The organism is Stenotrophomonas sp. FW305-C-20-S1 (assembly GCF_058783335.1).
Window position 1 is genome coordinate 1 of record NZ_JBYTEK010000022.1, and the last position, 55304, is coordinate 55304.

Consider the following 55304-nt stretch of genomic DNA (forward strand, 5'->3'; position numbering starts at 1 on the left):
CCACGTCGAGGTCGCCCGATGACTGCGGTTGCCGGCCAGCGGCCGGCACTACCGCCACGTCAGCGCTGCGGGGTGATCGTCTGCGTCGGCAGGCGTGCCGGCGGCGCCGGATCCGGTACCCAGATCGCCACGCCGGCGGCGCGCTTCTGCGTCGTCGGTATGCCGATGCCCACGCCGCCGCCCACGTGCGAACCGTAACTGCCGGCACCCACCGACATGCCGACCGGCGAGCCACTGCTGCCCACGCCCATCAGGATCACGCCGTTGGCACCCAGTGCGGCCGCTTCGCGCTTGAGGCGAGCCACGGCGGCATCGGTCTGGCCCTGCGTGCCGAAGCCCACCGCCGAAGACGATTCCAGCTGGGCGATTTCCTGCGAACCGGCGGGCGGCGTCGAATAGATCTGCACCTGGGACGGATCGATCGGCGCGCGGGCGCGGCCCAGCATGACCTTGGAGGTACTGGCGCAACCGGCAACGGTCAGCAGCATGGCCGCCAAGGCGACCCAACGGATGTTCATGGCGTATACCCCTGTAGGACTGGTTCGGATCATCAGCCGGGCACTCTGAATCGGCGCCAACATCGGGGCTCGACCCATGGCCGCACGCTAGCATGGGGCCGGTGAGGCTGACGGCAACGGCGGTAGGCGGCGCTGCCGGGAACGGCTATGGTTGGCGCATGAACAACCACGGGAGGGCGCTATGGGTGTGATCAGTCTGTTGTGGGGCGTGCTGGCGCTGCTGTGGATGATCCTGGCGTTGATACCGCTGCTGGGCTGGGGCAACTGGTTCCTGATCCCGTTCGCCGCGGTCGGCGCGATCATCGCCGCGCTCGGCATCCTGTTCACCCACCCCAGCAAGCGCGGCCGGGCGTGGACCGGGCTGATCCTGAACGGCATCGTGGTGGTGGTCGGCATCCTGCGCCTGGGGCTGGGCGGCGGCGTGATCTGAGCCGGCCGGGCCGGTGCGACCGGGCGTCGCAGGGACACGGCCGCCGGCCGGGCAGGGAGTAGAATGGGCGGCTGCGCGAGCCCCCCGCGTGCCTGTCGAACCGCGCCCTGCGCGGCTGCTCCCATGATCATTCGTTCCCGTCCCCACGGCTGGCAACTGCTGTACATCCTGCGTGGCTCGATCGTTCCGGCCATCGCGCCGAAGGTGCTGGCCATCCTCGTCCTGTCCATCGCGGTCGCCGCGGTGGTGGAAATGGCGCCGCCGATCGGCATCGAGCGCGTCTCGGTCACCCCGTTCACCCTGCTCGGCCTGGTCCTGTCGATCTTCCTCAGCTTCCGCAACAGCGCCTGCTACGACCGCTGGTGGGAGGGCCGCAAGCTGTGGGGCCAACTGGTGTTTGAATCGCGCTCGCTTGCGCGGCAGGTACAGGTGCTGCTGGCCGATGACGCACCGCGCCGCCAGCGCCTCGGCTACCTGACCACCGCCTTCGCCCATGCACTGGCCGCGCGCCTGCGCGCCCGCGACGTCGCGCTGGCGGCGGTGCCATGGCTGGACGAGGAACAGCGCGGGCAGCTCGCCCAGCGCGAGAACGTGCCCGATGCGTTGCTGGCGATGATCGCCGCCGAACTGGCCCAGGCCCGTCGCGCCGGCACGCTCGATTCCATTCTCTACGTCCAGCTGGAAGAGCGCCTGCACGCGATGTCCTCGATCCAGGCTGGCTGCGAACGCATCCTGACCACCCCGCTGCCGTTCGCCTACACCCTGCTGCTGCACCGCTGCGCATGGATGTTCTGCGTGCTGCTGCCGTTCGGCCTGGCCAGCTCGCTGGGCTGGGCCACGCCGGTGCTGTCGGCGGTGCTGGCCTACGCCTTCTTCGGCCTGGACCAGCTGGGTGAAGAAATGGAAGACCCGTTCGGCCTGGAGCCGAACGACCTGCCGCTGGACGCGCTGGTGCGCACCATCGAGATCGACCAGCTCGACGCCCTCGGCGAACGCCCGTTGCCCGCACCCCTGCTGCCGCAGGGCTACCTGTTGCAATAGCCACTCCTCGGAGCCTGCCATGCCTCATCCCCATTACCGCCCGCGGCGCATGCGCCATGACGAATTCTCGCGCCGCCTGATGCGCGAGAACACGCTGACCACCAACGACCTGATCTATCCGGTGTTCGTGCACGAACCGGCCGGTCGCGTGGCGGTGCCGTCGATGCCGGGCGTGGAGCGGCTGTCGATCGAAGAGCTGCTGAAGGTGGCCGAGGAAGCGCTGGAACTGGGCATCCCGGTGATCGACCTGTTCCCGGTGCTGGATGCCTCGCAGAAGTCGCTGGACGCCTCGGCGGCGTGGGCCGAGGACGGCCTGGCGCAGCGTGCGATCCGCGCGCTGAAGTCGCGCTTCCCGGAGCTGGGGGTGATGACCGACGTGGCCCTGGATCCGTACACCACGCACGGCCAGGACGGCATCATCGATGACAAGGGCTACGTGCTCAACGACATCACCGTCGAAGCGCTGGTCAAGCAGTCGCTGTCGCATGCCGAGGCAGGCGCGGACATCATTTCGCCGTCGGACATGATGGATGGCCGCATCGGTGCGATCCGTCGTGCGCTGGACGCCGACCACCACCTCAACGTGCGCATCATGGCCTACTCGGCCAAGTACGCGTCGGCGTTCTACGGTCCGTTCCGCGATGCGGTGGGCAGCGCGGCCAGCCTCGGCAAGGCCGACAAGAAGACCTACCAGATGGACCCGGCCAACGGTGACGAGGCGATGCGCGAGATCGCGCTGGACCTGGAGGAGGGCGCGGACATGGTGATGGTCAAGCCGGGCATGCCGTACCTGGACCTGGTGCGGCGGGTGAAGGAAACCTTCGGGGTTCCGACCTTCGCTTACCAGGTCAGTGGCGAGTACGCGATGATGAAGGCGGCGTTCGCCAACGGCTGGCTGGACGAGCGCGCCTGCGTGCTGGAATCGCTGCTGGGCTTCAAGCGTGCCGGCGCCGATGGCGTGCTGACCTATTTCGCGCCGCAGGTGGCGCGTTGGCTGCGCGAGCGCTGACAATAGCGCCCACGACGGACGGAGGAACACGCGATGGGACCTGAAATGGGTTGGATGCAATGGCTGATCTGGGGCACCGGTACGCTGGTGTTCGGGGCCATCATCGTCGGCGTGTTCGTTGCTGCCTGGCGCGCCGCGCGGCGCCCGCCGGAGCAGCTCTCCGCTGCGGCCCGGGTTGCCCGCGAGCAGGCCGTGCCGGAAAGCGTGCAGGCCGAACTGGCCGCACTGAACCGGCGCAAGGACAACGGCCAGCTCAGCGAAGCGGAGTACGAACAGCAGCGCGCGAAGGTGCTGTCGCGCTGAGCGCCGTGGCCCGGGACCCGGGCCATCCACGCATGGCGTGGATCTACTGGTAGCCGCCAACCTTGGTTGGCGGTTTTGCTTCTGTGCCGACCAAGGTCGGCACCTACCGGAGCGGGGGGCGGTCGGTATCCACCGAACCGTCATCCACGCATGGCGTGGATCTACTGCATGCACCCGGGCACTGCCGCCACCTTCGGCACGGCCAGCCGGTATACATCCACGCCACCGGCGCGGGGCGACTTCGCCGCACTGCTGGCCACCATCATTTCGCCCGGCTTGGCGTTGTCGACCATCGGCGCGCCGGTCCAGCCGCTGGCCTGGTTGAACGACAGTCCGATCGGCTGCAGCGCAGCGCCCGTCCATGCACAACCGCTGGTCCAGACCTGCGCGGTGTCACCGCTGCCCCGGCTGAAGGCCACCGCGCCAGCGCTGCCCAGCCAGTCGCCATCGGTTTCATCGGCGGGGCTGTTCAATGCCTGCAATGCCGTCGCCGGGCCTCGCACGCCCTGCGCGTCCAACGAGGCCACGAACAGGTCCCAGCCGGCACCACGGCCCTGCTGGCGGGCAAACAGCAGCTGTCGCCCGTCCGCGCTCAATGCCGGCCCGCGCTCTTCATGGCGGCCACCATCGCCTGCCAGCGCTTGCGGCGCCCCGACGCTGCCATCGGCGGCGATCGCCGCCCGGTACAGCCCCGACCGGCCCTCGCGGCCTGCGGCGAACAGCAGCCAACGGCCATCGCGGCTGAAATACGGATCGCGCACCTCGCCGGACACCGCCAGCGGCAACGCCTGCGCCTGCTGCCAGCGGCCGTCGACCACGCGCGCCTGCCACAGCCCCCAGCCGGCCTCGCCACGGCGGGCGAAGACGATGCGCTGGCCATCGGCGCTGATCGTGGCCCGGCCTTCATCGGCACGGGTGGAGACCACGCCCATGCCTTCGATGCCGTACTCGTTCAACGCCATCGCCACCGGGGCAGAGAGTAGACTGGCGGCGAGCACCAGCAGGGTCGGGGCGATACGCATCATCCAGGTCCATGCACGAAAGAGCACCAGTCTAGCCAGCTTGAGGATTCCATGACCGATCGTTACGCCGTCTTCGGACACCCCGTCGCCCACTCGAAGTCGCCGCAGATCCATGCGGCGTTCGGTCGCCAGGAAGGCATCTCCCTCGACTACCGCAGCATCGATCTCGCCCCGGACGCATTCCTGGCCGGGCTGGAGGCGTTCGCCTCCGAAGGCGGTGTCGGTGCCAACGTCACTTCACCGCACAAGGAAGCGGCGTTCTCGGTGTGCACTACGCTGACCGCACGCGCGCGTCGCGCCGGCTCGGTCAATACCCTGCTGCGCAAGGGCGACCGCTGGCACGGTGACACCACCGATGGCATCGGCCTGGTGCGTGACCTCACCGACCGCCACAGCCTGGACCTGCGCGGCCGCCGCGTGCTGCTGCTGGGCGCCGGTGGTTCGGCGCGCAGCGTCGCTCCGGCGCTGCTGGATGCCGGCATCACCGAACTGGTGGTGGTCAACCGCACGCCGGAACGTGCCGATGAACTTATCGATGCCATGGGCGAGCCGGGCCGCGCGCTCAGCCGCTACTGGGACGATCTGCGCGACCTCGGTGATTTCGAACTGATCCTCAACGCCACCTCGGCCGGCCGCGATCGCGACGCCGAGTTCAAGCTGCCGCTGTCGCTGGTCAATTCGATGACCACGGCCGTCGACCTGAACTACGGCGAGGCCGCCATCGCCTTCCTGGCCTGGGCGCGCGCCGCGCAGTGCCGCAACACGGTCGATGGCCTGGGCATGCTGGTCGAGCAGGCGGCGGAGAGCTTCCTGCAGTGGCATGCCGTACGCCCGCAGACCGACGAGGTCTACCAGCAGCTGCGCGCCGGTGCCGGCGCCTTCGCCGGGCAGGACTGATCGATGGATACCCAGGCTCTGATGGTCTCCCTGCTGACCATGGTCGGCGTGCGCCTGCCGGTGCTGATTGCCCTGTGCGTCGGCCTGGTCTGGGTGATGGGCGCGCCGCGCGATCCGGCACGTACCGGCGCGCTGACCGGCCTGCTGCTGTTGCTGGCGTCCAGCATGGGCAGCCTGCTGGCCAACCTGGTGCCGATGTGGATGGTCAGCAACGGTGACTTCGGCGCGATCTCGCAGCTGAGCACCGTGCTGGGCGTGGTGCACTTCGGCCTGGCGATGCTGGATGCCGTCGGCACGGTCCTGCTGGTCTGGGCACTGGTACGGTTGCTGCGGCAGCGCACCGCTACACCCTGACTCCGATGGCGGCCTTGGCCGCGTCGGTAGTGTTGCGGGGCGCGCATCCAGCCATCGCGCGACGCGGCTGACCCTGTTCAGCGCCCGCGCCTCGGAGCCCGTGGCCGGCCATGCGACAATGGCCGGCCTGACCCCGCTACGGTAGTTCTGGCGTGACCGAAACCGTCGCCGCTCCACGCAAGCTCGATGACACCTTGAAGGACGCGATCCGCAAGGCGTACACGACGCTGCAGGCCAACACCCCCGGCTTCTCCACCCGCCGCTCGCAGAGCCAGATGATCGGCGTGGTGTCGCGTGCGCTGTCCACCAGCGGTGGCGTGGGCGTGGTCGAGGCGCCGACCGGCGTTGGCAAGAGCCTGGGCTACCTGACCGCCGGGGTGCCGATTGCCCTGGCCAGCAAGAAGAAGCTGGTGATCAGCACCGGTACCGTGGCGCTGCAGTCGCAGCTGGTCGAGCGCGATATTCCGAACTTCCTCAAGGCCACCGGCCTGGAGGCGACCGTTGCCCTGGCCAAGGGCCGCACCCGCTATCTGTGCACGCGCAACGCCGCCGAGGCGCACGGCGAGGGCGCGCAGAACGGCATGTTCGAGGACGAGCAGCCGCTGTTCGACCGCCCGCTGGCGCCGATCGAGATGGACATCGCCAAGCGCCTCACCGTGGCCTTCACCAGCGGCAGCTGGGACGGCGACATCGACAACGCACCGGAAACCATCAGCCCCGGCCTGCGCAGCCGCATCACCACGCCGGCCTCAGGCTGCGCGGGGCGACGCTGCGCGTACTCGGCGCAGTGCGCGGTGCTGCGCTCGCGCAACACCGTGCGCGATGCGCAGATCGTGGTCACCAACCACGCGCTGTTGCTGTCGGCGCTGTCCATTGGTGACAGCGACAACGGCCAGCCGATGATCGCCGCGCCGTCGGACATGCTGCTGGTACTCGACGAAGGCCACCACGTGGGCAACGTGGCCATCGACCAGGGTGCGGCCAGCCTGGCATTGGATGAAATGGCCAAGCGCACCGGCCGCCTGCAGATCCTGATCGCCGGTGCCTACCGCGCGGTCGACAAGGATCGCCTCGGCAACCTGCTGCCGAACGAAGCCATCGACGCGGCCAGCAACGTGGCCAAGGGCCTGCGTGCGTTCCGCGACCACGTCGAGGCGGTATGGATGCCGGCGCCGGCCGACGAGGAGCCGATGTGGCGCGCGGCCAACGGACGCCTGCCCGAGGCCTGGCGCGAGCCGATCGAGGCGCTGGCCGACGATACCCGCAGCCTCTACAACTGGGCGCACGCCGCCACCGCGCAGGTCGCCAAGGGCAAGCCGGACGATCCGGCGCGCGAGCGCCTGCAGCGCAACCTCGGCATGGCGCTGGAGATGATCGAGCAGCAGTACAACCTGTGGCAGGTCTGGCGCCGCGAAGACAAGGAAGGCGCGCCCCCGATGGCGCGCTGGGTGACCGCCACCCGCGATGGCGACCTGGTGCTGCATGGCTCGCCGGTGTCGGCCGCGCACGTGCTGCGCAAGCTGTTGTGGGATGAAGTGGATTCGGTGGTGATGACCTCGGCGACGCTGACCGGTGGCGGCGACTTCCAGGCGCTGGCGATCGACAACGGCATCCCCGAAACCGCCGAGATGGTCTCGCTGTCCTCGCCGTTCGACCTGCCCAACCAGGCCGAGCTGATCGTGCCGCCGTTCCCGGTCACGCCCGATGACCGCGAAGGCCATCCGCGCGAAGTGGCGCGCTACATCGGCAAGGAACTGGACTGGACGAAGGGCTCGATGGTGCTGTTCACCTCGCGCTGGAAGATGGAGAAGGTGGCGGGCCTGATGCCGGCCGCCAAGCGCAAGCAGGTGCTGGTGCAGGGCGAGATGTCGAAGACACGCATGATCGATGAACACCTGCGCCGTGTCGCCGCCGGAGAGGGATCGGTGCTGTTCGGGCTGAACTCGTTCGGCGAAGGCCTGGATCTTCCCGGTGAGGCCTGCACCACGGTGGTGATCACCCAGGTGCCGTTCGCGGTGCCGACCGATCCGCAGACCGCCACCCTGAGCGAATGGGTGGAAGCGCGTGGGCTCAATGCGTTCAACCTGATCGCGATCCCGCATGCGCTGCGCACGCTGACCCAGTTCGCCGGCCGCCTGATCCGCACCTCCACCGACACCGGGCGGGTGATCATCCTCGACTCTCGCCTGCTGACCCGCCGTTACGGCAAGCGCATCATCGACGCGCTGCCGCCGTTCAAGCGCACCATCGGCTGAGCCCGCACTGGTAGCGCCGGGCCATGCCCGGCGGAGAGCCTCAACCGCCTTCCGGCTTCCGGCAGGCCGGGTTGCCCATCGCGTTGTGGTAATCGCGGTCGAAGCAGCGCAGGAAGGCATCGAGCACATCGAGATTCGGCGGCCAAGGGGCATCCACCTGCTGCCCGCCCTTGGTAGTGAAGTGGAAACGACCGTTCTTGATGTTCTCCGCCATCGTGGGTGGCGTCGGTATCGCGACCAGCGCGGCACGTGCCTTTTCCAGTCCGCTGCGATCACGCCGCAGGAACGCGATCGTGCCGTCCACGTAGGCGTTCCAGTAGCCGGGGTCGGTGTCCTTCGGCTTGTGGGTGCGCTGCATCAGCGCAATCGCCTGCGCGGTTTGCCCAAGCTCCGCGCGCAGCTGCCCTTCGTGCCAGACGAGGGTGGTGTTGCCCGTCGCCTTGGGCAATGCCGCATACGCGGCCAGCAGGTCCGCGGCTTCCTGGGTGCAGCCGCGATCGGCCAGCGGGCGCCAGCCCCCGTCCATGTCCTGGTCGAACATGCCCGGTTCCATCGCCAGCATCGCCGCGCGGTCGTAGCCGCAGTCAGGGGCCTGCGGCGGTTCGGCGCTCGCGCCCATGGCCACGGCCAGGGCGAGGAAGAGTGACGTCATCACAACCTCCGTGTCGGTGATATCGGGATACCTTCGCGGACTACGAGGGAGGCTGCCGGCCAGCGGCCGGCACTACCGTCTTCAGTCGCCCAGCAGGGCGGTGTTGCGCACGGCGCCCTTGTCGGCGCTGGTGGCCAGCAGGGCATAGGCCTTCAGCGCGCTGGTGACCTTGCGTGGGCGCGGTGCGCGCGGCTTCCAGCCCCGTGCATCGGCGTCGGCGCGGCGCTGGACCAGCGTCACCTCCTCCACCAGCAGGTCGATGCGGCGGGCCGGGATGTCGATGCGGATGCGGTCGCCATCCTCCACCAGTCCGATCACACCGCCGCTGGCCGCTTCCGGCGAAACGTGGCCGATCGACAGGCCCGAGGTGCCACCGGAGAATCGGCCGTCGGTCAGCAATGCGCACTGCTTGCCCAGGCCTTTCGATTTCAGGTAGCTGGTCGGGTACAGCATCTCCTGCATGCCCGGGCCGCCCTTCGGGCCTTCGTAGCGGATCACCACCACGTCGCCGGGCTTCACTTCATCGGCAAGAATGCCGGCCACGGCGGCGTCCTGGCTTTCGAACACGCGCGCATTGCCTTCGAACACGTGGATCGATTCGTCCACCCCTGCCGTCTTCACCACGCAGCCGTCGACGGCGAGGTTGCCGCGCAGCACGGCCAGCCCGCCTTCCTGCGAATAGGCATGTTCCAGCGCACGGATGCAGCCTTCGGCGCGATCCTGGTCCAGCGACGGCCAGCGCGTGGCCTGGCTGAAGGCCTCCTGGGTGGGAATGCCGGCGGGACCGGCCTTGAAGAAGGTGTGCAGGGTGTCGTTGTCGCTGCGCATCACGTCCCAGCGATCCAGTGCTTCACCGAGCGTGGCGCTGTGCACGGTCGGCACCGAGGTATCCAGCAGGCCGGCGCGATCCAGTTCACCGAGGATGCCGAACACACCACCGGCGCGGTGCACGTCCTCGATGTGGTACTTCGGCGTGTTCGGTGCCACCTTGCACAGCTGCGGCACGCGCCGCGACAGTGCATCGATGTGGGTCAGGTCGAAGTCGACCCCGCCTTCCTGCGCAGCGGCCAGCAGGTGCAGGATGGTATTGGTCGAGCCGCCCATGGCGATGTCCAGGGTCATGGCGTTGGCGAACGCGGCCTGGGTGGCGATGCCGCGCGGTAGCGCACGCGGGTCTTCGCCGCCATACCAGCGGTGGCAGAGTTCGACGATCAGGCGGCCGGCGCGACGGAACAGCGCTTCGCGGTCGGCATGCGTGGCCAGGGTGGTGCCGTTGCCCGGCAGCGACAGGCCCAGTGCTTCGGTCAGGCAGTTCATCGAGTTGGCGGTGAACATGCCCGAGCACGAGCCACAGGTGGGACAGGCGCTGCGCTCGTAGTCGGCGACCTTCTCGTCCGAAGCGCTGTCATCGGCAGCGACGACCATCGCGTCGACCAGGTCCAGCTTGTGCTCGGACAGCTTGGTCTTGCCGGCTTCCATCGGTCCGCCGGAGACGAACACCACCGGGATGTCCAGGCGCAGCGCCGCCATCAGCATGCCGGGGGTGATCTTGTCGCAGTTGCTGATGCACACCAGCGCATCGGCGCAGTGGGCATTGACCATGTATTCGACGGCGTCGGCGATGATCTCGCGGCTGGGCAGCGAGTACAGCATGCCGTCGTGGCCCATGGCGATGCCGTCGTCCACGGCGATGGTGTTGAATTCCTTGGCGACGCCGCCAACCTGTTCGATCTCGCGCGCGACCAGCTGGCCAAGGTCCTTCAGGTGCACGTGGCCGGGCACGAACTGGGTGAAGGAGTTGGCGATGGCGATGATCGGCTTGTGGAAGTCGCCATCCTTCATGCCGGTGGCACGCCACAGGGCGCGGGCACCGGCCATGTTGCGGCCGGCGGTGGAGGTGCGGGAGCGGTATTCGGGCATGGCTGGCGGAACGGGCGGGCCGTACGACGTGGGGGTCGGTTGATCATGGCCAATTTTTTCGGTTGCTGCTGCAACCACCGGAGGCGGTCCGGCAGGGCTGCGCCCTGCACCTGCCGAATCAACGTCAACGTCAAAATCAAAAGCGGGCTATCCGCGGGATGGCGGGGTGGGGCCGGCGGCAGGGGACGCCACCGGACCCACCCCGCCTCTGACAGGTGGCCGTGGGCGAGTAGATCCACGCCATGCGTGGATGGATCGAGGGAGAGGACGACGAAAATGAAATTCCGTTCATCTTTCCTACTTTGCCGATTCCGGTTGTTGGCCCGGATTTGGCATGATGGGGCATTGTTCCGACTTGAAGGCATGAGGCCATGAAACGTTCCCGCACCACTGCGCTGCTGCTGATGAGCGCTGCGCCGCTGCTGTTCACTGCCTGCCAGAAGGAAGAGCAGGTGCAGGTGCAGGAAGGCCTGTATACCTCGGTGGAGGCCTGCACCACGGCTACCGCTGATCCTTCGGCGTGCCGCAATGCGTTTGCCGAGGCGCAGAAGAAGTCTGCCGACGCAGCGCCGAAGTACGCGACCAAGGAAGCCTGCGAACAGGATTACAAGCCTGAGCAGTGCGTGCAGCAGCACACCTCGGCCGGCACCTCGTTCATCGGTCCGATGATGATGGGCTTCTTCATGTCGCAGATGCTGAGCAACCGCGGTGGCCTGGCCCCGCAGGCGCCGGCTTCGGCGCCGGCCTACCAGGACAAGAGCGCCGGTTGGGCGCGTCCTGCCCCGGGCGGCAGCGGCGGCCTGAACACCGCCAGCGGCATCGGCGCGGGCAAGGCCGGGCTGGCCCCGGTCAGCAGCGAACCGAACCGTGCGGTGACCGCCAGCCGCAGCGGCTTCGGCAGCACCAGTGCGCGCCGCAGCGGCAGCAGCGTCGGCGGCTGATCGACCCATGCAACGTATCCGTATTGCCGAGCGCGCCCAGTGGCGGGCGCGCGCGGAGGAAGCCGGTTTCCGCTTCCACACCATCGACGGCCAGCCGTACTGGGATGAAAGCGCGTATTACGCGTTCACCCTGCGCCAGATCGAGCAGGACATCGAAGACCCCAGCGCCGAACTGCACCAGATGGCGATGGACCTGGTCGGCGATGTCATCGCCAGCGAGCGCCTGATGGACCAGCTGGCGATCCCCGCGCATTACCGCGACTGGATCGCCGACAGCTGGCGCCAGCGCCAGCCGCACCTGTACGGGCGCCTGGACCTGGCCTACGACGGCACCGGCCCGGTCAAGCTGTACGAACTGAACTACGACACGCCGACCTCGCTGTTCGAAGCCAGCTTCTTCCAGTGGCAGTGGCTGGAGGACCAGCGCAACGCCGGCCGCCTGCCGCAGCACGCCGACCAGTTCAACGCGATCCATGAAGCCCTGGTCGAACGCTTCGGCGAACTGGCCACGCAGCTGCCGCCGCCGCTGTATTTCAGTGCGGTGGGCAGCTCGGACGAAGACCGCGGTACGGTCGAGTATCTGCGCGACTGCGCTTCGCAGACGGGTCTGCACGGGCAGGCGATCGCCATCGAGGACATCGGCCTGTCCGAAGACGGGCGCTTCACCGCGCTGGACGATACGGTCATCGGCACGCTGTTCAAGCTGTACCCGCTGGAAGACCTGATGGCCGAGGAATTCGGTCGCGCGCTGCCGGGCTCGGGCGTGCAGCTGCTGGAGCCGGCGTGGAAGGCGGTGCTGAGCAACAAGGGCATCCTGCCGCTGCTGTGGCAGCGCAATGTCGGCCACCCGAACCTGCTGGAAGCACACTTCGATGACGGCAGCGCGCTGGCCTCGGGCTGGGTGCGCAAGCCGCTGTTCTCGCGCGAAGGTGCCAACATCGAGATGCACCTGGCCGACGGCAGCACGCAGCGCAGCGACGGTCCGTACGACGGTCCGGCGATCCTCCAGCGTGCGCATCCGCTCACCCGCTTCGAAGGCGGTTACCCGCTGATCGGCAGCTGGGTGATCGGCGACCACGCCTGCGGCATCGGCATCCGCGAGGACGACAGCGCGATCACCCGCGACAGTGCGCGCTTCGTGCCGCACGCGATCATCGACGAAGCGCCGACGCGGATCTACGTCTGATGGCGGTGCAACCCCCGCCCGGTCGGCGCGGGCGTCCTGCTCCCGTGCCGGGCCGTCATTTCGACGATGGTCGCGGCCTGAATGCGTTCGCCGACCGCATCGCGGTGCGCTGCCACCGCTGCGATACGCCGGGTTGGGTGCTGGCGAGCTGGCAGCCCTACCGTTGGACGGTGCGTTTCCGCTGCACCGGCTGCAGCGTTGCGCTGGACAGTAGCGACTGGGTGGGCGCGGTGTGCATGCAGGGACGCCGGCCGTGCGGGTACTGCGGGCACCAATGGCTGTACGTGCATCGCCGGATCGCGTCGGGCGTTCGTTCGCCGGCCACCTTTCCCGCGCGATGTGGGCAATGTGGGCGCAGCAGCGATGTCGACGTGTCGGCCACCCCGCTGCGCGATGCCGAGCCGGCCGATCCACATTTCGGCCTTCCGCTGCATCTGGTGGAGCCGACCCGCGCAGGTCTGCTTTGGGCCTACAACGCCGAGCATCTGCAGGCGCTTCATGAGTACGCTGTCGCGACACTGCGTGAAACCAAAGGGCATCATCGCTCGATGTTCTCGCGGCTGCCGCAGTGGATGAAATTGGCACGGCATCGCGTGCTGCTGCAGCGCGCGGTGGAGCGGTTGCAGAAGCGCTTGCTGCAGGGGTAGTGCCGGCCGCTGGCCGGCAACCGCTGTGGGTAGAGGCCGGCCTTGGTCGGCGCCGTTGATGGTGTGCCAACCAAGGTTGGCATCTACCAAGGCGACGTGTCGGTAGCGCCGGGCCACGCCCGGCGAGCGCAGCGGTCCGACAGGTCAGAGCAGCCCTTCGCGCTTCACCGCCAGATAGCGCTCCACCAGCGCGGCGGGCAGGGCATCGGCCGTGACGTCCAGCACCATCACCCGTTCGGCACGCAGCGCGTCATGCGCCTGCGCGCGCTGTTGCAGGTACAGCGCGGTGGCACCGGCCTGCGCGGCATCTTCCACCGTGTGCACCTCACCTTCCAGCGCAGCATCCAGCTCGCGCTCGCGCAGGCTGGCTACGCACACCAGATGACGGCGCTGCAGCAGGCGCACCGCCGCAAGCAGGTCTTCAATGTCCTCGTCGCGCACGTTGCTGACCAGCATCACCAGCGCGCGCCGGGGCTGGCGCAGTGAGACTTCGGTGGCGGCAGCCAGGTAATCGGTGGCCACGGCCTGCGGCTGCAGGTCGTAGCTGGCGCGCAACAGATGCTGCACCGTGTCCATGCCGCGCTGCGGCGCCACCCAGCGACGCTCGCCGCCTACCGCGAACAGGCCGGCAGCATCGCCCTGGCGCAATGCCAGGTAGGCCACCACCAGCGAGGCGTTCAAGGCATGGTCGAAATGCGAGAGCCCACCTTCGCTGGCCAGCATGCGCCGGCCGCTGTCGAGCATCAGCAGCAGCTGCTGGTTCTTCTCGTCCTGGTACTCGCGCGAGATCAGCTTGCGGGCGCGGGCGGTGGCCTTCCAGTCGAGCTGGCGCAGGCTGTCGCCGATGCGGTACTCGCGCATCTGGTGGAAGTCGGTGCCTTCGCCACGGCGGCGCTTCACATGTGCACCGACCAGTCGCGAGGCCTGGTCGGCACTGAACAGCGCAAATCGGGTGAGTGGCACGAAGTTGGGATAGACCCGCACCTCCAGCGCCGGTGGCAGCGTGCGTTGCTGCCACCACAACCGCCATGGCGAGCGGATGCGCAGCTGCACGCCTTCGAAGGCAAAGCGGCCGCGCTGCTGCGGCTGCACGTGGTAATGCAGCGAACTGGCATGGCCCGCCCGCAACTGCACGCGTTGCGGCAGTGATTCCAGTGGCCAACCGCCTGGCACCAGATCGAATACCTGTACCTGCATGGCCTGCCCGGACTGCAGGCGCAGGCCGATCTCGCGGCGCACGCCCAGTGCCAGGGCCTCGGGCACGTCGCGCTCGACGCTGGGCGATGGTCGTCGCCGCTGCCGCCACAGATCAACCAGTGCCAGCACCGCAACCAGTGCGCCGGCCAGCGCCCAGCTCCAGCGTGGCAGCAGCCCGGCCAGCATCACGCCGCCCAGCGCAGCCCAGGCCAACAACAACGCCAGCAGCAGCGGCGCAGGCCTCATCGGCGCGGCGCTTCCACCTTGGCCAGCAGCGCACCCAGCACGTCGTCGGCACCCTGGCCTTCGATCTGCAGCTCCGGTGCCAATGCAATGCGGTGGCGCAGGGCGGGTCGGGCGATGTCGCGCACATCGTCGGGGGTGACGAAGTCACGACCGGCCAGCACCGCCTGCGCGCGCGAGGCACGCACCAGGGCGATGCTGCCGCGCGGGCCGGCGCCGACGGCGATGCCCGGCCACTGCCGGGTGGCGGCCACGATGCGCACCGCGTAGTCGATCACTTCGTCATCCACGGTGATTGCCGCGGTGGCCTGCTGCAACGCCAGCAGTTCGCCGGCACCGAGCACGCGCGGAACCTGGCTCAGGTCGAAATCACTAGCGGCACGGCCGCTGGTGATCGCCGCGACCATGCGCTTCTCGTCCTCCAGCTGCGGATAGTCGATCAGCACCTTCAGCAGGAAACGGTCCAGCTGCGCTTCCGGCAGCGGATAGGTGCCTTCCTGTTCCAGCGGGTTCTGCGTGGCCAGCGCCATGAACGGCGGTGCCAGGGTGAAGGCCTTGCCTTCGATGGTGACCTGGCCTTCCTGCATCACTTCCAGCAGCGCGGACTGGGTCTTGGCCGGGGCCCGGTTGATCTCGTCGGCCAGCAGCAGGTTGGTGAACACCGGGCCGCGACGGATCTTGAAGCTCTCGCTCTTCGGGTCGTACACCGCATGGCCGCTGACGTCGCTGGGCATCAGGTCGGGGGTGAACTGCACGCGGCCATAGTCCAGTTCCAGTGCCTGCGCCAGCGCGCGCACCAGCAGGGTCTTGCCGAGGCCGGGCACGCCTTCGATCAGCACGTGGCCACCGGCCAGCAGGGCGACCAGGATCTGGTCGAGCACATCGGCCTGGCCGATGAAGGCGTGGCCGACGGCCTGGCGGATGGCGTCGACGCGTTCGATCAGGCGGGCGGTGGCGGCCGCCGGAAGTTCAGGGGCATCGGTCATAGCAGGGATCTCATCTGGAGCAGCAAGCGGATGCGCTCGCGCAGGGCGGAGGAATCATGCGGCGAAGGCGGAGTGAGGGCACTGGCGACTCGACTGACGGGCCATTGCAACACTGCGGCGATGGCCTGGTCGCGCGCAGCACCGTCGAGTGCCGCAGCGACGGGCGCGCGCAGGCGCAAGCGGTGCAGGAACAGCGCCTGCACGGCCAGGTACAGGCGCGTGCCATGGCCGAAGCGCAGCAGCAGTTCGCCACTGGCGCGGACGTGTTCCAGCAACGAACGGCGTTCGACCACCGGCGCGGGCAGGGCACTGCCGAAGCGTTGCGCGCGTGACCACAGCCAGCCGAGGATCGCCAGCAGCAGCGGCACCCACAGCGGCCAGCCCTGGTAGAAGATGCGCGCGCCCAGCGAGGGCGGGCGGCTGCCGTATACCAGCCACATCGTGCCGCGCCCATAGTTGGGATCGAGCAGGTAGCGCGTCAGGTCGCGGTGCGAGAGGTCATGCAGGCCATCGCGGGCAACGGCATCGGCGTCGACAGTGCGGCGGCGTGTTGATGCGGACGGGCCTTCACCGCGCATGACGTCCATGTCCGCCAGCACGTCGATGCGGCCCTTGCCGTGCGGCAGGCGCGCGAACACCAGTCCTTCCTGGCCACCCCAGCGGCGCTCGGCCGTGGCGTTGGCCTGGAAGCCCAGGCTGAAGCGCCGACCGCCGCAGAACTCGACGTGGCTGGGATCATCCACCACGTGGAAGGGTTGGCAGTCGCTGCCATGGAACAGGCTGTCCACGCCGATCCTGTCCAGCAGGGGGCCCTGCGTGCTGCTGGCATCGTCCTCGGCCGGTGGCTGCGTGCGCAGCAGCAGATGGCCACCCGTGCCGACCCAGTCCAGCAGGGCCTGCGCAGTGCGCGGCGGCATGTCGGCGGTATCCTGCAGCAGCACCACCGTATCGGTGGCGGCCAGTGGCATCTGTGCCAGGTCCAGCCGCTGCCGGGACTGCACCTCGATGCCGTCGGCGCGCAGCGCCTGGCCCAGCACATACAGCGGGTTGTAGCTGGCTTCGCCCTGGGGCGGCAGCACGACGGTCTCGGTCACCTTTTCATGCGTGCGCAGGAACAGGATGGTCAGCGGCACCCCGAGCAGGACGAGCGCGCCGAGCAGCAACGACCAGAACAGGCGCGGGCTCATGCCTGCCACCCGTACTGCTGGCGCAGCGTGCTGGCCAACGCGTCGAAATCGCTGCGGGTGGGCAGGCGCCCGCCGTATGCGGCGTACTGCCACATGCGCACGATGCGCGCGAACAGTTCACGGTCGGTGCTGTCGGACATGCGCCGCGAGGCACGCAGGCACTGTGCTTCGGTGGCACCGGGCGGCAACGCGATGCCGGTGCGCTCCACCAGCGTGCGCACGCTGGCGCGATACAGCAGCGCCAGCGCCTGCCGTGGCCGTCCCTGGTCCCACAGCAACCCGGCCTGGGTCGCCACATCCGGCGGCAGCACCACCGGCATTTCCACCTGCTCTTCGGTGATCTGCGGTGCCTGCTTTTCCTTGCGGCGGCCGGAACCGCGCAACCACGGCAGCCACAGCCGCGCGGTCAACAGCAGCACCAGCAGCAGGACCCCCAGCAGCCCCCACAGGCCCCATTCGGCGAGCCGGGCCAGCCACAACTGGCCGCTCTTGCGCGACGTACGGTCCGCGTTGCTGCTGCTGTCCTTCTGCAGCTCTTTCTTGTCTTTCTGCTTCTCGGCGGCGTCTTCGATCGGCTTCCATCGGCTGACCTGCCGCGTCGGCCGCTGCAACGGATCTTCGTAGGCGCGGTTCACGGCCTGGCGGAAGCCAGCGGTATCCACCGGCGTGTCGCCGAAGATCACCGCCGGTGTATTGGCCGGATCGTTTTCCGCAGTGGCCGCTTCTTCGGCTTCTTCAGCGTCTTCCGCTTCTGCGTCTTCAGCGGCGTTGGCCGTGGCGGTCTGCGCGGCGTCCGGCGTGTCGGCGTCCTGTGCGTGCACGGGCGCCAACGGCAGCGCCAGGCACAACAGCAGCAGCAACGAAGAGGCGACCGGCAGCAGGCGTTCGCGCAGGCGGCGCAGTGCGATTTCCACGTCCCAGGCTTCCATCTGCGTGCGTCGGTTCAAGTACAGGCCGAAGCCGGCACCCACGTAGAACGGCCCGATCAGCGCCGCCGCCAGCCAGCACAACAGGTTGAGGCCAAGCTTGGCCCACGCAGGCGCCTCCACGCTGACCATCGCCCACGCTGCGCGCCAGGATTCGGGCAGCAGTTCCAGCGGGATGAAGATGAAGATAGTGGCGATCGCGCCCACCACCAGCACCAGCTCGAATGCCAGGCAGATCACCGCCAGCACCAGCGCAGGGCCCGCAGCGCCGGCGGCGACTGCACGCCTGCGTGGGCCACGCTGGGCGGGCGCATTGCCCTCCAGCAGATTGACCGGCAGGCACAGGCTGCGCAGGCCGCTGAAACGGCGCCAGCCCAGATAGCCCCAGAAGCCGCTGCCGCCCCACTGCCGCTGTGCGCGCAGCGCATCGCGCGGGCCGACCCGTTCGCCGAAGATGCCGCGCGAGAGCACGTACAGCGGTGCGCGTTCGAACAACGGTTTGCACCACCACATCGCCAGCCACGCCCAGCCGAAGGCATCCAGCCACCAGGCCAGTGCATTGAACAGCACGAACAACGGTGCACTGGCCAGCAGCCAGCTGCCCCACACACCGCGGGCGTGGCGGCGGGCCAGCGCGCTGCCCAGCTCCATCGCTTCCCAGCTGCTGCGCGCGCGCAGCACCACGTCCAGATGGTCAATCCGCATGGCCACCTCCGCGTCCACCGCGCCACAGCCACAGCAGCACGCCGGCCCACAGCACCCCGGCCACGCTGAACTTCACTGCAGCCGGAATGTCGGCGATGGAGGACCAGAACGCTTCCACGAACGCGGCCAGCAGCAGCATGAAGGCCACGCCCAGGCACAGCCGCGCGCCGATGCGCCCGCCTTCGACCAGCGCATCCACTCGGCGCCGCCGCCCGGGAGCCAGCAGTTTCATGCCCAGCTGCAGGCCGGCGCCGCCGGCAATCACGATCGCGGTCAGCTCGAATGCACCGTGGCCGGCCACAAAGCGCCAGAACGGGCCGCCATGGCCGATGTGCTGCAGGTGGCCGGCGACCGCGCCGATGGTGATGCCATTGAAGAGCAGCACCAGCAGCGTGCCCAACCCCGCCAGCAGGCCGCTGGCGAAGGTGCGCAGGGCGATGCTGATGTTGTTCATGATGTAGTAGCCGAACATCATCCAGTCGGTGCCGCTGTCGCGGCCCAGGCGCTCGGCGGATGGATCGTACATGCGCTCCATCTCGGCGATCTGGCCGTTGTCCATCAGCAGGTGGATGCTGTCCGGGTACACCTGCACCAGCACGAAGCAGGCCAGCGCCGGCACTGCGAACATCGCCAGCGCCGCCCACATGCTGCGCGCCTGGCTGCGCACCAGCAGCGGGAAATCAGCAACCAGGAATTCCAGCGCGCGCCGCCAGCGGGTCGGCGGCGTGCGGTACAGCACGCCATGCCCGTGCTGCATCAACTGCTGCAGGCGTTGCACCAGCTGCGGGCTGTAGCCGCGTTCGCGGGCCAGCGCCAGCTGCTGGCACAGCCGTCGGTAACGCTGCGGGAAGCTGACATCGCCGGCTTCTTCCGCGCCCGGCCTGCGCCGACGCCGACGCGAGGCACCGGCGCGATGCTGCAGCCACTGCTCCAGGTCATGCCATTCCTGTTGATGGCGGGCGACGAACTGCTCTTGCTTCATCGTCTTCCCAGCAACCAGTTGGCCATTGCATACAGGCGCAGCACGCCGACCTGGCCGGACGCGCTGGTCAACGGCTCGGCGATGCCGGCCAGTTCCTGCTGGCGTGCGGGTGACAGGCGTGGCGCGCGCTCGGCGAAGGCCATCACCGCCGCCTGTTCCTCCGGCCGCAGCGGTTGCGGCGGCGCCAGCGCGCTGTCGATGGTGGCCGGCGGCGGCAGGTAATGCGGCGGTGCATGTACCACCATCGTGCCGGCAACCAGATCGCCCAGGCGGCGGCCATGCGGATCGAACAGGCTGCTGATCAGGCCCAGTGCGTAGCCGAAAGGCAGCATGTCCACGGTGCGCAGCAGGTTGCGGGTGATCGAGGCCATCCAGCCCACCGGTGCGCCATCCTGCGCGAGCACCCGCAGGCCCAGCACGCGCTTGCCGAGGGTACGGCCCCACAGCGCTTCGCAGACGATGGGGTAGGCCCACATCAGCAGGAACATCAGCGCCATGTACAGGCCGCGGCCGAACTCATCGAGCAGGGCCAGCGGAATGGACAGCGCGGTGAGCGCGCCGAAGCGGACGGCCAGGTCGATCAGCCAGGCCAGCGCACGCGGCATCGGGCCGGCCGCAGGCAACTGCAGCGGCACGCCTTCCGGCGTTACCACCTCGCGGTAGGTATCGAGCATCGGCGCGGCCATCAGCGCGATGGCCGCCGAAGTGGGCGCTGGAGTCCTCTCCGGCGTGCAGCCACGGGCATGGGGGTCTCGACGGTTCCTGGTCGGGCCCAGACTTTAGCAGAGCCCGGCCATCGGCGAGGCGGCCTCAGCCCAGGTATTCGTCCTTCAGCCGCACGTAGTGGTCGGCCGAATAGTGCAGCGACTCGATCTCCTTGTCGCTGAGCGTGCGCGCCGGACGGGCAGGGTTGCCCACCCACAGTTCGCCTTCGCCCACCACCTTGCCGGCTCCGAGCACCGCACCGGCACCGACGAAGCCATGGCGCTCGACCCGGGCACCGTCGAGGATGCACGCGCCCATGCCGATCAGGCTGTAATCGCCGATGCTGCAGGCGTGGATGATGCAGCCATGGCCGACGGTGACGCCTTCGCCGATCAGGGTCGGGTAGCCGGCCTTGTTGTACGGGCTGTGGTGGCTGACGTGGATGATCGTGCCGTCCTGCACATTGGTGCGTGCACCGATGCGCACGAAATTGACGTCGCCACGGATGACCGTGCCCGGCCAGATCGATACGTCATCGGCCAGTTCGACATCACCGATGATCGTGCAGGCCGGATCGACATACACGCGCTGGCCGAGTACCGGCATCTTGTCGCGGAAGGGGCGCAGCGGGGTCATCGGCATCTCCGGAAGAGCAGGGCAATCGCGATGATGATACCGCGTGCAGCACGCAGTCCTGCCGGTAGTGCCGGCCGCTGGCCGGCAACTGCAGAGGTTCTGCCGAAGGTGCATCGGGTTGCCGGCCAGCGGCCGGCACTACCGTTTTTTCATGCCACGCGTCCGCGCCGTGCGCGCTCCAGGTGCACCAGCAGCAGCGAGATCGCCGCCGGGGTCATGCCCGGAATGCGCTGGGCCTGGCCGATGGTCTGCGGACGCACGCGCTCGAGCTTCTGCAGCGCTTCGGCCGACAGTCCGCGCACGATGGCGTAGTCGAAATCGCCGGCAATCGGCGTTGCTTCATGGCGCTGCTGGCGCTCGATCTCCTCGCGCTGGCGATCCAGGTAACCGGCGTACTTCACCCCGATCTCCACCTGTTCGGCCACCTTGCCATCGGCCACGGCCGGGCCGAGCGAGGGCACCCGCATCAGTTGCGCGTAATCCAGTTCCGGGCGCTTGATCAGGTCCAGCACGTTGGTTTCGCGGCTGACCGCCACGCCCAGCGTTTCCTGCACTTCGCGGCCCAGCGCATTGGCCGGCGTGGCCCACAGCGCGCCCAGGCGCGTGCGCTCGGCGGCCACGGCAGCCTGCTTGGTTTCGAAGGCACGCCAGCGACGATCATCGACCAGGCCCATGTCGCGGCCGGCCGGGGTCAGGCGCTGGTCGGCGTTGTCTTCGCGCAGCTGCAGGCGGTACTCGGCGCGGCTGGTGAACATGCGGTACGGCTCGTTGGTGCCGTGGGTGATCAGGTCATCCACCAGCACGCCGAGGTAGGCTTCGTCGCGACGCGGGCACCAGCCCTCGAGGCCACGCACCTGGCGAGCGGCGTTGAGGCCGGCCAGCAGGCCCTGTGCGGCAGCCTCCTCATAACCGGTGGTGCCGTTGATCTGGCCGGCGAAGAACAGGCCGTTGACCAGCTTGGTTTCCAGCGAGGCCTTCAGCCCGCGTGGATCGAAGAAGTCGTACTCGATGGCATAGCCGGGGCGGGTGATGTGCGCGTTCTGGAAACCACGGATGCTGCGCACCATCTCCAGCTGCACGTCGAACGGCAGCGAGGTGGAAATGCCGTTGGGATAGATCTCGACGATGCCCAGGCCTTCGGGCTCGACGAAGATCTGGTGGCTGGCCTTCTCGGCAAAGCGCACCACCTTGTCCTCGATGGAGGGGCAGTAGCGCGGGCCGATGCCTTCGATCTGGCCGCTGTACAGCGGCGAACGGTGCAGGGCGTCGCGGATGATCTGGTGGGTCTGCTCGCTGGTGTGGGTGATCCAGCAGCTGACCTGTTGCGGATGCTCATCCACCGAGCCGAGGAAGGACATCACCGGGCGCGGCGTGTCGCCGGGCTGCTCGTCCATCACGCTGTAGTCCAGCGAACGGCCGTCGATGCGCGGTGGCGTGCCGGTCTTCAGGCGGTCCACCTGGAACGGCCGCTCGCGCAGGCGTGCAGCCAGCGTGGTGGCGGGCGGATCGCCCATGCGGCCGGCTGCGTACTGGGTCGGGCCGACGTGGATCTTGCCGGCCAGGAAGGTGCCGGCGGTCAGCACCACGGCCTCGGCATCGAAACGCAGGCCGGTCTGGGTGATGACCCCGCGCACGTGGTCGCCCTCGATGACCAGGTCATCCACCGCCGCCTGGAACACGGTCAGGTTGGCCTGGCCCTCGACGATGGCGCGGATCGCCATGCGGTACAGGTTGCGGTCGGCCTGGCAGCGGGTGGCGCGCACGGCCGGGCCCTTGGAGGCGTTGAGGGTGCGCCACTGGATGCCGGCGCGGTCGGCGGCATGCGCCATCGCACCGCCGAGGGCGTCGATTTCCTTGACCAGATGGCCCTTGCCGATACCACCGATGGCCGGGTTGCAGCTCATCGCTCCCACCGTTTCGATGTTGTGGGTCAGCAACAGGGTGCGCACGCCGGTACGGGCCGCAGCCAGCGCGGCCTCGGTGCCGGCGTGGCCACCGCCGATGACGATGACGTCGTAACGATGGAAGGAATCGATCATGGGGGCTGTTCAGCAAGGGGCAGGCGCAGCCGGAGACGGCGCCGGGGTGGCGATTTTAGCGCCAATCGGGGCAGGGACGTTGGCGCCGGCCGGCCGGCGTCGAAATCAACCCTAAAGTTGGCAGGATTTTTGCAGATAACCCAATAGCACCCACCGTGGCTGGCGCCGCAGGCGCTGGTGACCGGAATTGGAACAGGGGCCGGTACAGGCGCACGGTGGGGAAGCAGAGGGGCCGGCAGTCGGGGGACTGTCCGGCCCTGTTTTTTGGGGCGGCTGGGAACGCGGCATCCACGCATGGCGTGGATCTACTGCCGCGCGCCCTGGTGTCCCAAACAACAAACGGCCCCGCAGTGCGGGGCCGTTCGTCTTTAAAGGTGCCGACATCCGACAGGGCCGGAACAGGGGGGATCCAGATGTTCCTGTCGGATATCGACGTAGAGCTGTTTGGGACGGGCCCTTAACGCTTTTGTCACTTTGTGACGCTGGCCGTCACCACCTGCGTAGATTGAGGCTTGGACCGTGTGAAATGCAAGATGGAACAAGCGTCAACTGTGCGCTATCTCTCACGATCCATGGCACGCCAGGGGGAACTGTTCATCCTCTGCGCACGCGGAGCCGGAGCCGGACGCGCCTGCGGCGGCGGCGAGGGGCGCTCGACCCGCTGTGCAGGCTGCGGCGGTCGACGCATCGAATCCATGTTGCGCCAGGGCGAGCCGCCATTGTTCTGGCGCGGCGGCGGTGGCGGGCGGTTTTCGCCGCCGTTGCCGGGACGCGGTGGCGGGCGGTGGTTGTGGTGCGGCGGGCGGTAGATCGGCCGCTGGTAGTACGGGCCGCCATAGCCGTAATAGCCACCGCCGCCGTAATACGGATAGCCGTAATCGGCCGGGTAGCCATAGGGGTAGCGGTACTCCACCGACGGCGCGCCGTGGTAATAACCGCCGCCGCGGCCACCGACATAGTCATAGGTGGTGCAACCGGTCAGGGCCAGCAGCAGGCCACCGGCAAGCATCAGGCGCGTTTTCATGATGGGTCCCCCCAGAGGACGGGTATGCAGGCAGCTTCAGCCGCCGGCGTTGAATCAGCCCTTAATTCCGCCGGCCAGGATGAATGGCGGTGTAGGCATGCATGCTGGCATGACCGATGGCGCCCTCGCCAGCGCGGGGCCATACGTTAATCTTGCGTCATGAGCGATTCACTGTTGCCCCGCGCTGATGACGTCCTCGCCGCCGCCGCGCGGATCGCGCCCCATGCCAGCGTGACCCCGGTGCTGCGCTCGCGCACGCTGGATGCGTTGGCCGGTGCGCAACTGGCGTTCAAGGCCGAGCACCTGCAGCGCGGCGGCGCGTTCAAGTTCCGCGGTGCGTGCAATGCGGTGTGGTCGCTGGATGCCGATCACGCCGGTGCCGGTGTGGTGACCCATTCCTCCGGCAATCACGGTGCCGCTTTGGCGCTGGCTGCCCGCACACGGGGCATTCCCTGCCATGTGGTGGTGCCTGAAGGGGCCGTGGCCGCCAAGCTTGCCAATATCGCCCGGCATGGCGCTACCCTCTGGCGCTGCCCGGCCACCATTGCCGACCGCGAGGCCACCTGCGCCAAGGTGCAGGCCGATACCGGCGCCACTCTGGTCCATCCGTACACCAACCCCGCGGTGATCGCCGGGCAGGGCACGGCCGCGCTGGAGCTGCTGCACAGCGAGGGGCCGTTCGACGTGCTGGTGGTGCCGGTGGGCGGTGGTGGCCTGGCCAGTGGCACCGCGTTGGCCCTGCAGCACGCCAGCCCGGGCACGCGGCTGGTGCTGGCCGAGCCGGCCGGTGCCGACGACACCGCCCGTTCGTTGGCGACCGGCAAGCGCCAGGAGGCATTTGCCCCGGACACGATCTGCGACGGACTGCGCACGCTGATCGGCGCCCCCAACTTCGCGCTGCTGCAGGCCGCGGGTGCCGAGGTCATCGTGGTTGACGATGCCGCCACCGTGGCGGCGATGCGCCTGCTGTGGGACGTGCTCAAGCAGGTGGTCGAGCCGTCCTCGGCGATCGTGCTGGCGGCGGTGCTTGCGCAGCCTGCGCGCTTCGCCGGCCTGCGCGTTGGACTGGTGCTGTCCGGCGGCAATGTCGATCTGCCTGCCCTGCGTTGGGGAGCGCCATGAGCCGCGGCCGCCATCGCGAACGTACCGGCCTGCTCGGTTGGGTGTGGCGGTTGTTCGTACTGCTGGTGATCTGGCTGCTGGGCGTGACCGCCTGGATCGTCTGGGTCGGCGAACGTGACCAAGCGGCCAAGGCGGACGCGATCATCGTGCTGGGTGCGGCGGCCTACGATGCCAAGCCCTCGCCGGTGTTTGAAGAGCGCATCCGCCACGGCCTGGATCTGTACGACGCCGGCTACGCACCACTGCTGATCTTTACCGGAGGCTACGGCGGCACCGGTGCGCGCTTCTCGGAATCGCAGGTGGCCCGGCGCTATGCGCTCAAGCACGGCATTCCCGATGAGGCGATCCTCATCGAGACTGCCTCGCGCAATACCGTGCAGAACCTGGTCGAGGCCAAGCGGCTGATGGACCAGCGCAAGCTGCATTCGGTGATCATCGTCAGCGACCCGCTGCACATGGCGCGCGCGCTGCGCCTGAGCAAGGCGCTGGGCATCCAGGCGTTGGCCTCGTCCACGCCCAGCACGCGCTTCCGCAGCTTCCATACCAGCTGGCGCTTCCTGGTGCAGGAGATCTACTTCTTCCACCGCGACCTGGTACGGCCGCCGTTGAGTTCACCGGCCAATACCTGAGCGGCTGCCGCTGCGCTCGCCGGGCATGGCCCGGCGCTACCCATAACGCGTGCCTGGCCGGGACCTGCTTTTGGTAGTTGCCGACCTTGGTCGGCACGGGAAGCACAGCGCCGACCAAGGTCGGCTGGTAGCGCCGGGCCATGCCCGGCGGCGCCTTCGAATCAGGTCTGCTTGCGCCGGATCGGGATCGCCGACACCGGCACGGAAGCAATGTCATGCCCACCTTCGCGGATCGGCGCGCCCGGATCCGGCGCCCAGGCATGGGCGTAGATTACTTCCCAGCTGCTGGGCAGCTTGCCATCGGCACGGCGCATCGGTTCGTACGCCGCCGCTGCCGCCGCGAACCGCCCCCGGCCGGTCAACGTATGGCGGCGATCGACCCGTGCGTTGGTCGCGCCCATCGCGCGCAGCTCGCGCATCAACGAGGGCAGGTCGTCGTAGGTCAGGGTGAACAGGTCGCGGTCCAGAACCGGATCACGGAAGCCGGCCATCATCAGCGCATCGCCGAACTGGGCGATCTGCGCGAAGCGGCTCACGTGCGGGCGGTCGTCGGCGGCGGCGAAGGCCTCGTTGAGCTCGACCAGCGTTTCCGGCCCGAACGTCGAACACACCAGCAACCCACCGGGCTTGAGCACGCGGCGGAAACCGGCGAACACCGCCGGCAGGTCGTCCACCCACTGCAGGCACAGGTTGCTGAAGATCACATCGACGCTGTTGTCGGCCAACGGCAGCGCCGTGGCATCGGCGGCCAGGCGCTGGAACGGCTTCCACCAGCCGGCCTGGCGCTTGGCCTGGTCGAGCATCGGCAGTGCCACGTCCAGCGCGATCACCTGCGCCTTCGGCCAGCGCTTCTTCATCAGCGCACTGGCATGGCCGGTGCCGGCACCGATATCCAGCACCACCTCCGGCTTGCGTGCCTCCAGGTAGTCCAGCGATTCCAGCAGCCGCGACTGCACCTCGCGCTGCAGGGCGGCGGCAGCGTCGTAGCTGGTGGCGGCGCGGGCGAAGGCGCGGCGGACATGGCGGGCATCGAAGTGGGACGGCATTGCAGAAGTCTCTTAGAACGTACCGGGGTAGGCGCCGCCGTCGATCAGCAGGTTCTGCCCGGTGAGGTAACCGGCCTGTGCACTGCACAGGAAGGCGCAGGCGGCGCCGAATTCGTCCGGCGTGCCGAAGCGGCCGGCGGGGATCTGCTGGCGGCGGCGTTCGGCCACCGCCTGCACGTCCCCGTCCTGGCCGGCGGCGTGGGCGAAGTTGGCGCGCAGGCGGTCGGTATCGAACTGGCCGGGCAGCAGATTGTTGATCGTGACGTTGTGGACGACGGTGCGCCGCGCCAGCCCGGCGACGAAGCCGGTCAGGCCGCTGCGCGCGCCGTTGGACAGCGCCAGCGCGTCGATGGGTGCCTTCACCGATGACGAGGTGATGTTGACGATGCGGCCGAAGCCGCGCTCGATCATCGCGTCCACGGTGGCGCGGATCAGCGCGATCGGCGCCAGCATGTTGGCGTCCAGCGCGGCGATCCAGTCGTCGCGCTCGAACGTGCGGAAGTCGCCCGGCGGCGGGCCGCCGGCGTTGGTCACCAGGATGTCGACCTGCGGGCAGGCGGCCAGCGCCTGGGCGCGGCCCGCCTCGGTGGTGACGTCGGCGGCGATCGCACGCACTTCAGCGGCACCGGGCAGCGTACGCAGTTCTTCAGCCGCGGCCTGCAGCGCAGCGTCACCGCGGGCGACGATGACCACGTTCACGCCTTCGCGCACCAATGCGCGCGCGCAGCCCAGGCCAAGCCCCTTGCTGGCGCCGCAGACCAGTGCCCAGCGGCCGGAAATGCCCAGATCCATGCGTCAGTCCTGCACAAGCTTAGGGAGGCTCATTGTCCGCCATCGGCCGGTGACAGGCCGGCAACGAAGTGTTGCAGGGCGGCTGCAACGTCATCGGCGTGGCCGAGGAAGGGGGCGTGGCCGCCATGACCCACGGTCAACGACTGCCCGCCGGGCGCCAGCGCGGCAGCGGCCTGCATCGCCGCCGGCGAGACCAGACGGTCACGCTGGCCGGCAATCCACAGGCTGGGCTTGCCCAGTGCGGGCAGGGCACCGCGCAGGTCGGTGTTCTCCAGCAGCTGCAGGCCCTCGTGCAGTGCGCGTTCGGTGGGCGCTCCGCGTTCGACCAGGCGCTGCCGCAGGGTGCGCAGTTCCTCGCGGGCATGCGCCGAACCCATCACGTCCAGTGCCAGGAAACGTTCCAGGGTGCCACTGAAGTCCTGCGCGAGGTCACGACCGAACTGCTCGAATACCGATGGCTCCACCGCATGCGGCCAGTCATCACCGCGCACGAAGCGCGGCGTGGCGGCGATCATCGCCAGACCACGCACCTTCGGCAGCGTGGCCGCCGCGTGCAGCGCGAACAGACCGCCCAGTGACCAGCCGCACCACACCGCCGGCGGCGTGGCCGCGGCAATGGCGTTGACCACGAACGGCAGGCGCAGCGGGGTGCTGTCATCGCGGCTGTGGCCATGGCCGGGCAGGTCGACCAGATGCAGCGTGAATCGATCGGCCAGGCGCTGCACCAGCGGCGCAAACACGCCGCCCTGCAGGGCCCAGCCGTGGATCAGTACCAGGTCCGGCCCATGGCCGGTCACTTCAATATGCATGGGGAACTACACGATCACTCAGGCCAGCGCCGGCAACGACGGCGGCAGCACTTCACGCGCGGCAAAGGCCACGCGGTCGCGTGCAACGGCGATGGCGTCGACCAGGCCGCGTACCTGCTCGGTGGTGTGCAGCGCGGACAAGGTGACGCGCAGGCGCGCCTTGCCTTCCGGCACGGTCGGTGGGCGGATCGCGCCGACCAGCCAGCCGGCCTGCTCCAGCGCCTGCGACATCGCCATGGCAGTGTGGTCGTCGCCACACAACAGCGGCTGGATCGGCGTTTCCGATGCCATCAGATCCAGCCCATGACGTCGCGCTTCGCTGCGGAACAGGGCAATCAGATCGGCCAGCTTCGCCCGCCGCCAATGATCGCGGCGGGCCAGGCGCACCGCTTCCAGTGCGGATGCCGCCAGCGCCGGCGCCATGGCGGTGGTGTAGATGTAGGGGCGTGCGGTTTCGGCCAGGTGCTCGATCAGGTCTTCGCGGCCGAGCACCAGCGCGCCGGAACCGCCGAGCGCCTTGCCCAGGGTGACCAGCTGCAGCGGCACATCGTCCACGCCCAGGCCGGCGGTGGCGACCGCGCCACGACCATCGCCGAGCACGCCCACGCCATGCGCATCGTCCACGTAGAACAGCGCCTGCTGCAGGCGCGCGACCAGCGACAGCGCACGCAGCGGCGCGATATCGCCATCCATGCTGAAGACACCGTCGGTAGCCAGCATCGCTGCGCCATCGGGCGCATGCTTGAGTTGGCGCATCGCACCTTCCGCGTCCAGGTGCGGGTAGCGGCGCAGGCGCGCGCCGGCCAGCCGGGTAGCATCGAGCAGACTGGCGTGGTTGAGCTTGTCCTGCACGCAGACATCGTTCTCTTCGCCCAGCAGCGCCTGCTGCACGGCCAGGTTGGCGGTGAAGCCACTGCCGAACAGCAAGGCACGCGGGTAACCGAGCCACTCGGCCACTTCGCGTTCCAATGCGTCGTGCAGCGCGTGGTGGCCGCAGACCAGGTGCGAAGCACCGGCACCGGCACCTTCGCGCGCGGCGGCATCCTGCAGTGCGTTGACCACGCTGAACTGCTGGGCCAGGCCCAGGTAATCGTTGCTGCAGAAGCCGGTCAGCCAGCGCCCATCGACTTCCAGGCGCACACCATCGCGACGGGTGACCGTGCGCCGCGGGCGGCGACGGCCTTGTGCATCGCGCAACGCGCGCTGGGCTTGGAGGCGGGCGGTCAGGTCGGGGCGTGCCATGGCGGCTGGATGCGGCGACGGGGCGGCTAGGGTAGCGCGTTGCCGCGACGCCTGCTTGGCCGCCGGCTCAGGCCGCGTGGGCGCAGCCGCAGCCGGGGCCATCGGCGCTGATATCGGCATGCACGGTGCCACCCTGGTCATGACCGTCGGCGTCCACCTGCACCGCCATCGGCTGCAGGCCCAGGCGTGCGAACAGGGCCATGTCGCGCTGGCTCTCCGGGTTGCCGGTGGTCAGCAGCTTGTCGCCATGGAAGATGGAGTTGGCGCCGGCGAGGAAGCACAGCGCCTGCAGCTCATCACTCATCGCCTCGCGGCCGGCCGACAGCCGCACCATCGAATGCGGCATGGCGATGCGGGCCACGGCGATCATGCGCACGAACTCGAACGGGTCCAGCTCGGCACTGCCATGCAGCGGCGTGCCGGCCACCTGCACCAGCTTGTTGATCGGCACCGAATCGGGATGCGCCGGCAAGGTGGCCAGCGCCAGCAGCAGGCCGACCCGCTGCGCGCGTGTTTCGCCCATGCCAACGATGCCGCCGCAGCAGGTCTTCAACCCCGCATCGCGCACATGGCCCAGCGTATCCAGGCGATCCTGGTACTGCCGGGTGTGGATGATCGACTCGTAGTAGTCCGGCGCGGTATCGAGGTTGTGGTTGTAGTAGTCCAGGCCGGCGTCCTTCAACGCGCGCGCCTGCTCGCCACTGAGCATGCCCAGCGTGGCGCAGGTTTCCAGGCCCAGCGCTTTCACCCCGGCGATCATTGCCGCCACCTTGGGGATGTCGCGGTCCTTCGGCGAACGCCACGCTGCACCCATGCAGAAACGCGAGGCACCGGCCGCTTTGGCTTGGCGGGCCTTGGCCAGCACCGCATCGGTGTCCATCAGCTTCTGTGCGTTGACCCCGGTGCTGTAGCGCTGCGCCTGCGGGCAGTACGCGCAGTCTTCCGGGCAGCCACCGGTCTTCACCGACAACAGCGTGGAGACCTGCACCTGGGCCGGGTCGAAATGCTCGCGGTGGACGGCGGCGGCGCGGAACAGCAGTTCCGGGAAGGGCAGGTCGAACAGCGCCTGCAGTTCGTCGTGGTGCCAGTCGTGGCGGATGGCGGTTGCCATGGCGGGACCTTGGAAGGGCTGGAGCGAGGGCGCAGTCTGGGTGGGCCGTAGTGCGCTGTCAACTGTTTTGATTTTCTATAAGTTTACAGTGCGGGCGAGGGTTAGACTGGGTGCTCACGCAAAGGATTGCCATGAACACCCCATTGATTGCGGTACTGAAGGTCGTGGCGGCGAACGCGCTGCAGGCGACGGCGATTGCCACTGCCCTGATGCTGACCACCGTTCCCGTCGTTGCCATTGCAGCGACGCAGTGCGTGCTGCCGGTCGCCGACGGCGGTGACATCGCTCCCTCGCCGCCCTCAGTGACGGGAACGATCGTGAAGGTCCGCGATCGCCAGCTGACGGTCCAGACCCGCGCAGGCGCGGTTCACCGCACCATCGTCAACGACGGCACCGGCTTGTGGACCGTCTATGGCGGCGGCATCGATGAAACCGATCTCAAGGTGGGGCAGCACGCATTGATCTGGCTGCAGGATTGCGGGCACGTGGGAAAGACACCGCAGGTCGCAGCTGTCGTGCAGATCTGCTCGCTTGCCGCCGAAGCATGTGCAGAGCGATAAGGCGTCTTGAGGAGATGAGCATGTCCAGAAGTCGCACTTCGCTGGTCGTCCTGCTGGCCATGGTCGGCGCAGGACTGGCCCTTTGCTCAGTGACGCAGGTGCAGGCGATGCAGGCAAGCGCCCCGGATGCCACGGATGCTGCAAGTTCCATTGGTCCGACTGCCGCACAGGTCGCAGAAAACGCGCGAATCCGCGAGGCGATCTTCAATGGTGAAGGCGGCAATCCCAGGTTCGCTGACTACCCCGTAACAAAGATCCATAGCGGGCCGGCCGCATCGCTGGACCTCAGCGATCCGCGCGCCCGCATGTTCAGGACACGCCTGTCAGCAGCCCTGAAGGACGGAGAGGTCGGCTTTGCCGGCGAGTACACGCTGGTGGGATGGGGATGCGGAACCAGTTGTGTTTCGATGACCTTCGTCAGCAAGCGCACCGGCAAGCTGGCCACCCCATCGCTGGGCGGAGAGCTCGGCCCGATGGTGGTCAAGGTCGATCCGCACAGCGCGCTGGTAGTGGCCGAGGGCGGGGAGTTCGACGACAACTATGCCAGGACCGGCAACTTCGCCTTCTTCTACGTGCTGGAAGGACGCGCGCTCAAGTTGATCCGCAAGGTGCCGCTGCCGGTGGCCCTGGGCGAGGAGTGAGCGGCTGGATGGAGTTGCAGGCCACGGCCGTCGCTACGATGCGATAGAGCTGCCTGCACCGCCCGACCTGGAAATGCACGCATTGGTGCCACGGCGATCGTCCGCTCCGTGCGCCGAGCACCCACGGCTCAGCTCTGCTTGAAGACGGTTCTCTGCCCGATCGCGCTGGACTTTCGAACGTCGGACCGGCCCAGCCCGGGAATCAGGAAATCGGCAGGGCTGCGGCCATGCTTGGTCTTTTCGGCAAGCCAGCGCGGCATCCGGCCGCGGCCCGACCACGTATTGCGCTTGTTGTCCGGGTCGCGGTACTTGGCCGCCACCTTGCCTGCCTTGCGCCGTGTGGCAGGTTTGCGGACCGGTGCAGCGGCCTCGGCGGGCGCAGCCCCGAGCAGCTCTTCAATCGTGTAGCCGCACTGCGCGGCGAAGGCGATCAGCTTGCGACGGACAACGGCCACGGGGCGGCGGCTGGCAACCAGCGCCCTCCGCTGCTCGGCAGCAGTCACAAGGGCGTTCAGTTCGCGCAGGCTCAGGTGTTCGACGTCGATTGTCATGCCGCGAAGGGTCCGGACATCCCGGCAGCCTGTCAAGCAGCCGGTGCCAGGATGCTTCAAGCTGGATCGGCTCCCCGGGCCCCGTGATCGATCGCTTGACGCGCCAACGCGCGCGCCATGAATATCTATCCTTCAATCCGGCCGTCAGGGATCGTCCATGTCTGGCTTCATCGGTGATCTGTTGGAAGGGATAGCCAGCTTCGCCTCCGATATATGGCTGCTGCGTCGGCAGCGCGCCGGCAGGAACCGGCCGAAGAACTCCGTGGGAAAGGATGCAGCGGACGTCGCGCTGTTCGACATCCGGGTAATCGGATTGTCGATTCTCACGCTCGCCGTCACCGCGCTCATGTTCTTCGTACTCGGCTTGCCACTCTGGACAAGCCTGCTTCCGGTGGCCGCAGGGGCCCTCTACGTTGGCTACCGATGGATCGCTCTCGCGCGTGCGTGAGTCCGCTCCCTGCGGAATCTCATCAAGGGCGCCATTCGACCGAGCGTAGTCTTGTGGGAGCACAGAACAAGGACTGTTGACAAGGGACCTACGGCGATCGAATCTGCGCCGCTATGCGCTGGACAGGCGCTTCAACGGCGAGCCATATGCAACAGGGAACGATGCAGGGGATGTGGGGACGACGTGCACTGATCGGCTCGCTGCTGGCGGGATCGATGCTTGCAGGAATGGTGCAGGCGCAGACCTTTGACCCGCGCGCCCACAAAGGGCCGCAGCACGGGGTGCCGAACGAAGTGATGGTGCTCGGCAGCGCGCACCTGGCGGTACTGCCGAAAACCTTCGACCCTTCTTCGCTGGGCACCCTGATCGACCGGCTCGCAGCGTGGCAGCCGAAGGCCATCGCGATCGAGGCGGTGTCGGGCCAGCAGTGCGACCTGCTGCGGCGATACCCTTCCCGCTACCGATATACGGTGAAGGACTACTGCCCCGATGTTTCGGCGGCGGAGAAGGCAACGGGACTTGATGTGCCGGCGGCGAACGCGGCGGCAGAGACGATGCTGGCGACCTGGCCCGTACAACCCACGGCCGCGCAGCGGCGCAGGCTTGCCGCTACCTTCCTGGCCGCCGGTGAACGCGATTCGGCATTGGTGCAATGGCTGCGCCTCCCCGAAGCGGATCGGCAGGCAGGCGAAGGCCTGGACCAGGACCTGGTTGCGGCGCTGGAAGCGCTGCGTGTCAGCCGCAATGAAAACACGCTCATCGCCGCGGCCCTCGCCGTCCGTCTTGGCCACGAGCGGTTGTGGCCGATGGATGACCACAGCTCCGATCAGTATGGTCCCGATCCCAAGGCCTATGCAGCTGCGGTCAGGAAGGCCTGGGACAACCCCGCGACCAAACAGCGGAGGGCGATGTTCGGCGACTTGGAAGCGCAGGTCGATACGCCGCAGAAGGCACTGGCACTGTATCGCCGCTACAACGCACCGGACGTGGCATCGGTCACCTTCGAAAGCGACTACGGTGCCGCGTTGGAGGAGCCGTCTCCGCAGGGTTACGGGCGCCTCTACGTCACCTCGTGGGAGACGCGCAACCTGCGCATGGCGGCGAACATCCGCGACCTGATGGGACCAACCCCGGGAATGCGTACGCTGGTGATTGTCGGCGCCTCACACAAGGCGTACCTGGATGCGCATCTCGAGCAGATGCACGACGTGCGGATTGCCGATGTTCAGCCGTTGCTGAAGTAGGCCGCCGAGCATCGGCGACTGTATGAGGCAAGCCATCGTCGATCCGCTGCGTGCGGCTGACCCCCGGTGAGCCCAAGCCAGCCACGTCCAGCCTTGGGCTGCCGCCGCCAGGAGCAGGGCAAGCCCTTGCGTGGTTGCACCGTCCTATTGGCCATCCTGGCGTGGGCGAGTGCTGACCGGGGAGCTGGGGGGCTCCCCATCGTCATATCGCCCTGATCAGGAACAAGCGGAAGTCTGTTCCTTCTGACCCGGCTGGGATGCTGCACGCCATGCCCATCCTTGCAAGATTCCGTTCCCAGAATGCGTGCGCCACATGATCCTTGCGGAATGTGGCCAGCAGCCATTCTCCCGCCGTTGGCCGCACAAGCTCTGCGACCACTGCGGACGCGATGCCTTTGCCCCGATGCCTTGGAAGGATGAACAGATCGGCCAACTCTGGCAGACGCCGCCCCTGGAAGTCGACTTCATCCACCTGGACGAATCCACACAGCTGGCCATCGAGCCAGAGCAGACGGGTCCACTCCGGCTCTTCCTGCAGGCGGGCCCGGACATCGGCAAGTGCGCAGTCGTAGAGACCATCGGCAAGGATCTCCTCACCACTCCAGGCAGAGGCTTCGAAGTAGTACAGCTGCATCAATCTGAAGACCACATCTGCGTCCTGCGCAGTTGCTTTGACCAGCGTCAGTCCGTCCATGCAGTAGAGGTCCATCCAGGGCAACCGCGCCCATCCTGATGATAGCTGGCGCAGGATCGGCCAGTACTGGTTCTGCAGTTCCGGCCGTATGTGGATGGAAGCGCGCGGTAGCAGGTGCGATGCAGGTCTACGGCCTGGCAAGGTGCAGCCCCCATCGGCCAACGCTCCCTGTACTGACATGCAGGCAGCCCCTTCACCGATGGGCAGCCTGCGCTTGCAGGGCGATGCTGCGGCATGCGCCTCCCACTGCCTTCTGTCCTTGGTGAACCGTTGCAGGCCGCCTTTCGCCTGTTGCTGCCCCTGCGCTGCCTGGTCTGCAGCGAGCGCGGTCACGACACCTTCGACCTCTGCGTCGCCTGTCTCGCCGATCTACCGTGGGCGGGTCGCGCCTGCCTTCGCTGCGCGCTGCCGCTACCGGACGAAGCCCTGCCCATCTGCGGCACCTGCCGTGACGAGCCGCCGCCGCAGACCGCCACCCACGCCAGCCTGTTGTACCTGCCGCCGATCGATCAGCTGCTGGTTCGCTACAAATTCCACCAGGACCTGGCTGCCGGACGCCTGCTTGCGCAGTTGATGCTGCGCAACCCGCCGCCATGGTCGTGCCCACCCCTGGTACCGGTGCCGCTGCATCCCAAACGCCTGCGCCAGCGCGGCTATGATCAGGCAGCCGAGCTGTGCCGGCTGCTGCGGACGCCGAGGTGGCGCGGGCTGTACCGTCGCCGCCATACCGCGCCGCAGTCCGAACGCAGCGCCGAGCAGCGCCGCGACAACCTGTTCGACGCCTTCGATGTGCGCGGTGCCGTCCCTGCGCGGCTGACCATCGTCGACGACGTGATGACCACCGGCAGCACCGTGCTGGAAGTCGCCGAGACGCTGCGGCTGGTGGGGGCTGAAGATGTGCGGGCATGGGTCTGTGCGCGGGTGCCGTGATCGCACCTTTCATTCCGTAGGTCTAGGATGTTCACGAACCCGGATCGAAGGAGTGGTCATGAATTCCCCTCTGTCTCCCTTGTTGTCGGCCGTTGGACGCAGCTGGTGGATCCTGCTGCTGTACGGTCTGGTCGCGCTGGGCTTCGGCATCATCGCGATCGGCTGGCCGATGTCAGCGGCTATCGCGCTGGCGTGGACGCTGGGCGTGATGGCGATCGTGGAAGGCGTCATCAGCCTGCTGGCGTTGATTACCGGTGGTAGTGGCGCCTCGCGTGGCTGGCTGCTGCTGTATGTGGTCGCCTCGCTGGGCTTCGGCATCCTGGCGGTGATCAATCCACTGGCCACCGCCAGCGTGCTGGTGCTGTTCCTGGCGGCATGGCTGCTGGTGGCAGGCATCTATCGCATCGTCTTCGCCATCCGCGTGCGCAGGCAGATCCAGGGTGAGTGGTTGCTGATTCTCAGCGGTGTGCTGGCCATCGTGCTGGGCCTGCTGTTCGCGGCCAATCCGTATGCCGGCGTAGCGGTAACCACGTTGTGGATCGGCATCGGCAGCCTGCTGTACGGCGTGCTGCAGGTGCTGGTGGCGTTCAAGCTGAGGAAGCTGCGCTGATGCGGGCCTGGAACAGATGGGCGCTGCTCGGCGGCGGCCTCGCGGTGTTGCTGCTGGCGGGCTGCAACCGGGTGCTTCCGGCGGAGACCCGGCATCCGCCGCGGGAGGGGGTGCAGGTGCAGATGCGTGAGGTCGATCCCGATGGTCGCGCTACCCTGCAGTGGCAAGGGCGCAGCATCGCCGTGAAAGCGCCGCCGATGCTCACCAGTGCCGATATCGTCGACGTGCGAGCGGCGTTGGACGCCGCGCACCAGCCCGTACTGGAACTGACGTTCCGCAAGGAGTCCGCCGGCCGGTTGCTGCACGCGACCGAGGCCCTGGTGGGCAAGCAGGTGGCGCTTACCGTCGATGACCACGTGCTGTCCGTGGCCACCATAGCGGGCCCTTTTGGCGAGTCCATGCAGGTGGCCGGTACCAACATGAGCGTGGCCGAAGTGCACGACATGGCGCGCTACATCGTGCACGGCGGCCCTGCGCCGCCACAGCAGCGCTGAATCAGCGCTGCTTTCCTGCAAACCCGGCTTCGATCTCTTCCAGCGAGCGCCCCTTGGTTTCCGGCAGCCAGAATGCGGCCACCAGGAAGAACACGAACGTGCAGCCCGCCCAGAACAGGAACATGCTGGCGTAGCCGTAGTGCCCCACCGTCGGCAGGAAGATGGCGGCAATGGTGGTGGACACGAACTGGTTGATCAGCAGCGCGATGCTCATGCCGTTGGAGCGGATGCGGTTGGGCATCAGCTCGGACAGCGCCAGCCACACGCACACGCCTGGGCCAACTGCGAAGAACGCCACGAATACCAGGATGCAGGCAGCGACGGCCCAGCCATGCGCGGGCGGCGGAATCGGGCCGATACGGGCTTGCTCGATGCGCAGCGGTGCCTGCGCGGCACTGGCCGGGTCGGCGAACGGATTGAGGTGCAACGTGCGGAAGAACGCGCCGATGACGCTGTCCGGTTGCACGGTGCCGGCGCGCTCGATGCGCAGCTCGCGGTCGGTCAGGTTGTCGCTGCGCAGCGCGCGCACGTTGGTGAAGTCGCCATAGGCGTAGGACACGGTCAGCTGCAGCGGCCGGCCCTCGCGGTTGACGCCACCGGCAAGATGCTGCCACTGCGCGTCATCCAGTACCAGTTGCAGGCCATCGCCACTCACTGCGGCCTGCAGGTGCGGCTGCACGTCGGCGCGGCCCCGTTCGGCCTGGAAGAACAGCGTTGCTGCGGCCAGCAGCGCCACGCAGATGCCACCGCTGCCCAGCATCAGCAGGAACTTGCGACCCTTGCGGTCGACCAGCAGCAGCGCGGCGACGGTCATCACCGCGTTGAGCAGTTTGATCGCCACGTCGGCGCCGTTGGCCACCGAGCCGGACAGGCCTGCCTGGTTGAGGATGTTGACCGCATAGGCCAGCACCGAGTTGATGCCGGTGGCCTGGGTGCAGGCCAGCACCACGCAGGCCAACACGAACGGCACCACGTAGCGGCGGCTGAGCAGCGGGTCACGCTTGCCGCTGCTGCTGCTCGATTCCGGAGCCTGGATCTGCGCCAGGGTGGGCTCGACGTCGGCAGCGGGCAGCACGCGCTGCAGGCTGCGGCGCGCATCATCGATGCGGCCACGACGCACCAGCCAGCGCGGTGATTCGGACAGCCAGAAGATGCCGGCGCAGAACAGCAGGCCCGGTGCCAGGCAAGTCCAGAAGATGGTGCGCCAGGCGTGGTCCTTCACCGTGAACAGCTCCTGCGCCTGCTGCGCGACCGGCAGCGAGCGCACCGACTCTGCGGCAGCGTCCACGGCATGGGCGTGGTACAGGCCGATCAACGCGGCCAGCACCAGGCCGACGGTCAGCAGCAGCTGGAACATCGCCGCGCCGCGGCCGCGTCGTTCCGGGCTGAGCACTTCGGCCAGGTACAGGGGAATGACCACGCCGATCAGGCCGCCGCTGATACCCTGCAGCAGGCGCCCCAGCAGCAGCGGGGTGTAACCCGACGCCAGCGCCATGATCGGGATGCTGGCAGTGAACAGCACGCCGGCCAGCAGCATCGCGCCACGGCGGCCGATGAGGTCGGCGATCATGCCGGCGAACAGCGAGGACAGCACGCTGCCCAGCAGCACCGCAGCGACGACGAAACCGAGCTGCTGGCTGCTGAGCTGCCAGGCGTGGCTGGCGGTGGCTTCAAGATAGGGCAGGGCACCGGCGATGATGCCGATGTCGATGCCGTACAGCAGGCCACCGAGGCCGCCGATGAAGAGCAGGTAACGTACGGGCCAGCGCGGGGCGGTGGAAGCGGGTACGGCAGGTGCAGTGGCTGCGGTCATCGGCTCGTTCCTGGACTAACGGGAGGGTGCGTGGCTGATGCAATGCGCTTGCGCGCCTTGTGTGCGGCATCCGGGCCGCATGGCGTGTGTCAGTCCAGATCGATCAATCGACCGCCTACCACCACTTTCTGCAGGCGCAGTTCCGCATCCAGCACCACCAGGTCGGCGCGGGCGTCGGGCGCAATGCGGCCGCGATCGCTCAAGCCCAGGTAATCGGCCGGGAAGGTGGACACGCGCTGCGATGCGTCAGCCAGATCCAGACCCACCTGCACCAGGTTGCGCAGCGCCTGGTCCATGGTCAGCGCGCTGCCGGCCAGCGAGCCGGTGGCCAGGCGCACGCAGCCGCCGCACTTGTGTACGCGCTGCTCGCCCAGCGCGTACTCGCCATCGGGCATGCCGGTGGCGGCCGTCGCGTCGGTTACGGCATACAGGCGCGGAATCGCGCGTGCGGCCAGGCGGATCACGCCGGGATGGATGTGCTGCAGGTCGGGAATGATCTCGGCGTACTGCGCATGCGCCAGGGCAGCGGCGGCGATGCCCGGCCGGTAGTGGTCGACGCCGGTCATGCCGTTGAACAGATGGGTGAAACCGGAAGCGCCGGCCTGCAATGCGGCCACGCCTTCCTCGTAGGTGCCGGCACTGTGGCCGAGCTGCACGCGGATGCCGAGTGCGGACAGCGCGGGGATCAGTGCGGTGTGCTCGCCGATCTCCGGCGCCAGCGTCATCACCCGGATCGGTGCCAGCGCGTGCAGCTGCCGCACCAGCGCCATCGTCGCCTCGATCGTACGATTGGGTTGTGCGCCCAGCCGCTGCGGGCTGATGAAGGGGCCTTCCAGGTGCACGCCGGCGATGCAGGCGGCATCGGCATCGGGCGTTGCCATCGTTGCCGCAACGCCCTGCAGCGCGTATTCGATCTCGTCCAGGCCAGCGGTCATGGTGGTCGCCAGCAGCGTGGTGGTACCAAAGCGCGCATGGGTGCGGGCGATGGTGCGGGCCACGTCGCCGCCCTGCATCAGGTCGACGCCGGCCGCGCCATGCACGTGCAGGTCGATGAAGCCGGGCAGGATCACCGACTGTTGCGGGTCATCGCCGCCGCTGTGGTCATCTACCCGCAGCTGACGCACGTGTGAATCGAACTGGACCTGGCCGCGACGCCAGCCCAACGGGGTGAGGATGCGGCCGTGCAGGGAGCGGATATCGGTCATGCGGGGGGCTCGGCGATGATCACTTCGATGCCCAGCCGCTGCAGCCCCTCGCGGGTCGCGTCGTCGATGCCGGCGTCGGTGATGATGGCGTGGATCTGATCGAGGCGGGCGATGCGGTGCAGGCTGACGCGTCCGAATTTGGAGGCGTCGGTGAGCACCACGATGCGCCGCGCGCGTTCGACCATGCGGTGGTTGAGGCGGGCTTCGGCTTCGTCGTGGGTGGTCAGGCCGAACTGCAGGTCCAGGCCATCCACGCCCAGGAACAGCGTGTCGAAACTGTAGGAGTTGAGACTGGCTTCGGCCTGGCTGCCCTGCAGCGACAGCGATTGCTGGCGCAGCAGTCCGCCGGTCAGCAACACGGTGATGCCGGCGGCGTTGGCCAGTTCCCAGGCGATGTTCAGGCCGTTGGTCATCACCGTCACATCGCGGTGTCCGCGCAGGTGGCGGGCCAGGGTCATCGTGGTGGAGCCGGAGTCGATGATGATGTTGTCACCGGCCTGCACCAGGCGCGCGGCCGCCGTGCCGATGGAATCCTTCAGCGGCAGGTTCAGCGCATCCTTTTCATGGATGTCCTGCTCCTGCGGCGGCGTTCGCACCAGGGTGGCGCCACCGTGGGTTCGCGTGGCCAGCCCCTGCGATTCGAAGTGGGTCAGGTCGGCACGGATGGTCACCGCCGACACGCCGAAGCGCTCGACCAGATCGGCCACCTGCACCGAGCCGTGCTCGATCAGCAGCTGCAGGATCTGTTGCCGGCGGGAGCGGGTGTTGCGCATGGCCATTCTCGGTTTCGCAGGGAAAGGTAGAGATTAGCCGTTCGCAAGATCGGCGGCAGCCGGACTTGCGTTGTGCTTGCGGGTTCCAGCCTGGTTGGCGCTGCAGGCGCGGGCGTATTCGCCCAGGCACAGGCCGATGCGATGCTGCACCAGGGCGGTAGGCGTATTGGCCAGGGTGCCCTCGCGCACGGCGCGGTACTGCTCCGGCAGGTACTGGCTGAGCAGCACCAGCGGCGGCGCGTGCTGTTCCAGGTTGGCGAACAGGGTCTGTACGGCCTGCACCAGCGCCGGCTCGCCCCAGTAGTAGCGGCAGCGGTCGCTGAAGGAATAGCTGCGCAGCAGGCGCAGGGTCGCTTCGTCGCCCTGGTAGTACGACTGCCAGGACTTCGGCTGCGCCACCATCACCTCGTCCAGCACCTGCGGCAGGCGCGAGCACTGCGCGGCCGGCAGCAGCTCGGCTTCGATGGCAGCGAGTGCGAACAGCGCTTCGCGGTAGGCGAAGGTGGCCGCGGGGCCGACCTTGAGGATGGCGAAATGGTCGCGCACCAGGGCATGCAGGCCGCTTTCGCGCTGGTAGTCGGTGGAATGCGCTTCGAACACGATGCGCGGCTGCTGTTCGAGGAAGTCGGCCAGCTCGCTGGCGGCGGCCGCGTCGTACTCATGCACGCTGCTGTGGTCGAAGTCCACGCCCGGCTGCACCACCATGGCCAGCACACGCTGCCATGCATCGCGCAGCAGCGGGGTGTCGAAGGCCTGCCGGTGGATGGCCAGGGTCTGCGCAGCGGCGGCCGGGGTGGTCACCTGCAGGCCACCGGCCAGCGAGGCTTCGCCACCGGGAATCGGCACTTCGGTACCGATGACATAGACCGGCGGCGGCAGGCCGTTCTCGGCGGCGGTGCGCTCGGCGATCTCGGCCAGCTCGGCCGAACGTGCAGCAACGATGGCATCGGGCAGCGGCACCGGGTCATCGGCGCAGGACATGCTGCAGTCCAGGTGGATCTTGTGGAAACCCGCGGCGACGTAGGCCTCGATCAGCACGCGCGCATGGGTCATCGCTTCGGCGGCCGGGCGCTTCTGCCAGGCGTTCGGGCCAAGGTGGTCACCGCCGAGGATCAAGCGCTCGCGCGGGAAGCCTTCCTCATCGGCCAGGGTGCCGACGTAGTCGCGGTACTGCGGCGGGGTCATGCCGGTGTAGCCGCCGAACTGATCGACCTGGTTGGAGGTGGCTTCGATCAGCAGCACGGTATCGTGCGCCAACGCCACGTGCATGGCCGCGCGCAGCACCTGTTCGTTGCTGCAGCAGACGCTGTACAGGCCGACGTTGTGGCCGGCGCGGTGGGAGGCAAGCAGGGTCTGCAACGGGGACATGGTCAAGCTCCGGACATCAGGAAAACGAGGGTTGGCAGGCCAGCAGGGCGGCACCGCGTGCACCACCGGCATCGCCGAAGCGCGGCGGCACGATGGGCGGCACCTGCACGCCGTTGAACAGATGCGCGGCGATGGCCGCAGGCAACAGCTGGTACAGCGGTGCGTACTGGGACAGGCCGCCACCGAGCACGATCACGTGCGGGTCCAGCGCCAGCACCAGGGCGGCCAGGCTGTGGCCGAGCAGGTCGCGATGGATGTCCAGCGCCTGCCGTGCCCGCGCATCGCCGGCCTCGGCCAGGGTGACCACCACGCTGGCATCGGCAGCGCTGCCACCGAGGTGGCGCTCGATCATCGCCAGGCCACTCCCGGACACGTAGCGCTCCACGCAGCCTTGCAGGCCGCAGGCGCAATCGATGAGCGGCAGGCCATGGCGCTGCAGCAGGTGACCCGGCACGCTCCAGTGGCCCCATTCTCCGGCCAGGCCGTTGAAGCCGGACAGCAGGCGCCCCTGCAGGCAGAAGCCGCCCCCGGCACCGGTGCCGAGGATGGCGCCGAACATGCTGGGGTAGCCATCGGCGGCGCCACCGTGCGCTTCAGAGAGCGCAAAACACTGCAGGTCGTTGCCGAAATGCAGCGGGCGCTGCAGGCGTGCCTGCAGATCAGTCGCCACGCATTGACCGGTCAGCGCAGGCACATTGGCGCTGAGCTGGCGGCCGTTGCGACGATCACGCACGCCGGGCAGGGCGATGCCGATGGCTGCATCGCTGCGACCCAGCGCAGCATCGGCTTCAGCAACCAATGTCACCACCGCCTGCAGGAAGCCGTCGTAGTCGCCCTGCGGGGTAGCCACGCGGCGGCGCCAGGTGACCTGCATCGCCGCATCGCACACCACCAGCTCGATCTTGGTGCCGCCGATGTCGATGCCGTAGCAGGCGTTGGCGATCAGCTCAGCCATGGTGGATGGTGACACCCTTGACCACGCGGTTGACGGTGCCGTCCGGGAACGGATTGTCGGGGGTCAGGCCGAGTGCGGCCGAACGCTGCAGCGCGTACAGCTGCGCAAAGCCCAGCCACACCGGCGCCAGCCACGGGTCATCCAGGGCAGGCACGGTGAGGGTGTAGTCATCGTCGGCGCCGATATCCGAATGCGGGCCGATCGACAGTACCTGGCCAGCCACGCCGTCGCGGCGCAGTTCTTCCAGCAGGTCCTGCTCATAGCGGCGTGCCAGCGGCTGCACGCTGCGCAGCACGACCACCAGGGTGCTGCCGTCCAGCGTGGACTTCGGTCCATGGCGGAAGCCGAGCGGGGTGTTGGCCAGCGCCAGCACGCGGCCGGCGGTGAGCTCCAGCACCTTCAGCGCAGCCTCGCGCGCCAGGGCTTCCAGCGGGCCGCTGCCAAGGTAGATGACCCGGTTGAACGGGCGCTGCGCCAGCGCGGCCACAGCTGCATCCCATTGCGCCTGGCCTTCGCGGGCCAGACCGGCAATCTGCTGCAGGCGTGCGATGCGCGCATCCCACGGCGAACGGTCGAACACGGTCAATGCCGCCAGCAGCATGCAGGTCAGGCTGCTGGTCATGGCGAAGGCGCGGTCGCAGCTGGCCGACGGCATCAGCAGGGTGCAGGTGTCGGCACGGCCGGCGCCACGGCGGGCCAGCTCGCCCTCGGCATTGCAGGTGATGTCCAGGAAGCGCGCATCGTCCACGTCACTGCGCACGCGGTCGACGGCGGCAACGCTTTCGGGGCTGGAGCCGCTGCGGCCGAACGACACCAGCAGGGTCGGGCGATCGCGCTGCAGGTACAGCGCAGGATGGGTGAGCAGGCTGGTGGTATGCACCACGCGCACCTCGGCCGGCCACTGCGCGTTGATGGCATCGGCCACCATTTCAGCGATGAAGCCGGAACTGCCGGCGCCGGTGAACAGCACGCGCTGGTTCGGGTCGTTGAGGCTGTCGCCGAGGAAGGCCTGCAGGCGGTCGCGGGCACGCGACAGATCCTGTGCAAGGGCTTCCCACAGCGCCGGCTGCTGGGCGATTTCGGTAGCGGTATCGGCTCCGCCGCGGCGCTGCCAGGCGGACACATCGGAAAGCAGGGTGACGTCCATTCGGAGGTTCCAGTTGGGCCAGCGCACCATCTGTGTTTTCTTTCGAAATGTCAAATACCGAAAGTAAAAAGAAAGATATCGCGGTGATGACTTTCCTCGCGCGGCATCACTCTGGAAACGAAAGAAACCGCCGGATGCCGTATCGCACAATGCTTAACAGGCGGCTGCAAGCGTTTACACAAAGTATTGCACCGCAACAACTTTCGTTTCATCCAAATATATCTTCCTTTTTCCTTTCAATTTGTTGACATCTTTCGAATCGCTGCCCTAGAGTCGGCCCAACCGCTTTCGAAACGCCCGGTGAACGGGTTGGGAGTCCGTGTGGAAATCTGCGTTCGTCGTTCGCCACTGCTGCTGGCCCTGTTGCCGGCACTGCTGTCGGCGTCCCTGTCGGCCCAGGCCGCACCGGTCGGCAACCTGCGCTCGGTCAGCGCCAGTGCCAGCACCGACGGTGTAAATGGCTGGGACCTGCAGACCGACAACGGCACGCGCATCCGCATTGAACTGCCGGCCACCGACATCATCCGCGTACAGGCCGGCCGCAACGGCAAGCTGACCGGTGCCGGCGACAAGGCCGCGCCGATCGTGCTGCCGCAGCCCAAGGCCAACGTGCAGGCACAGCTGGAAGAAGACGCGCAGGAGATCCGCGTGCGTACCGCTGCACTGGTGCTGCATGTGCAACGGCAGCCGTTGCGCCTGCGCCTGGAGCGCGTGGACAACGGCCAGCCCACCGCGCTGTGGCAGGAACTGCAGCCGCTGGACCTGGATGCCGCGCAGAGCGTGCAGGTGCTGTCCTCGCAGGCCGATGAAGGCTATTACGGCGGTGGCCAGCAGAACGGCCGCTACCAGTTCAAGGGCCGCGAACTGGAGGTCTCGTACTCCGGCGGCTGGGAAGAGGGGGATCGCCCGAGCCCGGCACCGATGCTGCTGAGCAGCCGTGGCTGGGGTATGTTGCGCAATACGTGGAGCGATGGCAGCTACGACCTGCGGCAGAGCGACCAGGCCACCCTGCTGCATCGCGAAGACCGCTTCGATGCGTACTACTTCGTTGGCGCCGACCTGCCGAAGCTGATCGAGCGCTACACCCAGCTGACCGGCCGCCCGAACATGGTCGCGCGCTGGGCGCTGTCCTACGGCGATGCCGATTGCTACAACGACGGCGACAACAGCAAGAAGCCCGGCACCGTGCCCGAGGGCTGGAGCGACGGCCCGACCGGCACCACCCCCGATGTGATCAACAGCGTGGCCAAGCAGTACCGGGCCAACGACATGCCCGGCGGCTGGATCCTGCCCAACGATGGCTATGGCTGCGGCTACAAGCAGTTGCCTGAGACGGTGAAGGGCCTGGCCGGGTACGGCTTCCGCACCGGCCTGTGGACCGAGAACGGTGTCGACAAGATCGCCTGGGAAGTGGGCAAGGCCGGCAGCCGCGTGCAGAAACTGGACGTGGCCTGGACCGGCAAGGGCTACCAGTTCGCGATGGATGCCAACCGCCAGGCATTCAACGGCATCCTCGACAATTCCGATTCGCGCCCGTTCCTGTGGACGGTGATGGGCTGGGCCGGCATCCAGCGCTATGCCGTGGCCTGGACCGGCGACCAGAGCAGCAGCTGGGACTACATCCGCTGGCATGTGCCGACCCTGGTGGGTTCGGGCCTTTCCGGCATGGCCTACGCCAGCGGCGATGTGGACGCGATCTTCGGCGGCAGCGCCGAGACCTTCACCCGCGACCTGCAGTGGAAGGCGTTCACCCCGGTGCTGATGGGCATGAGCGGCTGGTCGTCGAATGCGCGCAAGCACCCGTGGTGGTACGACGAGCCCTACCGCAGCATCAACCGCGATTACCTGAAGTTGAAGATGCGCCTGACCCCGTACATGTATGGGCTGGTGCGTGAGGCTGCGCAGACCGGTGCACCGCCGGTGCGTGGCCTGATGTGGGACAACCCGCGCGATCCGCACGCGCAGGATGAAACCTACAAGTACCAGTTCCTGCTCGGCCGCGACCTGCTGGTTGCACCGGTGTACCGCAGCCAGGCAGCCAGCCGTGGTTGGCGCCGCGACATCCACCTGCCCGCCGGCGGCTGGATCGACTACTGGGATGGCCGCCGCGTGCAGGCCGCCGCCGATGGCCGCCAGCTGGACCGCCAGGTGGACCTGGCCACCCTGCCGGTGTTCGTGCGTGCCGGTGCGATCCTGCCGATGTACCCGTCGATGCTGTTCGACGGCGAGAAACCTCTCGATGAAGTGACCTTCGACCTGTACCCGCAGGGTGATTCGCAGTACACGCTGTACGAAGATGACGGCAACACCCGCCGCTACCAGCAGGGCGAATCGAGCACGCAGCGGATCAGTGTGCAGGCGCCGGCACAGGGCAGTGGCCCGGTGCAGGTGCAGATCGATGCGGTACAGGGCCAGTACAACGGCCAGCTGGCACAGCGCCGCTATGGCCTGCGCGTGCTCAGCCGACAGGCGCCGCGTGCGGTGCAGGCCGCTGGCCGCGCGCTGCCGGCGCTGGCCGACGCGACCGCATTCAACAGCGCCAGCGAGGGTTGGTACTTCGATGCCAAGGAGCGTCGCGGCACCCTGCATGTACGCACCGCGGCGCAGGACATCCGCCAGCCGCTGCAGCTGCAGCTGGACTTCGCCGTCGCCGCAGCGGCCGCCGACGATGCCTATCCGGCTGCACCGGTGCTGGGCCGCGAACTGCCGGCCGACAGCCTGCTGGTGGTCAACCGCCCGGCCGAAGAACCCGGCCATGCGCTGGAAAATGCCTTCGATGATGATCCGGCCACCTGGTTCCGCAGCGTGCGCAACCAGGCCGTGCGCACCGGTGCCCATGAGTGGGTGATCGGCTTCGGCGAACGGAAGATGATCGATGGCATCGACATCGCGCCGCGCAACGACAAGAACTGGAAGCACGGCCAGGTGCGCGACTACGAGGTGTACCTGGGCGACAGCAACGGCGAGTGGGGTGAACCGATTGCCCGCGGCCACCTGCAGCTGAAGGAAGGCACGCAGCGCATCGACTTCCCGGCCCACGCCGGCCGCCTGCTGCGCTTCCGCGTGTTGAGCGTGCAGAACCCCGAAGGTGATGGTGCCTCCAGCACCGATCCGATGGTGACCGCTGCACAGGGCAGTGCGCGTGCCTTCGACGCGCTGCAACCGCGCGACGTCGGCCCGATTGCGCTGTCCACCTTCCACATCCTCGAACACCAGGAACCGGAGCGACCGGCCCGGCAGCGCTATCTCTCCGAGCTGCCGGTGCCGGCCGCGCTGGCCAGCCAGGTGCACGCCGACAAGGCGTTCACCGGCGACGCCGGCATGCGCATGAACGGCCTGCAGTTCCGCCGCGGCCTGGGCGTGTCCGCCAACAGCCGCATCGACCTGCGCCTGCAGGGGGGATGGCGCCTGCTGCGTGCCGACCTCGGCATTGACGACGCCTGCCGCACGGCCGGTGGCCTGCAGTTCCAGGTCTGGGGCGACAACCGCCTGCTGTATGACAGCGGCCTGGTGAAGGCGCCCGGCGTGGTCAAGCCGGAGCTGGACATCCGTGGCCTTTCCACCCTGAGCCTGCGCACGCTGGGTGCGCAGGGCAGCCAACCCGCCCAGGTCTGTGCCAACTGGGCCAACGCCGTGCTGATCGGCCAGGAGGGCGACTCCGCCAGCATCGTCGCCCCATGACCGCCACGTAACACCGCTCCTCCCCCGCCCATTCCGACTACGGCTTCACCACGACGGTGGGAGCCGTGGCCCGGGAGCGTTTTGCCCGCCGATCCACCATTCGCGCCGCACCCCTGCCAGGAGAGAACCCCGATGTTGCCCGCCCGCCACCACCGCCCCCCCTGTCGTTCGATCGCACCGTTGTCGCTGGCCATCGCCGGCGTGCTGTTGTCGGTCGCCGTTCCTGCCTTCGCCCAGGAGAGCAAGGACAAGGCCACCGACCTGGCCCGCATCGAGGTCACCGGTTCCAACATCCGCCGCACCGACGTTGAAACCGCCTCGCCGGTGCAGGTGATCAGCAAGCAGGACATCCAGAACATGGGTGCGCGAACGCTGCTGCAGGTGCTCGACAACCTGCCCGCCGCCCGGCCAGCGCAGCAGGACTCGCGCTCGCTGTTCACCGGCTCCGACGGCGCTTCGCAGGCCAACCTGCGCGGCCTCGGCGCACAGGGCACGCTGGTGCTGTTGAATGGCCGTCGCCTGTCGTACTACGGCGCGCCGGCGGGCTTCCAGACCCAGTTCGTCAACATCGATGCGATTCCCGCCGCCGCCATCGAACGCATGGAAGTGCTGACCGACGGCGCCTCGGCCGTGTACGGCACCGACGCGGTGGCCGGCGTGATCAACGTGATCACCAAGCGCAACTTCCAGGGCGCGGAGATCAGCTTCACCAACGACACCTCCTCGCGCATCGATTCCTACGGCGAGCGCCAGGCCAGCATCACCGCCGGCTTCGGTGACCTCACCGAGAACCGCTTCAACATCTACGGCGCGGTGAACATGTACCGCCGCGACGCGATTCCGCTGGCCGATTTCTATGACAAGCGCCCGGACCAGTACTACGTCAACAACCCCAACTACCTGAACAACCTGCGCCTGGGCGTGGGCAGCAAGCCGGGTGAGTTCAACCCGGGCAGCTATTTCGCGTTCGATCCGGTGACCGGTCGCCGCGTGCAGGAAGCCGCGCCGGGCTGCAAGAACGTGCTGACCAGTGAAGCGGCCGGCCCGCGTTGCGTCTGGGAAACCTGGATGAACAACGAGATCGACGCGGGCGCCAAATCCGAGCGCAACACCGCCTACCTCAACGGCACCTTCCTGGTGGGCGACAGCACCGAGATCTTCGCCGAGGCCACCTATACCGATATCGACCTGCGTGCCAACGGCGGTACCCCGCGCAGCTACGGCACCACCACCGGCAACCCGACCAGCTGGTTCTCGCGCGATACCGGCAACAACGTCAACCAGTTCCTGTATCCGTTCCTGGGCCCGAACAACGAGTACAACCACGCCAGCCCTGAGCTGAAGGCCATGATGGGTGGCGTGGTCGGCCTGCAGTACCTGCTGCAGGATGCCGGCGCCAACTACTTCGGCCAGCGCAACACCGACAAGAGCTACCGGGTGCTGACCGGCGCGCGTGGCAACGTCGGTGACTGGAACTGGGAAACCGCGTTCGCCACCGCCGGCACGCACTCGACCACCTACCAGACGATCAACGTCAACGTGAAGGGCTTCGAGAAGGCCTTCGGTCCTTACAGCATCGACCCGGGCACGGGCCGTGTGATCATCTCCGATCATCCGGCGTACAAGTTCGGTGAGATCAGCGAGGCCAACGCCGCACTGATCCGCGGCGCCTTCCCGACCTTCGACATCCAGTCGTGGACGCGCCTGCATACGCTGGATGGCAAGATCGAAGGCCCGCTGTTCCAGCTGCCGGCCGGTGACATGCGCGCCGCGTTCGGTTTCAACGCCAGCCGCGAAACCTTCTACACCCCCGGCAACGCCGACGCGGCCGCCGGCCTGATCACCCAGCAGGGTGGCTCGTGGTTCGATGGCGCGCGCAACACCTATGCGCTGTTTGCTGAAACGGTGGCGCCGATCACCGAGAAGCTGGAGCTGGACGCGGCCGTGCGCGTGGACAAGTACCCGAACTTCAGCGCCAACGTCGCGCCGAAGATCGGCTTCAAGTACCAGGCGTTCGACCAGCTGATGCTGCGCGGTACCTATTCCACCGGCTTCCGCGCCCCCAGCCTGGCCGAGTCCGGCAACGGCGGCGTGTACGCGCAGCTGGGCGGCTACCGTGATGAACTGCGCTGCGCCGAGACCAACGCCATCGCCAACCTGCTGCTGAAATCGCAGCGCGGCGGCGATGTCGACCTGGGCAAGAGCCTGCTCAACGTGGACTGCAGCCGCACCGTGGCCCGCATGACCCAGCCGAACCAGAACCTGAAGCCGGAGAAGGCGAAGATCGCCACGCTGGGCTTCGTCTACGAGCCGGCCAGCTGGCTGTCGGTGTCGGCCGATTACTGGTTCATCTACCGCGACAACGAAATCGTTGCCCCGGACTACCGCCGCGCTGAAGACATCATTTCCTCGTCGCGCTCGCCGATCACCGACAGCGACCGCGCCAATCTGGCGCAGCTGGCGGCGATGTGCGCCGACCCGGCAAGCGGTGTGAGCTGCCCGGGAACGCTGCCGGGCTACTCGGCCGGCAACGTGGCCAGCGTGGTGGGCCAGTACAAGAACCGCGGCAAGACCCTGATCGATGGCTTCGACATCGATGCGCGCAGCCGTTTCTCGCTGGGTGAGTGGGGCGGGCTGAACATCGGCCTGGCCGCCACCATCGCCAACCGCAACCGCTTCTACATGGATGAACAGAACGGCTGGTACTACGGCGACGTGGTGGGCTATTACAACAACCCGCGCCTGCGTGCGACGCTGAATGCCGACTGGACCTACAAGCAGGTCACCACCAGCATGTTCGTCAACTACGTGGGCGGCACCAAGTGGGCCACCGACCAGATCGACGAAGAAAGCAACAACAAGGAAACCTGCACCGGCGGTTACCTGGCCCTGGAAAAGAGCAAGTGCGATGGTGCACCGTCGTGGTGGACCGCCAACATGAGCGTCACCTGGCGCCCGGATGACGCGTGGAACCTGAGCTTCACCGTCAAGAACCTGTTCAACCGCCTGCCGTTCTACGATCCCAACAGTTTCCTGGGTGACTCCAGTGACTACGCCACCATCTTCGGTCGTGGTTACAGTGTGACCATCGGCTACCGGTTCAAGTAATTCCGTTTGCGTGACCAGGCGCGCCGGCCCAGGCTGGCGCGCCTTCAAGAGGAGAGTGTTTGCCATGAAGCGTAGGGAATTCATCGCGGCCAGCGCCGCTGTCGCCGCCAGCAGCCTGCTGCCGCAGACCCCGGCATGGGCACGTGGCCGCAAGGTACGCCTGGCCGTGATCGGTACCGGCATGCGTGGCCTGGTGCTGCTGAAGGAACTGGTGCGCCGCGACGACGTGGAGGTCGTTGCCCTGTGCGATATCGAGCCGATCATGCTCGGCCGCGCCGTGGAGATGGTCAGCAAGGCGGGCAAGCCCGCGCCGAAGACCTACGGCCAGGACCGCGACATCAACGCGTGGAAGCGCCTGCTGGAGCAGAAGGGCATCGATGGCGTGATCATCGCCACGCCGTGGGAGTACCACGCACCGATGGCGATTGCCGCGATGCAGGCCGGCGTGGCCGTGGGCTGCGAAGTGGTGGCCGGCATCACCCTGCAGGATCACTGGGACGTGCTGAAGACCCAGCTGAGCACCGGCACCCCGTACATGCTGCTGGAGAACGTCTGTTACCGCCGTGACGTGATGGCGGCCCTGCAGATGGTGCGGCAGGGTCTGTTCGGCGAACTGGTGCACCTGCAGGCCGGTTACCAGCACGACCTGCGCGGGGTGAAGTTCAACTCCGGCGACCCGAACCAGCCCTACGACAGCGGCGTGGAATTCGGCCCCAAGGGCTGGAGCGAAGCACGTTGGCGCACCGAACACTCGGTGGAGCGCAATGGTGAGCTCTACCCCAGCCACGGCATCGGCCCGTGCGCGATGTATACCGGCATCAACCGCGGCAACCGTTTCACCCACATCAACGCATTCGCCACCAAGGCGCGTGGCCTGCACGAATACACCGTAGCCAAGAGCGGCGGCACCACCCACCCCAGCACCAGGGTGAAGTTCAAGCTCGGCGACATCGTCACCACCACGCTGGCCTGCGAGAACGGCGAGACCATCCTGCTGCAGCACGACACCTCGCTGCCGCGACCGTATTCGATGGGCTTCCGCGTGCAGGGCACCAAGGGCCTGTGGATGGACGTGAACCATTCGATCCATATCGAAGGCCGCAGCCCGCCGCACCAGTGGGAAGAGTTCAAGAAGTACCAGGACCAGTACGAACATCCGCTGTGGAAGCAGAATGCCGACACCGCTGCCAGCGCTGGCCATGGCGGCATGGACTGGTTCGTGATCCATGCGTTCGTGGAAGCGCTGAAGGCCAAGGCGCCGATGCCGATCGACATCTACGACGCAGTGACGTGGAGTGCGATTACCCCGTTGAGCGAGCAGTCGATCGCCAACAGTTTCCAGACGTTGGAGTTCCCGGATTTCACCGCGGGCCTGTGGCAGAAGCGCAAGCCGATTTTTGCGTTTGACGGAAAGTACTGAGGTCTACACCCTTCCACGCTGTGACGGAGACGCCGGGCGATGCCCGGCGTTGCTGTATGTGGCGCCCCCCTGCCAAGCCCATGTTAGGCTCGGCTTCGTGCCGGACAGTTGATGTCAATCGACAGAGAGGAGCTGCCTGATGCGCCTGCTGACCTTCACCTGTCCACTTTGCGGCGCTGCCGGGCAGCGATTCCCGCTGCTTTCCGCATCAAGACGGCAGGCGAAGACGGCATGCAGGGGATGTGGCGTGGTGCTGCGCTCGGATCCCCGTTTGGGACTGCATACGCTCTACCTGCTTTATACGCAGATCGTCGTGCTGCTGGCTGCATTGCCCATGATCTCGGCGTATGCCTCGGGCCGATGGTTCTGGCTGGCTGCGATCTGGGCCGTGGTGTTGGTGTTGTCTTGGTTCCCCGGCGTGATCAGGCACGCACGAAGTCCGATCGTGCGCGCCTGGCGCGATCCCGATTACAGCTATGCGCGCAGGCCGGGCGCCACCACTACGCGCGCCGCTGCAAACTCTGGGCAGGGTAGCGATGTGCCAGGTGCCAGCCCATGATCCGACCGATCATTCTCCTCCTGACCGCAAGCCTGGCCGCGTGTGCATCGCACCCGGCCGATGCCGTGCAGTGTCCCGAGGCCACGATCACCTACGTCGGCAGTGAAACCGTGGATGCCGTGGTCCTTGGCAGGTTCCAGATCACTACGGAGGGATCGCAGGCATTACGGCTGCCACTGGCCAGCGTGGATCGGCAGGCGCATGCACACGCGGTATCGACCGATATCCGCGACGAACACGGTCTGGCCTGGCGTCCCTTCAGTGTTGTTCTGGAAGAGCTCAAGCCGCCGGCGGCGGACCTGGTGGTTGCACGTGGTGAGATTGAAACCTTCCTGTACGACGGCAAGGGCGCCTTCCTGCCCGGTGCCGTGCAGAAAGGGCAGGAGCTTTCCATCGTCGTGCGCGATCTTCAAGGTTGCGCACATCGCTCGATGCCGTTCGCTCCTGAGCCGCGTTGACGTGGAAGCGCAAGCGAGAGGCCTGGAGTGACGGGTACGAGCAGAGAAAGATGGCGCGCCCGGAGGGATTCGAACCCCCGACCAATGGCTTCGGAAGCCACTACTCTATCCGGCTGAGCTACGAGCGCGTGGTGGAACCGCCGCGCCGTCGGCCAGGGCCGGGGCGGGCATCGCAACGCAATGAGGCGGTGCGGGATGGGCATTCTATCCAGTTTCGCCGCACAAATCTCCCCCCGCCGGCAAAGTCGGTCCGAAGGCACAGGAGTATCCTAGTGTCATGGCTGATACCCCCCTTTCCGCGCCGCATCCGGCGCCGACGCCGCGTTGGCGGCATTACTGGTCCCTGATGCGCGCCGATCGCCCGATCGGCACGCTGCTGCTGCTGTGGCCCACCTGGTGGGCGTTGTGGCTGGCCGCTGGCGGCCTGCCGCCGCTGTGGACCCTGTTCGTGTTCACCGCTGGCGTCTGGCTGACCCGCTCGGCCGGTTGCGTCATCAACGACTACGCCGACCGCTGGCTCGACCCGCACGTGGAGCGCACCAAGGCGCGACCGCTGGCGACTGGTGCGATCAGCGGCCGTGCGGCGCTGGCGCTGTTCGCGGTGCTGATGCTGGTGGCCTTCGGCCTGGTGCTGACCCTGAACGGCCTGACCATCGCCCTGAGCTTCATCGGCGTGTTCCTGGCGGCCAGCTATCCCTACCTGAAGCGCTACACCCATCTGCCGCAGGTCTACCTGGGCATGTCCTTCGGCTGGGGCATCCCGATGGCCTTCGCCGCCGTGCAGGGCGAGGTGCCGATGCTGGGCTGGCTGCTGTATGCCGGCAACATCCTGTGGTCCACCGCCTACGACACCTGGTACGCCATGGTCGACCGCGAAGACGACCTGAAGATGGGTTCGCACTCCACTGCGATCCTGTTCGGCGATCTGGACCTGGTCATCCAGGGCGTGCTGTACGCGCTGTTCCTGGCCACGATGGCGCTGGTGGGCGTGCGCGGCGGGCTGGGTGGGTACTACCTGGCCGGCGTAGCGGTGGCGACGCTGCTGGTGGTGTACGAGTTCTGGATCTGCCGCAACCGCGAGCGTGGGCCGTGCTTCAAGGCCTTCCTGCACAACAACTGGGTGGGTGCCGCGCTGTTTGCCGGTATCGCCGTGGATCTGGCGCTGCGTTGAGAAGGCCGCCGGGCATGGCCAGGCGCTACCCCGCGCCATGTGCACGGGTCGGAATCCTCGGCCGAACTGGTAGCGCCGGGCCATGCCCGGCGGGCGGTCACCTACGACCAATAGGTGGCTGACAGCCCGCACCCCACCGCCCAGAATCAGGCCATCGAACCTGGGAGGGTAGGTGATGGCCTCGACGGCAGCAGTACAGGACGGCTGGATGGCGCGCGCCGCGCTGCGCTCGGCCGCCTGGGCGGAAAAGTGGTTCCCCGATGCGTATGTATTCGCGGTGCTCGGCGTGGTCATCGTCGCGTTGGCGGCGATGGGCTTCGGCGCCACCCCGCGGGCCACCGCCAGCGCCTTCGGCGACGGCTTCTGGAGCCTGATTCCCTTCACCATGCAGATGGCCTTCGTGGTCATCGGTGGTTATGCGGTAGCCACTGCACCGGTGGTCGCGCGCTTCATCGACTACCTGGCCCGGGTGCCACGCACCGGTCGTGGTGCCGTGGTGTACGTCGGCCTGGTCAGCATGCTGGCCTCGCTGCTCAGCTGGGGCTTCTCGTTGGTGTTCGGCGGCCTGCTCGTGCGCGCGCTGGCCCGCCGCACCGAGCTGCGCATGGACTATCGGGCTGCCGGTGCCTCGGCCTACCTGGGCCTGGGCGCGGTGTGGGCGATGGGCCTGAGTTCGTCGGCGGCACAGCTGCAGGCCAACCCGGCCAGCATGCCGCCGGGGTTGGTGGAGATCACCGGCGTGCTGCCGTTCACCGAAACCATCTTCCTGTGGCAGTCGATCGCGTTGACCTCGGTGTTGATCGTGGTTTCGCTGCTGATCGCCTGGCTGACCGCGCCGGCTGCCGGCAGTGCGCGTACCGCCGAAGATTTCCCCGGCGCGGCGCAGGCCGAACCGGAGCCGCTGCAGCGCCGCACCCG

Annotated in this window: 52 protein-coding genes and 1 tRNA gene (1 of these 53 running past the window's edge); 26 read left to right on the forward strand and 27 right to left on the reverse strand. The window is 67.8% G+C overall.

Going from position 1 to position 55304, the window contains the following annotated elements; all coding sequences use genetic code 11:
- Positions 1 to 59: 59 nt before the first annotated feature.
- A complete protein-coding gene (locus AC3WTC_RS12965; protein WP_025877548.1) occupies positions 60 to 518 on the reverse strand; it encodes a hypothetical protein in 459 nt (152 codons plus the stop codon).
- A gap of 181 nt (positions 519 to 699) precedes the next feature.
- On the opposite strand from AC3WTC_RS12965, the gene AC3WTC_RS12970 reads away from it, so the two are divergent.
- The 4 genes from AC3WTC_RS12970 (at position 700) to AC3WTC_RS12985 (ending at position 3301) form a co-directional block, all read left to right on the forward strand.
- A complete protein-coding gene (locus AC3WTC_RS12970; protein ID WP_032952021.1) occupies positions 700 to 948 on the forward strand; it encodes a hypothetical protein in 249 nt (82 codons plus the stop codon).
- Between the two features lie 123 nt (positions 949 to 1071).
- Positions 1072 to 1989, forward strand: coding sequence for a bestrophin family protein (locus AC3WTC_RS12975; RefSeq protein ID WP_093819441.1), 918 nt, complete (start codon positions 1072 to 1074; stop codon positions 1987 to 1989).
- Between the two features lie 19 nt (positions 1990 to 2008).
- Positions 2009 to 2998 carry a porphobilinogen synthase gene (gene hemB, locus AC3WTC_RS12980; protein ID WP_032976846.1) on the forward strand — a complete coding sequence of 330 codons (990 nt, stop codon included), beginning with the start codon at positions 2009 to 2011 and terminating at the stop codon, positions 2996 to 2998.
- A 33-nt stretch (positions 2999 to 3031) separates the two neighbouring features.
- Complete coding sequence (locus AC3WTC_RS12985; RefSeq protein ID WP_025877541.1) at positions 3032 to 3301, forward strand: gas vesicle protein GvpG; 270 nt, start codon at positions 3032 to 3034, stop codon at positions 3299 to 3301.
- A 161-nt stretch (positions 3302 to 3462) separates the two neighbouring features.
- Here AC3WTC_RS12985 and AC3WTC_RS12990 read toward each other — a convergent pair whose 3' ends face one another.
- The gene (locus tag AC3WTC_RS12990) at positions 3463 to 4326 is read right to left on the reverse strand and encodes a hypothetical protein (RefSeq protein ID WP_312400691.1); all 864 of its coding nucleotides are present in this window, start codon (positions 4324 to 4326) and stop codon (positions 3463 to 3465) included.
- Between the two features lie 48 nt (positions 4327 to 4374).
- Here AC3WTC_RS12990 and aroE point away from each other — a divergent pair, with 48 nt between their 5' ends.
- From aroE to dinG, 3 genes are all read left to right on the forward strand, one after another.
- A complete protein-coding gene (gene aroE, locus AC3WTC_RS12995) occupies positions 4375 to 5220 on the forward strand; it encodes a shikimate dehydrogenase (RefSeq protein ID WP_033832490.1) in 846 nt (281 codons plus the stop codon).
- Between the two features lie 3 nt (positions 5221 to 5223).
- Complete coding sequence (locus tag AC3WTC_RS13000) at positions 5224 to 5574, forward strand: hypothetical protein (RefSeq protein WP_032976849.1); 351 nt, start codon at positions 5224 to 5226, stop codon at positions 5572 to 5574.
- A 152-nt stretch (positions 5575 to 5726) separates the two neighbouring features.
- Positions 5727 to 7829: an ATP-dependent DNA helicase DinG gene (gene dinG, locus AC3WTC_RS13005; protein ID WP_025877533.1), complete on the forward strand. Its 2103-nt coding sequence runs from the start codon at positions 5727 to 5729 to the stop codon at positions 7827 to 7829.
- A gap of 40 nt (positions 7830 to 7869) precedes the next feature.
- Here the strand turns inward: dinG and AC3WTC_RS13010 are convergent, their stop codons facing one another.
- Together AC3WTC_RS13010 and ilvD are read right to left on the reverse strand one after the other, a co-directional pair.
- Positions 7870 to 8481: a hypothetical protein gene (locus AC3WTC_RS13010; RefSeq protein WP_492711594.1), complete on the reverse strand. Its 612-nt coding sequence runs from the start codon at positions 8479 to 8481 to the stop codon at positions 7870 to 7872.
- An 81-nt stretch (positions 8482 to 8562) separates the two neighbouring features.
- Positions 8563 to 10401 (reverse strand): dihydroxy-acid dehydratase, encoded by a 1839-nt coding sequence (gene ilvD, locus AC3WTC_RS13015; protein ID WP_492711595.1) that lies wholly within the window; start codon positions 10399 to 10401, stop codon positions 8563 to 8565.
- A 371-nt stretch (positions 10402 to 10772) separates the two neighbouring features.
- On the opposite strand from ilvD, the gene AC3WTC_RS13020 reads away from it, so the two are divergent.
- Genes AC3WTC_RS13020 through AC3WTC_RS13030 form a run of 3 tightly spaced genes read left to right on the forward strand, consistent with a single transcriptional unit; the run spans position 10773 to position 13175 of the window.
- Entirely contained in the window at positions 10773 to 11342 is a 570-nt protein-coding gene (locus AC3WTC_RS13020) for a DUF1190 domain-containing protein (RefSeq protein WP_032976852.1), read from the forward strand.
- Positions 11343 to 11349: 7 nt separating this feature from the next.
- Positions 11350 to 12528: a glutathionylspermidine synthase family protein gene (locus AC3WTC_RS13025; protein ID WP_492711596.1), complete on the forward strand. Its 1179-nt coding sequence runs from the start codon at positions 11350 to 11352 to the stop codon at positions 12526 to 12528.
- Positions 12528 to 13175: a hypothetical protein gene (locus tag AC3WTC_RS13030; protein WP_492711597.1), complete on the forward strand. Its 648-nt coding sequence runs from the start codon at positions 12528 to 12530 to the stop codon at positions 13173 to 13175. The genes AC3WTC_RS13025 and AC3WTC_RS13030 overlap by 1 nt, the downstream gene beginning before the upstream one ends.
- Positions 13176 to 13319: 144 nt before the next feature.
- On the opposite strand, the gene AC3WTC_RS13035 is transcribed toward AC3WTC_RS13030, so the two are convergent.
- The 9 genes from AC3WTC_RS13035 to AC3WTC_RS13075 all read right to left on the reverse strand — a co-directional run bounded on the left by AC3WTC_RS13035 (position 13320) and on the right by AC3WTC_RS13075 (position 23805).
- Positions 13320 to 14618, reverse strand: a complete 1299-nt coding sequence (locus tag AC3WTC_RS13035; protein ID WP_492711598.1) for a DUF58 domain-containing protein — start codon at positions 14616 to 14618, stop codon at positions 13320 to 13322.
- Positions 14615 to 15601: an AAA family ATPase gene (locus AC3WTC_RS13040; protein ID WP_025877520.1), complete on the reverse strand. Its 987-nt coding sequence runs from the start codon at positions 15599 to 15601 to the stop codon at positions 14615 to 14617. Before AC3WTC_RS13040 ends, AC3WTC_RS13035 begins: the two co-directional genes overlap by 4 nt.
- Positions 15598 to 16788 carry a DUF4350 domain-containing protein gene (locus tag AC3WTC_RS13045; protein ID WP_025877518.1) on the reverse strand — a complete coding sequence of 397 codons (1191 nt, stop codon included), beginning with the start codon at positions 16786 to 16788 and terminating at the stop codon, positions 15598 to 15600. The genes AC3WTC_RS13040 and AC3WTC_RS13045 overlap by 4 nt, the downstream gene beginning before the upstream one ends.
- Positions 16785 to 18419, reverse strand: a complete 1635-nt coding sequence (locus AC3WTC_RS13050; RefSeq protein WP_140228312.1) for a DUF4129 domain-containing protein — start codon at positions 18417 to 18419, stop codon at positions 16785 to 16787. The genes AC3WTC_RS13045 and AC3WTC_RS13050 overlap by 4 nt, the downstream gene beginning before the upstream one ends.
- Positions 18409 to 19401 (reverse strand): stage II sporulation protein M, encoded by a 993-nt coding sequence (locus AC3WTC_RS13055; protein WP_033832487.1) that lies wholly within the window; start codon positions 19399 to 19401, stop codon positions 18409 to 18411. Before AC3WTC_RS13055 ends, AC3WTC_RS13050 begins: the two co-directional genes overlap by 11 nt.
- Positions 19398 to 20087 carry an RDD family protein gene (locus AC3WTC_RS13060; protein ID WP_032976856.1) on the reverse strand — a complete coding sequence of 230 codons (690 nt, stop codon included), beginning with the start codon at positions 20085 to 20087 and terminating at the stop codon, positions 19398 to 19400. The genes AC3WTC_RS13055 and AC3WTC_RS13060 overlap by 4 nt, the downstream gene beginning before the upstream one ends.
- A gap of 124 nt (positions 20088 to 20211) precedes the next feature.
- A complete protein-coding gene (locus AC3WTC_RS13065) occupies positions 20212 to 20742 on the reverse strand; it encodes a gamma carbonic anhydrase family protein (RefSeq protein ID WP_492711599.1) in 531 nt (176 codons plus the stop codon).
- Between the two features lie 149 nt (positions 20743 to 20891).
- Positions 20892 to 22781 carry a tRNA uridine-5-carboxymethylaminomethyl(34) synthesis enzyme MnmG gene (gene mnmG / locus AC3WTC_RS13070; protein WP_080149610.1) on the reverse strand — a complete coding sequence of 630 codons (1890 nt, stop codon included), beginning with the start codon at positions 22779 to 22781 and terminating at the stop codon, positions 20892 to 20894.
- Between the two features lie 556 nt (positions 22782 to 23337).
- Entirely contained in the window at positions 23338 to 23805 is a 468-nt protein-coding gene (locus AC3WTC_RS13075) for a hypothetical protein (protein ID WP_492711600.1), read from the reverse strand.
- Between the two features lie 159 nt (positions 23806 to 23964).
- On the opposite strand from AC3WTC_RS13075, the gene AC3WTC_RS13080 reads away from it, so the two are divergent.
- Together AC3WTC_RS13080 and AC3WTC_RS13085 are read left to right on the forward strand one after the other, a co-directional pair.
- Positions 23965 to 24927 carry a pyridoxal-phosphate dependent enzyme gene (locus tag AC3WTC_RS13080; protein ID WP_492711602.1) on the forward strand — a complete coding sequence of 321 codons (963 nt, stop codon included), beginning with the start codon at positions 23965 to 23967 and terminating at the stop codon, positions 24925 to 24927.
- Positions 24924 to 25556 carry a YdcF family protein gene (locus tag AC3WTC_RS13085; protein ID WP_025877503.1) on the forward strand — a complete coding sequence of 211 codons (633 nt, stop codon included), beginning with the start codon at positions 24924 to 24926 and terminating at the stop codon, positions 25554 to 25556. Before AC3WTC_RS13080 ends, AC3WTC_RS13085 begins: the two co-directional genes overlap by 4 nt.
- Before the next feature lie 161 nt (positions 25557 to 25717).
- On the opposite strand, the gene bioC is transcribed toward AC3WTC_RS13085, so the two are convergent.
- From bioC to bioB, 5 genes are all read right to left on the reverse strand, one after another.
- On the reverse strand, positions 25718 to 26602 hold the full coding sequence (gene bioC / locus AC3WTC_RS13090; protein WP_025877501.1) for a malonyl-ACP O-methyltransferase BioC: 885 nt from the start codon (positions 26600 to 26602) through the stop codon (positions 25718 to 25720).
- A gap of 12 nt (positions 26603 to 26614) precedes the next feature.
- Positions 26615 to 27394 carry an SDR family oxidoreductase gene (locus AC3WTC_RS13095; RefSeq protein WP_033832482.1) on the reverse strand — a complete coding sequence of 260 codons (780 nt, stop codon included), beginning with the start codon at positions 27392 to 27394 and terminating at the stop codon, positions 26615 to 26617.
- A gap of 29 nt (positions 27395 to 27423) precedes the next feature.
- Positions 27424 to 28203, reverse strand: a complete 780-nt coding sequence (gene bioH / locus AC3WTC_RS13100) for a pimeloyl-ACP methyl ester esterase BioH (RefSeq protein WP_059065511.1) — start codon at positions 28201 to 28203, stop codon at positions 27424 to 27426.
- A gap of 18 nt (positions 28204 to 28221) precedes the next feature.
- A complete protein-coding gene (gene bioF / locus AC3WTC_RS13105; RefSeq protein ID WP_025877495.1) occupies positions 28222 to 29445 on the reverse strand; it encodes an 8-amino-7-oxononanoate synthase in 1224 nt (407 codons plus the stop codon).
- A 67-nt stretch (positions 29446 to 29512) separates the two neighbouring features.
- Positions 29513 to 30556 carry a biotin synthase BioB gene (gene bioB, locus AC3WTC_RS13110; protein WP_492711603.1) on the reverse strand — a complete coding sequence of 348 codons (1044 nt, stop codon included), beginning with the start codon at positions 30554 to 30556 and terminating at the stop codon, positions 29513 to 29515.
- 131 nt (positions 30557 to 30687) lie between these two features.
- On the opposite strand from bioB, the gene AC3WTC_RS13115 reads away from it, so the two are divergent.
- Both AC3WTC_RS13115 and AC3WTC_RS13120 read left to right on the forward strand, forming a co-directional pair.
- On the forward strand, positions 30688 to 31116 hold the full coding sequence (locus AC3WTC_RS13115) for a hypothetical protein (protein ID WP_059065507.1): 429 nt from the start codon (positions 30688 to 30690) through the stop codon (positions 31114 to 31116).
- Between the two features lie 20 nt (positions 31117 to 31136).
- Positions 31137 to 31757: a hypothetical protein gene (locus tag AC3WTC_RS13120; protein ID WP_492711605.1), complete on the forward strand. Its 621-nt coding sequence runs from the start codon at positions 31137 to 31139 to the stop codon at positions 31755 to 31757.
- A gap of 128 nt (positions 31758 to 31885) precedes the next feature.
- On the opposite strand, the gene AC3WTC_RS13125 is transcribed toward AC3WTC_RS13120, so the two are convergent.
- Positions 31886 to 32368, reverse strand: a complete 483-nt coding sequence (locus AC3WTC_RS13125; RefSeq protein ID WP_492711607.1) for an H-NS histone family protein — start codon at positions 32366 to 32368, stop codon at positions 31886 to 31888.
- 97 nt (positions 32369 to 32465) lie between these two features.
- On the opposite strand from AC3WTC_RS13125, the gene AC3WTC_RS13130 reads away from it, so the two are divergent.
- Positions 32466 to 32756 carry a hypothetical protein gene (locus AC3WTC_RS13130; protein WP_033832477.1) on the forward strand — a complete coding sequence of 97 codons (291 nt, stop codon included), beginning with the start codon at positions 32466 to 32468 and terminating at the stop codon, positions 32754 to 32756.
- A 170-nt stretch (positions 32757 to 32926) separates the two neighbouring features.
- On the forward strand, positions 32927 to 34000 hold the full coding sequence (locus AC3WTC_RS13135) for a DUF5694 domain-containing protein (RefSeq protein WP_492711609.1): 1074 nt from the start codon (positions 32927 to 32929) through the stop codon (positions 33998 to 34000).
- A gap of 202 nt (positions 34001 to 34202) precedes the next feature.
- Here the strand turns inward: AC3WTC_RS13135 and AC3WTC_RS13140 are convergent, their stop codons facing one another.
- Positions 34203 to 34694: a GNAT family N-acetyltransferase gene (locus tag AC3WTC_RS13140; RefSeq protein ID WP_158684179.1), complete on the reverse strand. Its 492-nt coding sequence runs from the start codon at positions 34692 to 34694 to the stop codon at positions 34203 to 34205.
- Between the two features lie 234 nt (positions 34695 to 34928).
- Between AC3WTC_RS13140 and AC3WTC_RS13145 the strand changes: the two genes are divergently transcribed.
- The 3 genes from AC3WTC_RS13145 to AC3WTC_RS13155 are packed head-to-tail and all read left to right on the forward strand — an operon-like array spanning position 34929 to position 36728.
- Positions 34929 to 35624, forward strand: a complete 696-nt coding sequence (locus tag AC3WTC_RS13145; RefSeq protein WP_059065499.1) for a ComF family protein — start codon at positions 34929 to 34931, stop codon at positions 35622 to 35624.
- Between the two features lie 58 nt (positions 35625 to 35682).
- Entirely contained in the window at positions 35683 to 36234 is a 552-nt protein-coding gene (locus tag AC3WTC_RS13150) for an HdeD family acid-resistance protein (protein WP_025877483.1), read from the forward strand.
- Positions 36234 to 36728, forward strand: a complete 495-nt coding sequence (locus AC3WTC_RS13155) for a SecDF P1 head subdomain-containing protein (RefSeq protein WP_025877482.1) — start codon at positions 36234 to 36236, stop codon at positions 36726 to 36728. The genes AC3WTC_RS13150 and AC3WTC_RS13155 overlap by 1 nt, the downstream gene beginning before the upstream one ends.
- A gap of 1 nt (position 36729) precedes the next feature.
- On the opposite strand, the gene AC3WTC_RS13160 is transcribed toward AC3WTC_RS13155, so the two are convergent.
- The 6 genes from AC3WTC_RS13160 to AC3WTC_RS13185 form a co-directional block, all read right to left on the reverse strand.
- Positions 36730 to 38541, reverse strand: coding sequence for an MFS transporter (locus AC3WTC_RS13160; protein ID WP_080149616.1), 1812 nt, complete (start codon positions 38539 to 38541; stop codon positions 36730 to 36732).
- Between the two features lie 89 nt (positions 38542 to 38630).
- A complete protein-coding gene (gene nagA / locus AC3WTC_RS13165; RefSeq protein ID WP_080149617.1) occupies positions 38631 to 39746 on the reverse strand; it encodes an N-acetylglucosamine-6-phosphate deacetylase in 1116 nt (371 codons plus the stop codon).
- Positions 39743 to 40519, reverse strand: coding sequence for a DeoR family transcriptional regulator (locus AC3WTC_RS13170; protein WP_049465791.1), 777 nt, complete (start codon positions 40517 to 40519; stop codon positions 39743 to 39745). Before AC3WTC_RS13170 ends, nagA begins: the two co-directional genes overlap by 4 nt.
- 33 nt (positions 40520 to 40552) lie before the next feature.
- The gene (locus AC3WTC_RS13175; RefSeq protein WP_492711612.1) at positions 40553 to 41887 is read right to left on the reverse strand and encodes a D-tagatose-bisphosphate aldolase, class II, non-catalytic subunit; all 1335 of its coding nucleotides are present in this window, start codon (positions 41885 to 41887) and stop codon (positions 40553 to 40555) included.
- A gap of 16 nt (positions 41888 to 41903) precedes the next feature.
- Entirely contained in the window at positions 41904 to 42842 is a 939-nt protein-coding gene (locus tag AC3WTC_RS13180) for an ROK family protein (protein ID WP_105164825.1), read from the reverse strand.
- Positions 42835 to 43989, reverse strand: coding sequence for an SIS domain-containing protein (locus AC3WTC_RS13185; protein WP_025877469.1), 1155 nt, complete (start codon positions 43987 to 43989; stop codon positions 42835 to 42837). The genes AC3WTC_RS13180 and AC3WTC_RS13185 overlap by 8 nt, the downstream gene beginning before the upstream one ends.
- Before the next feature lie 321 nt (positions 43990 to 44310).
- On the opposite strand from AC3WTC_RS13185, the gene AC3WTC_RS13190 reads away from it, so the two are divergent.
- The 5 genes from AC3WTC_RS13190 to AC3WTC_RS13210 all read left to right on the forward strand — a co-directional run bounded on the left by AC3WTC_RS13190 (position 44311) and on the right by AC3WTC_RS13210 (position 53215).
- Complete coding sequence (locus AC3WTC_RS13190) at positions 44311 to 47670, forward strand: TIM-barrel domain-containing protein (protein ID WP_492711628.1); 3360 nt, start codon at positions 44311 to 44313, stop codon at positions 47668 to 47670.
- A 132-nt stretch (positions 47671 to 47802) separates the two neighbouring features.
- Complete coding sequence (locus AC3WTC_RS13195) at positions 47803 to 50778, forward strand: TonB-dependent receptor domain-containing protein (protein WP_032976876.1); 2976 nt, start codon at positions 47803 to 47805, stop codon at positions 50776 to 50778.
- Positions 50779 to 50842: 64 nt separating this feature from the next.
- Positions 50843 to 52198: a Gfo/Idh/MocA family protein gene (locus AC3WTC_RS13200; RefSeq protein WP_117311663.1), complete on the forward strand. Its 1356-nt coding sequence runs from the start codon at positions 50843 to 50845 to the stop codon at positions 52196 to 52198.
- Positions 52199 to 52337: 139 nt separating this feature from the next.
- Positions 52338 to 52757 carry a hypothetical protein gene (locus AC3WTC_RS13205; RefSeq protein ID WP_025877461.1) on the forward strand — a complete coding sequence of 140 codons (420 nt, stop codon included), beginning with the start codon at positions 52338 to 52340 and terminating at the stop codon, positions 52755 to 52757.
- Positions 52754 to 53215: a hypothetical protein gene (locus AC3WTC_RS13210; protein ID WP_059065485.1), complete on the forward strand. Its 462-nt coding sequence runs from the start codon at positions 52754 to 52756 to the stop codon at positions 53213 to 53215. The genes AC3WTC_RS13205 and AC3WTC_RS13210 overlap by 4 nt, the downstream gene beginning before the upstream one ends.
- A gap of 51 nt (positions 53216 to 53266) precedes the next feature.
- On the opposite strand, the gene AC3WTC_RS13215 is transcribed toward AC3WTC_RS13210, so the two are convergent.
- Positions 53267 to 53343: transfer RNA gene (locus tag AC3WTC_RS13215), tRNA-Arg, on the reverse strand.
- 149 nt (positions 53344 to 53492) lie between these two features.
- On the opposite strand from AC3WTC_RS13215, the gene ubiA reads away from it, so the two are divergent.
- Together ubiA and AC3WTC_RS13225 are read left to right on the forward strand one after the other, a co-directional pair.
- On the forward strand, positions 53493 to 54386 hold the full coding sequence (gene ubiA / locus AC3WTC_RS13220; protein WP_080149621.1) for a 4-hydroxybenzoate octaprenyltransferase: 894 nt from the start codon (positions 53493 to 53495) through the stop codon (positions 54384 to 54386).
- Between the two features lie 175 nt (positions 54387 to 54561).
- Positions 54562 to 55304, forward strand: the 5' portion of a protein-coding gene (locus AC3WTC_RS13225) for a short-chain fatty acid transporter (RefSeq protein ID WP_218788155.1). 682 nt of this gene lie beyond the right edge of the window; the window shows 743 of its 1425 coding nt (coding positions 1-743); it begins with the start codon at positions 54562 to 54564; the stop codon falls past the right edge of the window.

What these genes read in the sequence shown, in the direction of transcription:
- AC3WTC_RS12975 (WP_093819441.1), top strand. Translation starts at nt 1,072, where the DNA reads ATGATCATTCGTTCCCGTCCCCACGGCTGGCAACTGCTGTACATCCTG.
- AC3WTC_RS13155 (WP_025877482.1), top strand. Translation starts at nt 36,234, where the DNA reads ATGCGGGCCTGGAACAGATGGGCGCTGCTCGGCGGCGGCCTCGCGGTG.
- AC3WTC_RS13135 (WP_492711609.1), top strand. Translation starts at nt 32,927, where the DNA reads ATGTGGGGACGACGTGCACTGATCGGCTCGCTGCTGGCGGGATCGATG.
- AC3WTC_RS12965 (WP_025877548.1), bottom strand. Translation starts at nt 518, where the DNA reads ATGAACATCCGTTGGGTCGCCTTGGCGGCCATGCTGCTGACCGTTGCC.
- AC3WTC_RS13080 (WP_492711602.1), top strand. Translation starts at nt 23,965, where the DNA reads ATGAGCGATTCACTGTTGCCCCGCGCTGATGACGTCCTCGCCGCCGCC.
- ilvD (WP_492711595.1), bottom strand. Translation starts at nt 10,401, where the DNA reads ATGCCCGAATACCGCTCCCGCACCTCCACCGCCGGCCGCAACATGGCC.
- AC3WTC_RS13210 (WP_059065485.1), top strand. Translation starts at nt 52,754, where the DNA reads ATGATCCGACCGATCATTCTCCTCCTGACCGCAAGCCTGGCCGCGTGT.
- AC3WTC_RS13160 (WP_080149616.1), bottom strand. Translation starts at nt 38,541, where the DNA reads ATGACCGCAGCCACTGCACCTGCCGTACCCGCTTCCACCGCCCCGCGC.
- AC3WTC_RS13060 (WP_032976856.1), bottom strand. Translation starts at nt 20,087, where the DNA reads ATGGCCGCGCCGATGCTCGATACCTACCGCGAGGTGGTAACGCCGGAA.
- AC3WTC_RS13035 (WP_492711598.1), bottom strand. Translation starts at nt 14,618, where the DNA reads ATGAGGCCTGCGCCGCTGCTGCTGGCGTTGTTGTTGGCCTGGGCTGCG.
- bioB (WP_492711603.1), bottom strand. Translation starts at nt 30,556, where the DNA reads ATGGCAACCGCCATCCGCCACGACTGGCACCACGACGAACTGCAGGCG.
- AC3WTC_RS13195 (WP_032976876.1), top strand. Translation starts at nt 47,803, where the DNA reads ATGTTGCCCGCCCGCCACCACCGCCCCCCCTGTCGTTCGATCGCACCG.
- AC3WTC_RS13185 (WP_025877469.1), bottom strand. Translation starts at nt 43,989, where the DNA reads ATGGACGTCACCCTGCTTTCCGATGTGTCCGCCTGGCAGCGCCGCGGC.
- AC3WTC_RS13045 (WP_025877518.1), bottom strand. Translation starts at nt 16,788, where the DNA reads ATGAGCCCGCGCCTGTTCTGGTCGTTGCTGCTCGGCGCGCTCGTCCTG.
- AC3WTC_RS13115 (WP_059065507.1), top strand. Translation starts at nt 30,688, where the DNA reads ATGAACACCCCATTGATTGCGGTACTGAAGGTCGTGGCGGCGAACGCG.
- hemB (WP_032976846.1), top strand. Translation starts at nt 2,009, where the DNA reads ATGCCTCATCCCCATTACCGCCCGCGGCGCATGCGCCATGACGAATTC.
- AC3WTC_RS13010 (WP_492711594.1), bottom strand. Translation starts at nt 8,481, where the DNA reads ATGACGTCACTCTTCCTCGCCCTGGCCGTGGCCATGGGCGCGAGCGCC.
- ubiA (WP_080149621.1), top strand. Translation starts at nt 53,493, where the DNA reads ATGGCTGATACCCCCCTTTCCGCGCCGCATCCGGCGCCGACGCCGCGT.
- AC3WTC_RS13200 (WP_117311663.1), top strand. Translation starts at nt 50,843, where the DNA reads ATGAAGCGTAGGGAATTCATCGCGGCCAGCGCCGCTGTCGCCGCCAGC.
- AC3WTC_RS12970 (WP_032952021.1), top strand. Translation starts at nt 700, where the DNA reads ATGGGTGTGATCAGTCTGTTGTGGGGCGTGCTGGCGCTGCTGTGGATG.
- AC3WTC_RS13150 (WP_025877483.1), top strand. Translation starts at nt 35,683, where the DNA reads ATGAATTCCCCTCTGTCTCCCTTGTTGTCGGCCGTTGGACGCAGCTGG.
- AC3WTC_RS13065 (WP_492711599.1), bottom strand. Translation starts at nt 20,742, where the DNA reads ATGACCCCGCTGCGCCCCTTCCGCGACAAGATGCCGGTACTCGGCCAG.
- AC3WTC_RS13145 (WP_059065499.1), top strand. Translation starts at nt 34,929, where the DNA reads ATGCGCCTCCCACTGCCTTCTGTCCTTGGTGAACCGTTGCAGGCCGCC.
- bioF (WP_025877495.1), bottom strand. Translation starts at nt 29,445, where the DNA reads ATGGCACGCCCCGACCTGACCGCCCGCCTCCAAGCCCAGCGCGCGTTG.
- AC3WTC_RS12990 (WP_312400691.1), bottom strand. Translation starts at nt 4,326, where the DNA reads ATGATGCGTATCGCCCCGACCCTGCTGGTGCTCGCCGCCAGTCTACTC.
- bioC (WP_025877501.1), bottom strand. Translation starts at nt 26,602, where the DNA reads ATGCCGTCCCACTTCGATGCCCGCCATGTCCGCCGCGCCTTCGCCCGC.
- AC3WTC_RS13140 (WP_158684179.1), bottom strand. Translation starts at nt 34,694, where the DNA reads ATGGACGGACTGACGCTGGTCAAAGCAACTGCGCAGGACGCAGATGTG.
- nagA (WP_080149617.1), bottom strand. Translation starts at nt 39,746, where the DNA reads ATGACCGATATCCGCTCCCTGCACGGCCGCATCCTCACCCCGTTGGGC.
- AC3WTC_RS13130 (WP_033832477.1), top strand. Translation starts at nt 32,466, where the DNA reads ATGTCTGGCTTCATCGGTGATCTGTTGGAAGGGATAGCCAGCTTCGCC.
- AC3WTC_RS13040 (WP_025877520.1), bottom strand. Translation starts at nt 15,601, where the DNA reads ATGACCGATGCCCCTGAACTTCCGGCGGCCGCCACCGCCCGCCTGATC.
- AC3WTC_RS13085 (WP_025877503.1), top strand. Translation starts at nt 24,924, where the DNA reads ATGAGCCGCGGCCGCCATCGCGAACGTACCGGCCTGCTCGGTTGGGTG.
- bioH (WP_059065511.1), bottom strand. Translation starts at nt 28,203, where the DNA reads ATGCATATTGAAGTGACCGGCCATGGGCCGGACCTGGTACTGATCCAC.
- AC3WTC_RS12985 (WP_025877541.1), top strand. Translation starts at nt 3,032, where the DNA reads ATGGGACCTGAAATGGGTTGGATGCAATGGCTGATCTGGGGCACCGGT.
- AC3WTC_RS13180 (WP_105164825.1), bottom strand. Translation starts at nt 42,842, where the DNA reads ATGGCTGAGCTGATCGCCAACGCCTGCTACGGCATCGACATCGGCGGC.
- AC3WTC_RS13075 (WP_492711600.1), bottom strand. Translation starts at nt 23,805, where the DNA reads ATGAAAACGCGCCTGATGCTTGCCGGTGGCCTGCTGCTGGCCCTGACC.
- AC3WTC_RS13030 (WP_492711597.1), top strand. Translation starts at nt 12,528, where the DNA reads ATGGCGGTGCAACCCCCGCCCGGTCGGCGCGGGCGTCCTGCTCCCGTG.
- AC3WTC_RS13120 (WP_492711605.1), top strand. Translation starts at nt 31,137, where the DNA reads ATGTCCAGAAGTCGCACTTCGCTGGTCGTCCTGCTGGCCATGGTCGGC.
- mnmG (WP_080149610.1), bottom strand. Translation starts at nt 22,781, where the DNA reads ATGATCGATTCCTTCCATCGTTACGACGTCATCGTCATCGGCGGTGGC.
- AC3WTC_RS13050 (WP_140228312.1), bottom strand. Translation starts at nt 18,419, where the DNA reads ATGCGGATTGACCATCTGGACGTGGTGCTGCGCGCGCGCAGCAGCTGG.
- AC3WTC_RS13000 (WP_032976849.1), top strand. Translation starts at nt 5,224, where the DNA reads ATGGATACCCAGGCTCTGATGGTCTCCCTGCTGACCATGGTCGGCGTG.
- AC3WTC_RS13205 (WP_025877461.1), top strand. Translation starts at nt 52,338, where the DNA reads ATGCGCCTGCTGACCTTCACCTGTCCACTTTGCGGCGCTGCCGGGCAG.
- AC3WTC_RS13175 (WP_492711612.1), bottom strand. Translation starts at nt 41,887, where the DNA reads ATGTCCCCGTTGCAGACCCTGCTTGCCTCCCACCGCGCCGGCCACAAC.
- AC3WTC_RS13170 (WP_049465791.1), bottom strand. Translation starts at nt 40,519, where the DNA reads ATGCGCAACACCCGCTCCCGCCGGCAACAGATCCTGCAGCTGCTGATC.
- AC3WTC_RS13095 (WP_033832482.1), bottom strand. Translation starts at nt 27,394, where the DNA reads ATGGATCTGGGCATTTCCGGCCGCTGGGCACTGGTCTGCGGCGCCAGC.
- aroE (WP_033832490.1), top strand. Translation starts at nt 4,375, where the DNA reads ATGACCGATCGTTACGCCGTCTTCGGACACCCCGTCGCCCACTCGAAG.
- AC3WTC_RS13020 (WP_032976852.1), top strand. Translation starts at nt 10,773, where the DNA reads ATGAAACGTTCCCGCACCACTGCGCTGCTGCTGATGAGCGCTGCGCCG.
- AC3WTC_RS13025 (WP_492711596.1), top strand. Translation starts at nt 11,350, where the DNA reads ATGCAACGTATCCGTATTGCCGAGCGCGCCCAGTGGCGGGCGCGCGCG.
- AC3WTC_RS13055 (WP_033832487.1), bottom strand. Translation starts at nt 19,401, where the DNA reads ATGAAGCAAGAGCAGTTCGTCGCCCGCCATCAACAGGAATGGCATGAC.